Here is a 49,439-nt window from a genome sequence, read left to right on the forward strand (position 1 = left end):
GGTAACCATTGGGTTTTACCAATCGCCACAATGGCGGCTTCTGGGGCGTTAATAATCGGCGCGGCGTAGGTGCCTCCCAGCGCTCCGATATTGGAAATACTAATGGTGCCGCCTTTTAGATCCGCCTGATCTACCCGCCCCTCCCGGGCTGAGGTGGTTAACCGGCCGACTTCACGGGCAATTTCCAACAGGGTTAAGCGCTCAACGTTTTTGACATTGGGCACCATCAGGCCTGACTTGCTATCTACCGCCATCCCGATATTGCACTGGGGGTAGTAGTGCAGCTCATCCCCCGCGGCATTTAACTGGGCATTAACGATGGGCTCTTCGGCGACGGCTAACGCCATGGCTTTCATAAAAAACGGCATCAATGTCAGCCGCTCGCCCTGGGCCTCGGCCACCGGTTTCAAGCGCTCTCGCAGCGCCAGCAGTGCGGTAACGTCGATCTCTTCGCCGTAGTGAAAATGCGGAATAGTGCTGGCTGCCTCGACCATGCGCTTGGCCATGACCGCCCGCACGCCGCGGAGGGGTTCCACTCTGGGCGCCTGAGTTTCAGCTTGGTTTTTAACAGCAGGGTTGTTAACAGCGGTTTGGCTAGATGAGGATGCTTGGTCAATATGCGCCAGCACGTCCTCTTTTAGCACCCGACCATCTTTGCCGCTGCCAGCGATCTCCGTAAGCTGAAGAGCGTGTTCACGCACCAGGCGCCTGACGGCGGGGCTGGCTGGTACCTTGTCATATAAGCGGCCAGCCGCCGGAGCACCTGAAGTAGTGGACGGTTCTGGCATCTTTGGCTTATCACTGGAGGCCGATTGCGCCGCTTCAGGCTCGGCCTCGCTCATACTGTTACTGGCCCCATCCACTTGATAGGCATACAGTGGTGCATGGACTTTAGCAATTTGGCCCTGGGCCACATACAGTTTGGTCACGACACCGGCTTCGGGGGCGGTAATCTCCACCAGCGCTTTGTCGGTCATGACTTCAACGATAGGCTGGTCTTCTTCAATTTGATCGCCTTCAGCGACGCGCCACTCGACGACTTCGCACTCGACGATACCCTCGCCAATATCAGGCAGTAAAAAATCGCTCATTGTTGTTCTCCCCATGCGTACTTAGGCATTAATAGCCACTAAAAGTTGACGCTTTCGCGAATCGCTTCAAAAATCTTCAGGTGATCAGGCAGATACTCTTTTTCCAGCACCAGCGGAAAAGGCGTATCCAGACCCGTCACCCGGGCAATGGGCGATTCCAGGTAGAGAAAACAACGCTCTTGAATAGTGGCAGCAATTTCACCGGCAAAGCCGCCAGTTAATGGAGCTTCGTGGCTGACGACCAGGCGGCCAGTTTTAAATACGGATTCCGCTACCGTGTCGGCATCCCAGGGCAGCAGTGAGCGCAGATCGATCACTTCACAGGCGATGCCCTGCTCTTCGGCTAGTTCAACCGCTTTGCCGATCACTTCCATCTGCGCGCCCCAGCCCACCACGGTAATATCCGTCCCCTCCTTGGTGATTTCGGCTTCGCCAATGGGTAGCTGGTAATCCTCTTCGGGCACGTCGCCTACCGCAGCGCGATAGAGACGCTTAGGCTCCAGAAAAAGTACCGGATCCGGGTCGCGAATAGCGGCAAGCAGTAGCCCTTTGGCTTGATAGGGGTTGCGCGGCACCACCACCTTTAACCCAGGTGTATGGGTGAAATAAGCTTCCGGTGATTGAGAGTGATAAAGGCCACCGGCGATGCCGCCGCCGTAAGGGGTTCGAATGGTCAATCCGCCAACGTTAAACAGATCGCCTGAGCGGTAGCGGAACTTGGCAGTTTCGTTAACGATCTGGTCAAACGCGGGAAAGATATAGTCGGCAAACTGTATTTCTGCCACAGGCACCGAGCCTTGGGCTGCCAAGCCGTTGGCAAAACCGATAATGCCCTGTTCGACAAGGGGAGTGTTGAAACAGCGCGCTTTGCCGTACTTCTCCTGCAGGTGACTGGTGGCCCGAAATACGCCGCCAAAAATACCCACATCTTCACCAAAGCAGATGACTTTTTCATCCTCTGCCATGGCGATATCCAGGGCATTATTAATTGCCTGGAGCATGTTCATGGTAGCCATGTTACGCCTCTCCCTGGGTATCAGTCTCGGTGCCCACGTCTAGATCCAACGACTGCGCCCCGCGGGGATAAGCCTCGGGGTAGCGACGGATATGGCGTTTTAACTGATCGAATTGGCGTTGTAGCGACGGGGTAATATCGGCATACACATCGCTGATCAGGCTCTCTAGCGGCGGCGATGAGCGCTTTTCTGCTCGCTTCATGGTTTCCAACACTTCACGACGAAGGGTTTCCTGCTGGGAAGCCTCCTCCTCTTCGCTCCACCACTGCTTCTTCAACAGCCATTTTTGCAGCCGCAGCAGTGGGTCTTTGGCGCGCCACACCTCCTCTTCATCTTTCGAGCGATAGCCAGAAGGGTCGTCGGAAGAAGAGTGTGCGGCAAGGCGATAGCTCATGGCCTCGATCAATACCGGCTGATTTTGCTCAACGGCGATCTTGCGTGCCTGCCGAGTCGCTTCATAGACCGCCAGCACGTCGTTGCCATCCACGCGGATTACGTGCATATGGTAGCCAAAAGCACGCGGAGCGATACCGTCGGCGGCAAACTGCTCGACGGCTGGCGTGGAAATGGCATAGCCATTGTTACGGCAGAAGAAAATCACCGGCACCTGATGCACTGAGGCCATATTCAGCGCGGCGTGGAAATCACCCTCTGAGGCAGCGCCTTCCCCAAAAAACGTTAACGTGCAGTGACCGTTACCAGCCAATTTTTGGCCGTAAGCGTAGCCCGTGGCTTGAGGAATCTGAGTTGCCAAGGGGGACGAGATGGTCATGTAATGCAGCTTGCGCGACCCATAGTGAATCGGCATTTGACGGCCTTTGCCGTAGTCCAGCTCGTTGCCGAACAGCTGATTCATAAATTCGTCGATCGAGAAGCCGCGATACATTAAAGCGCCCTGCTCGCGGTACTGCGCCATAATCATATCGGCGTCATTAAGCGCAGCGGTGGCGCCCACTACGGCGGCCTCTTCCCCTGTGCACTGCATGTAGAAGCTCAGCCGCCCTTGGCGCTGAGCCGCCATCATGCGTTCATCGAGAATACGCGTGGCCAGCATTGCTTGGTAGATACGCCGGGCGTGATCGCGTTCGAGTACCGGTTCACTAGCGCCGCTATGCAGCTCACCTTCGGGGTTAAGCAGGCTGAAGGTAGGGATCGAGAATTCGTCGCCGGTCATGAAGTCCGGCTGGTGTACGTACTGTGTCATCATTATTGTCCTTGTTTTACCCCTTTTGAGGGCAGTGTTGTTGGTATTGACCGTTTATGCCAGTGGATTTATCTGTCATAGGCCAACGCAACATCTAGCTACCACAACGTTTAGGACAATAACGCAGCACAAGGACTTTAGGGATGCTACTTAAGACGCAGAGAGGTTAAAACGCAGAAAATCAGGGGCTCCCTAGGTATCAGAGGTGCGCGCACGGAGTCGGCGCTGCAACACTTCGAACAGACTATCAATTGTCAGGGCCAACAACGCAATGGTCAGTGCCCCTTGTACCACATAGGCCATATTGCCGTTCACGATGCCGGAGATAATCGGGTCGCCCAGGTTACTGGCTCCCACGGTAGCTCCTAAGGCAGCCGTGGCGATATTGATGGTCACCGAAGTACGGATGCCCGCCAAAATGACCGGCGCTGCCAGCGGCAGTTCAACTTGGCGCAGGATTTGTACCGGCTTCATGCCCATCGCGTGAGCCGCCATTTTAATATCGCCTTCGACGCCCTGCAGACCGGCAAGGGTATTGCGCACGATAGGCAGCAGCCCATAGAGCATCAGAGCGACAATAATCGGTAAGGTGCCAAAACCCAGAACGGGTACCGCCAGCGCCAGGACGGCCACCGGGGGAAACGTTTGCCCCAGCGATGCCAACTGGGCCACTAGCGGTAGAAAATCACTGCCCCAGCTGCGGGTAACGGCAATGCCTGCGGCGACCCCCACGATAATGGTCACCACCGCGGCAATACCGACCACAAAGAGGTGGCGGCCTAGCAAGGTGACAAAACCGGCGCGGTCGTAGATTACCTGGCGGGCATCAGGCTCTATCCAGCGAAACAAGGGCTCGGCAGCGGACATCGCCAGGACACTGAGCAGCAGCAGTAGACCCCACACCAACGGCCATAGCCACAGCGGCGCTTTTTTGGTGGGCTGCGCGACGCTAAGCGAATTACTCACGCGCATTTCCCTTATCCAACTGAGCTTCCTTAATAATTCTGCGCAGCGATAGTTCACCAATGGGAACATCGTGCTGGTCGACGACGGCAAGCCTATCGCTGTGGTCGCGCAGCATCATGGAGAGTGCCTGACGTAGCGAGAAGTCCGCCGGTATTCGCGACTGGGCGGGTAAAGTAGGCCCCATAGAGGTCATGTGATCTTTCACACGGGTTAACGCCGCCTGCTTAAGGCCCCGTTCAAGGCCACCCAGCAGCGACTCGACAAAAGGGTCGACGGGGTTTTGCAATAGCGCCAGCGGTGAACCTTGTTGCACGATTCGCCCTTCACGCATCACCACTAAGTGATCTGCCAGCTTTAGCGCTTCATCCATATCGTGGGTCACGAACACCACAGTTTTGTGCAACCGCCCTTGCAGCTTGCCCAGCTCATCCTGGAGTTTTTCACGGGTAATAGGATCGAGCGCGCCGAAGGGTTCATCCATCAACAATATATCCGGGTCTGCCGCCAGGGCACGGGCAACGCCTACTCGCTGCGCCTGCCCTCCGGAAAGCTGATGCGGGTATTTATGCCCAAACTCATCCACCGGCAAGCCGAGCAAATGCATTAACTCCGCCACCCGCGACTGGACGTCGGCTGCTGACCATTTCAATAAGCGTGGCACCAGGCCGATGTTGCGCGCAACGTTCCAGTGGGGAAAAAGCCCGGTGTGCTGAATCACATAGCCAATCCGGCGGCGTAATTTCACCGGGTCATACGCGTCAATCGCCTGGCCATCGAGGATGATGTCGCCTTCGCTATGCTCAATTAAGCGGTTGATCATACGTAGCGTGGTCGATTTACCACAGCCAGAGGTACCCACCAAGGCACAGAATTTACCCTTCGGTACCCGTAGCGAAATATCGTCCACCGCGGTTTCATCCCCAAACCGCTTGGATACGTGGGAGAGCTCGATCATCTTGTTCCTCCGGGGCGCAGCGCTTCTGCCAAGGCACCTAAGCCCGCATCCACCACCAGAGCCAGCATTAAAATAGGCAACGCGCCAAGCAACACCATATCCATGGCAGCCTGACCTAAGCCTTGAAAAATAAATGTACCCAGTCCGCCTGCACCAATCAGTGCGGCAACCGCGGTGAGCCCAACGGCCTGTACAGTGGTAATCCTCACCCCTTCCAACAGCACCGGCAGCGCCAGCGGTAACCGCACCTGCCAAAAGCGCTGCCCGGCACGCATGCCCATCCCTTTGGCGGCTTCTAATGTGTCGGGACTCACTTGTTCAAGCGCGGTATAGGTATTGCGCACAATAGGCAGCAGGCTATAGGCAATGAGGGCAATTAAGGCAGGCGTTGTACCAATACCGCTAACGCCAAGCTGGCCTAAAAAAGGCACGTTGGCGGCAAGCCAAGCGAGTGGCGCCAGCAGTAGACCGAATAGCGCCAAGCTGGGAATGGTTTGAAGAAAATTGAGGACGGCGAATGCGCCCTTCTGGAGCCGGGCGTAACGGCGCATCAGCATGGCAAGCGCTAGCCCAAGCACAATACTTACGCTAACTGCGATACCAACCAGCTTAATATGTTGCGCGACGGCGCTTAGAAACTGTTGATCACGGGCTTTAAATTCTTGAACGAGGGCAAGCGTTTCCAGCCCTAAAGCCGCACAGAGCCACCACACCAGCGCAATGCCACACAGCAGCAGCGTAGGCCATATCCGCGTGAGGTTTAAGCGTAACCGTAGTTCTACCAAGCACAGCAGGAGTACAAACAGTACAACCCAATACGCTGCCCCCAAACCCAAACGCGCTTGAGGCATCTCAGGGTCAATGAGTAAATAGCTGCTCGCCATCAACCCCACCGGCATCAGCGCCATTATGACGACCACCGCCGTTAGCAGCGCCCGGTAGTGACGCTGGCTAGGCTGCCAGGCGAGAATGCCTACACAGGAGAGCAATAACGTTACTAATAGCGCACCGGGCCAACCAAAAGCCGCGAAGGCGCCATATCCTGTACCTAACACAATGCGGTTAGGGGCCATGCTGACCACGTCAAGAAACCAGAACGCGGCCAGCATCGTTAGGCTAAGGCTAACAAGCACAATATTCGGGTGCCGCCCTTCCCAACGAAGCCGCGGGGTGGGCAGTGCATCCATTAGTGACATTAATTAGTTATCCCGAGCGTCAGCATTGGTTGTTAAGAACATCAAGCATTAGTTATTAAGCGTGTCGAGATAGTCACCGGCCACTTGGGCTGGAGACAGCCCGTTAACGGCGACATCGGCGTTGAGTTTTTGCAGAGTCACCAAATCTAGGCTGGTGAAAACTTCATTGAGCAGCGCTTCAATTTCTGGATACGTTTCCAGTACGCTTTCACGCACCACGGGGGCAGGCTGGTATACGGGCTGCACACCTTTAGTATCTTCCAGTACGACCAGACCCAGTGCACTTAAGCCACCGTCGGTGCCATAAGTCATGGCGGCGTTAACGCCACTGGTTTGCTGGGCGGCGGCACGCATGGTGGCAGCAGTATTGCCACCCGACAGCACTAGCAGTTGCTCATCGCTCAATTCAAAACCGTAGGCTTCCTGAAACGCAGGTAACGCCTGTGCGGATTCCACAAATTCAGCGCTGGCGGCAAATTTGAACTCCCCCCCTTCCGCCAGATAGGCCGCGAGGTCTTCTAAACTGACCAATTCATTTTCAGTGGCTACGTCTTCGCGGACACTCATTGCCCAGGTGTTGTTAGCGCTAGCTGGCTGCAGCCAGACCAAGTCTTGTTCCGCGTCACGCTCTTTAACGGTTTCAAACGCTTGATCCGCATCGTTCCACACTGGACTGTCGGCCATATCAAAAAAGAAGGCACCATTGCCCGTGTACTCAGGGTACACATCAATTTCGCCAGCTTCTAATGCCGACCGCACAACACTAGTACCACCAAGCTGCAAGCGGTTTTCGGTAGCAATATCGTTGCGTTCCAAGGTCTGAATGATCAGCTCACCCAACACCGACCCTTCCGTGTCGATCTTGAAGGACACCACTACCGGCTCATTGGCGCTGGCCTGGGAAAGGGAAATAACGGATACGGCGCAAGCAACGATTAGGGGCTTAGCAATGATAGGATTAGCTGAAAAGCGCATCTTGGAATTCCTTTTGAAGTGGGCTTTTTTACTGAGGCTCTTATGAAGTATAAGAGCCATCAGCGTTTAAGGTGCTTCTAACACCCAAGAAGTACCTTCGCGTGAGTCTTTAAGAATAATCCCCAGGGCTGCGAGCTCATCGCGAACCGCATCCGCCTGAGCGAAGTCCTTATTCGCTTTCGCCTCAATACGTTGAGCAATTTTCGCTTCAATCTCGCTTTCACTAAGCGGCATACCCTGTTGCTGCGTGCCTTTCAGGAAAATTTGCGGCGCCTGCTGAAGCAGCCCCAAAATAGCCCCTAGCTGCTTGAGCTCGCCCCCAAGCCTAGCGGCCTCGTCGGGCTGCTCCTGCTTGGCGCGATTGACTTCACGCGCCAGCTCAAACATGACTGCCAACGCTTCAGGCGTGTTGAAGTCATCGTCCATGACCTGAGTAAAACGCTCTCGGTAAGGGGATGCTTCACTGCTGGCAATAGCGTCAGTGTCGACGCTTTCTAGCGCTGTGTATAAACGTGTCAGCGATTTGCGTGCTTCGGTCAGTGAGTCCACCGAATAGTTGATCGGGCTACGGTAGTGACTGGCCACCAGCAGAAAGCGCACCACTTCAGGGTCGTGTTCGGCCAGTACATCGCGAATGGTGAAGAAGTTGCCCAGAGATTTGGACATCTTCTCCTTGTTCACCCGCACTGCCCCAGCGTGCATCCAGGTTTTGACGTAGGTCTTGCCGGTGGCCGCTTCGCTTTGCGCAATCTCATTTTCATGATGCGGAAAGGTTAGATCCGGCCCGCCACCGTGAATATCGAAGGTATCACCCAAGCAGCAGGTCGACATCGCCGAGCACTCGATGTGCCAGCCGGGACGCCCATTACCCCACGGCGACGACCAGTGGGCCTCACCCGGTTTTGCAGCCTTCCAAAGTACAAAGTCGAGTGGATCTTCTTTATGAACATCAACATCCACCCGAGCACCAGAGCGCATATCGTCTAGCTGGCGATTATTGAGCTTGCCGTAATTGGCAAACTTGCGTACACGGTAGTAAACATCGCCGTTATCGGCCGCATAGGCAAAGCCTTTTGCAATCAGCGTTTCAATCATTGCCACGATATCGTCGATATGACCGGTGGCGCGGGGCTCATGAGTCGGTGGCAAAACAAACAGACGCGCTTCATCTTCGTGCATGGCGGCAATCATGCGCTCGGTTAGCGCGGTGATGCTTTCACCATTTTCGTCAGCACGCTTCAGTATCTTGTCATCAATATCGGTAATGTTGCGCACATAGTTAACATCGTAGCCACGCTCACGCAGGTAGCGGGTGATGACGTCAAAGGCGACCATGACGCGGGCATGACCAAGATGGCAATAGTCATACACCGTCATGCCGCAGACATACATACTGACTTTTCCCGCTTCAAGCGGGGTGAAAAGTTCTTTGCGACGCGTCAGCGTATTGTAAATATGCATATGGCTATCCATGTTTTTCCTGGCCTTTAGCCCTTCTGCTTGATTTTTGCCCAGCTATCTTTTAATCCCACGGTGCGGTTAAACACTAAATGCTCTGGTGTGGAATCATGACGATCTGCACAGAAGTAACCAACGCGCTCGAACTGGAAGCGTGACTCGGGCGTGGCCTCCGCAAGGCTTGGCTCGCCAATTGCCTGACAAACGACCAGCGATTCCGGATTTAAGTGCTCTAGGAAGTCGACATCTTTGTCACGATCTGGCTGCTCAACGGTGAACAGGTTGTCATACAGGCGCACTTCCACCGGCACGCCGTGGGCAGCGCTTACCCAATGAATAACCCCTTTCACCTTGCGACCTTCAGGATTTTTGCCCAGCGTATCGAAATCCACTGAACAATGCAGCTCTCTGATGTCACCGGCCGCGTCCTTAATTACCTCGTCACAGCGAATCACATAGCTATTGCGTAGACGTACTTCTTTACCTGGCGCGAGGCGGAAGAACTTCTTAGGAGCATCTTCCATAAAGTCGTCTTGATCGATGTAAAGCTCCCGAGAAAAGGGCACCTTGCGCATCGTCATATCTTCACGTGCAGGATGCCCCGGCACTTCATACATCTCTTCGTGATCTTCCGGCACATTGGTGAGCACGACTTTCAGCGGCTTTAACACACACATGGCGCGCGGCGCATTGTCTTCAAGATCCGAGCGAATCGCGTGGGTCAACATGGCGATATCGACCAAGCCACCGTCGGCACGGGTGACGCCGATCATCTCGCAGAATTTGCGGATAGAGGCTGGTGTGTAGCCGCGGCGACGCATACCGGAGATCGTCGGCATCCGCGGATCATCCCATCCATCGACAATCTTTTCGTCTACCAACAGCTTCAACTTGCGCTTGGAGGTTAACGTGTAATCAAGATTGAGACGGGCAAATTCAATTTGGCGCGGCTTGGCGGGTACAGGAAGGTTGTTTAAAAACCACTCATACAGTGGGCGGTGATCTTCAAACTCCAGAGTACAGATCGAGTGGGTAACACCTTCAATGGCATCCGACTGACCATGGGTGAAGTCATACGAGGGGTAGATTTTCCACTTATCCCCCGTTTGGTGATGGCTGGCGTGGCGGATGCGGTAAAGGATAGGGTCGCGCAAGTTGATATTAGGCGACGCCATGTCAATTTTAGCGCGCACGACCTTTTCACTTTCGCCAAACTCGCCTTCGCGCATTCGCGCCAGCAGATCAAGGTTTTCTTCGGGGCTGCGCTCACGGTAAGGGCTGGGGGTACCCGGCGCCGTCAGTGTGCCGCGGTACTCGCGAATTTCATCCGGCGAAAGGTCGTCCACGTAGGCTTTTCCTTCTCGCATCAAGTGCTGCGCCCAGGCATAGAGTTGGTCGAAGTAGTCGGAAGCAAAACGCACAGGACCTGCCCATTCAAAGCCTAGCCAAGTGACATCCTCTTTGATGGCATCGATGTATGCCTGTTCTTCTTTCGCCGGATTGGTATCATCAAAACGTAGATGACATTCGCCACCCATTTGCTCCGCCAGCCCGAAATTGAGACAGATCGACTTTGCATGGCCGATGTGCAAAAAGCCGTTGGGCTCGGGGGGAAAGCGTGTCACGATTTTAGTGACCTGGCCGCCCTCGATTTCGTCGCGTACTTGGTTGCGAATGAAGTTCGGCGCTGGGGTGGTCTCGTTGGTCATGGTGGTGTTGATAACCTCGTGGTGGATGGCGTACTGAGCCGTGAGAACATAGGATACTCCTATGGCACTTCGCGGTGCAGGGCAAAACCGTTATTATAACGTGACGCCGATGCACAGCGCCAAGGCGAACGCCTTTATTGAACAGGAATTTATCAATGATCGTATTACAGACGAACCACGGTGACATCACCATCGCGCTTAACCATGAAAAAGCGCCGATTAGCGCGGCGAATTTTGAGCAGTACGTTCGCGACGGATTTTATGACGGCACCCTATTTCATCGGGTGATTGACGGATTCATGGTCCAAGGCGGCGGTTTTGATAAAGACTTCGAGCAGAAGCCAACCCGTGACCCTATCGACAACGAAGCTGACAACGGCTTAAAAAACACTCTTGGTACGCTAGCCATGGCTCGCACTCAAGACCCGCATTCTGCCACTGCGCAGTTTTTCATTAATGTGGGCGACAATAGCTTTCTGGATCACAGCGGTAAAAGTCTTCAAGGCTGGGGCTATGCGGTGTTTGGCGAAGTCGTTGGCGGTATGGAGGTGGTCAACGAGATTAAAAACGTGGCCACTACACGCCGTGGCATGCATGCCGATGTACCCGCTGAAGACGTGATCATCGAACGCGCTTACGTGAAGGAAGCGGAATGACACTGGGAGCTTTATGCGCACATTGCTTATTGCCGACCTGCATCTAAGTAGCGACACCCCTGAGATTAATCAGGGGTTTTACCGCTACCTAGAGCATACTGCCCCAGGAGCCGATGCTCTCTATATTCTGGGCGACCTTTTTGATGCTTGGATGGGTGATGACCTTCTTGATGCCACTGACCATCCGCTCAGCATTGTGGCTCAAGAGGTTATTAAGCGGTTGCACAAGCTTAGCAGTGACGGCACCACTGTTTATTTGATGCATGGCAACCGTGATTTTTTACTCGGCGAGCGCTTTGTTAACGCTTGTCAGGCGATGCTGCTATCTGACATTGAGGAAGTCGAGATTCAGGGGGTACCTGTGGTACTTCTTCATGGCGATAGCTTATGCACCCAAGATGAAGCCTACATGGCTTTCCGTCAGCAGTCGCGCAATCCAGAGTGGCAAACTCAGATATTGTCTCTACCGCTGGAACAACGTCTAGAGCTGGCCAAAAGCCTACGCATGCAGTCGGGCGAGGCTAACGCCAATAAAGCTGAGGCAATCATGGATGTGACACAGCAGGAAGTAATTTTGCTGATGGAACGGTTTGGTGTAGCCACTATGATTCATGGCCACACTCACCGTCCCCACGTACATGACCTGACAGTTGAAGAAGTACCCGCCAAACGTTATGTGTTAGGCGATTGGGATAGTCAGCGTGGCTGGGATATCGTGGTTGAGCGCTCAGATCAAACGGCACCAAAGTTGCGTCAGTTCTCTTTCACCGAATTACCTGACGCCTGACCTGAGACCGCTATTTACGGATATAAAAAAGCCGATCGTGAGATCGGCTTTTTTGCTCTTGCTGTTTTTAACTCAGGCTTAAGCGATTCTATTGCTCTATCTCTGCGTCACTGCGCAAGTCATCAATCAAACCCTGCAGGACCGATTGAGCACGCAGTTGCTCCGCCATTTGTGAGACAAACGTTTCCATCTGCTCATCAATTTCGCCGTCAGTAACGCTATCCACCGCTACCACGGCAACGCCTTGGGACAGTTCAACGGCACGATAAACGCTCTCACCTTCATCAGGCCGTGGCATGCGGAAGGCTTCTTGAACAATCGTTTGAGGTACGGTGGTATCGGCTTGACGACTAACATTATTAGCTTCGAGCCAATTGATATCCACCTGCTCACCTGCTTGCAGTTCTGAAATCAGTGATTGCGCCTCTTCACGCAATGCTTGCTGTTGCTGCTCAGCGGCTACGGATACTTCGACCTCCTCGCGGACCTCATCCAGAGGCAGTAACGTCGCATCGCGCTGTTCAGCAATACGCAGCACCATCCGACGATCTTGGTCTAACTCGATAACTTCACTGTTATAACCCTCTTCCAGCACGTCGTTACTGAACGCCGCTGACATCACACCAGGCTCGGATAAAACGCCTTCAACTTCGTCATCACGGGCAAGCCAATCGCTCTCATTAAGGGTAAGACCAATGCTTTCAGCAACGCTTTGCAGGTCATCAGCAGCGAAGCTTTCATCAATTAGCTGCTGAACTCGCTGATTAAATTCATCATCAACATCGTTCAGCGCCACTTCCCGCGCCAACTCACCGCGCTGTTCTTCAAATGTTGGGCCTTGAATATCCGTCACCTGAATAATGTGAAAAGCATTATCCAGTTCAACCGGCTGGGATACATCACCCTCTTCTAAAGAGAATGCTGCTTCATCAAAGCTATCCCCAAAGAAGCCACGGCTGATTACCCCAAGGTCTCCACCCTCTTCGGCACTGGCCGTATCATCAGAGTAGCGCAGAGCGGTATCGGCAAACGATTCACCGCTATTCAGCGCTTGCCTGGCTGTTTCAGCCCTTTCCTGAGCTTCATCACGAGTACGTTCGTCACCAAAGGTGATCATGATATGGGAGACTTGGCGGTCAGCGTCACGATTCTGTTCGCGCCATGCATCGCGTAGCGCCTCTTCATCAACATCGCGGCCTTCTGCCATTGCCTGACGATCAACTATCACATACTCAAGACGCACCTGCTCTGGACGCTCGTAGCGCTCTTGGTGGGCATCATAATAGGCTTTTAGGTCGTCTTCACTGATATGGACATCAGCCTCGACGTCGTCACCATCTAGCACCACATAGCGCAAGCTCCGCTCCTGGCGCTGCAACTCTGCCAGACGCTCTTGCTCATTGGGCAAGCTAAAATCGCTGAAGGCGAGGCCCTGCTGTAAATGCTGTCGCTGGATATCGACGCGCAATTCTTCACGAAAAGATAATGGCGTATAGCCTGCGCCCGCTAAGCGGTTACGAAAAACTTCAGCAGAAAAACGACCATCCTGATCATGGAACTCAGGCAGACTGACAATCAGTTGATCAAGTTGCTCTTCTGAAACAGCGAAACCACCCTCTTCTGCGTACTGGGATAACAGTTCCTGAGTGATGAGCTGGTCAAGCATGTCGCTGCGTAGGGCTCGCTCTTGTTCAGGCGGCACCTGTCCTGAGCGTAAAGCGCGCTGCACCCCGAGCTCAACCTGCTGACGCATGATTGGCTGCCCGTTGACACTGGCTACTTCGTCTGGATCGCTGCCAAAAAGCCCAAACAGTGATTCAATCCCGAAAAGCGCCATGGCCGCGACCATAACACCGATAATAATTTTGGCACCCCAGCTCCTGGAGCCATCTCTAATACTTTGCAGCATGCTAGCCTCAGATAGTCACAGCCAAATACATCGACCCACTAAATCCTAACAAATAGGGGGCCAGAAAATAACATGGGCGCATCGCCTATGCGATGCGCCCATTAGGTTACAGCAAACGCGGTCAAATTAGTTGACGGCGTCTTTCAGCGCTTTACCTGCTTTGAAGCTGGGTACTTTGGCAGCACTGATCTGGATTGGCTGTCCCGTTTGCGGGTTGCGGCCAGTGCGTGCAGCACGTTCTTTGATGGCGAAGGTACCAAAGCCTACTAGTGATACGCTTTCGCCCTTCTTAAGGCTATCGGTGACAGACTCCACCATGGCATCCAATGCGCGGGTTGCCGCTGCTTTCGGGATATCTGCAGACGCGGCAATGGCTTCAATCAGCTCGGACTTATTCACTCTTCACCCCTTGACTGTTTCAAAAAATGGCTCTGAACGGCATAGTCACCGATAGGTACAACGATCAAAGCATAGCTGCGTTTTATAGCAACGCCTTGAAACACCTGTCAAGCAACCATGCTGTAAGATACCCGCCACACAAAGCAGCGGGCACAAATATTAAGTAAAATTAAAGACCAAAGTGGGCTTTAACAGCTTAATGAGTACTAGCAACTACGGTATTACTATACGATGCGTCGGTGCTTTTCAACGGTGCACCTTCTTCTACCTTATCAGCTAGCGCTACGGCTAAGACATCATCTATCCAACGTACCGGACGAATATCAAGTGCACCTTTGATATTGTCAGGTACTTCCTTGAGATCACGACGGTTTTCTTCAGGAATTAGCACTGTCTTTATACCACCGCGGCGAGCTGCCAGCAATTTCTCCTTCAGACCGCCAATGGGCAACACTTCACCGCGCAGATTGACCTCACCGGTCATTGCCACGTCACAACGTACCGCCCGCTGCGTGTAAGCAGAAACGATAGCGGTCACCATGGCAATACCCGCACTGGGGCCATCCTTAGGCGTAGCTCCTTCGGGTACGTGGATATGCAGATCCTCTTTTTCGAACCGCTCAGGATCAATTCCATACGCTTGTGCTCTGGCTCTAACCACGGTATGTGCAGCGCTTACTGACTCTTTCATGACATCGCCGAGCGAGCCAGTTTTGTTAATTCGCCCCTTACCCGGCGTAACCACTGACTCAATATTAAGCAATTCGCCACCGACCGATGTCCAGGCAAGCCCAGTGACTCGACCAATTTGATCTTCTTGCTCAGCCAGACCGTAACTATAGCGACGCACCCCTGCATAGTGCTCAATCTGTTCGGCCGTTAAGCTCTGACCATCTTGATCAGAGGTAGGGTCACGCTCATTTTCAAGGCGTTCACGTAGCACTTTACGCGACACTTTGGCGATCTGACGCTCAAGCTCACGCACACCTGCTTCACGAGTGTAATAGCGAATAAGCTCTAAAAGCGCGCTATCTTCCAGCGTTAACTCATCACCCTTCAAACCGTTTGCTGCTAACTGCTTAGGCAATAAGTAGCGCTTAGCGATGGCCAGTTTTTCATCTTCGGTGTAACCCGGCAGACGAATAATCTCCATACGATCTAGAAGCGCACTAGGAATATTCATCGAATTAGCCGTACAGATGAATAGTGTTTCTGAAAGATCGTAATCGAGCTCCAGATAGTGATCGCTAAAGCTGTTATTTTGTTCAGGATCAAGCACTTCAAGCAATGCAGAGGCAGGATCGCCGCGATGATCCATGCCAAGCTTGTCGACCTCATCCAGCAAGAACAGGGGATTTTTAACCCCAGCACGGCTCATCCGCTGCATCAATTTACCCGGCAGCGACCCGATATAGGTGCGGCGATGGCCGCGAATTTCTGACTCATCGCGAACGCCACCCAGCGCCAAACGCACATACTTACGATTGGTGGCACGGGCGATAGATTGGCCGAGAGAGGTTTTACCCACTCCAGGCGGGCCCACCAAACACAATACAGGCCCTTTCATCTTGCGCACCCGCTTCTGCACGGCAAGATACTCTAGGATGCGCGCTTTTACCTCTTCGAGGCCGTAATGATCTTCATCCAGCACTTGCTGAGCTTTGACGAGATCATGCTTCACACGTGTGCGCTTCTTCCAGGGCACCGCGACTAGCCAATCCAGATAAGATCGCACAACGGTTGCTTCAGCGGAATTTGAAGCCATCATTTTGAGCTTGTTAAGCTCTTGCGTGGCTTTCTCAGATGCCTCTTTGGGCATACCGGACTCTTTAATCGCCAGCTCGTACTTTTCAGCCTCGTTGGGCACATTATCCAGCTCACCCATTTCCTTCTGGATGGCTTTCATCTGCTCATTGAGATAGTACTCGCGCTGCGTCTTCTCCATCTGCTCTTTAACCCGCGAGCGGATGCGCTTCTCCACTTGCAACAGATCGATTTCAGACTCAATCAGCGCCATCAGGTGCTCAATACGATCGCGCACACGATCCATCTCAAGCAATTCCTGCTTATCACCAATCTTCAGCGACAGATGAGCACAAATGGTGTCCACCAAGCGGCTTGGGTCTTCAATCCCTGATAACGAGTTAAGTACCTCGTTAGGGACTTTCTTAGACAGCTTGACGTACTGCTCAAACTGATTGAGTAATACGCGCACAAGCGCTTCTTGCTCACGACTAGTAAGCGGCTCACTCTCTCGTGGTGTTAAGTGTGCCTGCGTATAGCCAGCTTCATTCTCATCGACACTTAGTACATCCGCTCGAAAATTACCCTCAATGAGTACTTTAACCGTGCCATCAGGAAGCTTGAGCAGCTGCATAATGTCAGCCACGGTACCCATAGAATAAAGATCAGCGTTATCCGGCTCATCCTGAGACGCTTCACGTTGAGCCACCAGCAATACACGCTTATCAGCTTCCATCGCTGCTTCAAGCGCCTGGATAGATTTTTCACGACCAACAAAAAGGGGTATTACCATTTGCGGATAAACGACCACATCGCGCAACGGTAAAAGGGGTAGACATTGTGTCTGTTCGGCGTTCTGCTGCATCGCAGACGTTCCTCGGCAAATCGGATGAGTACTTAAAAAAGAGTACTTGGAAAAGTACTGCGCAGTCGTCAGTAAGCGATTTTTAACCACATTAGCATTGAGCTGACTAGGCAGTAACACTTCACAACAAAGCTTTTCAACGGCAAAGCTCTTCAGCGGCAGGGCTCTTCAACAACAAGGGGTCGCCTAAGCGACCCCTTGATTTTAGCGCAAGCGGTTAAAGCTGGGCCGACTGGTCAACTAGCCACTAACCATCAGTGCCGTCGACTAGCGCTTCTTCTTGCTGAGAATAGATCAAAAGAGGCTCGCTCTCACCGGCAATCACTGAACCGTCAATAACTACTTTACTGACACCTTCAAGTGATGGAATTTCGTACATGGTGTCAAGCAGCACTGACTCTAGAATAGAGCGCAGACCACGCGCGCCAGTCTTACGCTCCATCGCTTTCTCAGCCACAGCACGTAACGCTTCATCTCTGAACTCAAGCGTCACATCTTCCATTTCAAACAGCTTAGCGTACTGCTTAACCAGCGAATTCTTGGGCTCGGTCAGAATCTGCACCAGTGCATCTTCGGTGAGCTCAGTGAGTGTCGCGATGATCGGCAAACGCCCTACAAACTCAGGAATCAAGCCAAATTTCACTAGATCATCAGGCTCTACGTCAGCCAGCAGTTCACCCACCCCACGGGAGGACTCCTTGCTTTTCACCGCTGCATTGAAGCCGATACCGCCCTTCTCAGCACGGTCACGAATAACTTTCTCCAGCCCCGCAAACGCACCGCCTACGATAAAAAGAATATTGCCCGTATTAACTTGGACAAATTCCTGCTGGGGATGTTTGCGTCCACCTTGAGGTGGCACAGAAGCCGTTGTACCTTCAATCAGCTTCAGCAATGCTTGCTGGACGCCTTCACCCGAGACATCACGCGTAATTGAAGGGTTATCCGATTTGCGTGAAATCTTGTCGATTTCATCAATATAAACAATCCCGCGCTCGGCTTTCTCAACGTCGTAATCGCACTTCTGCAACAACTTCTGGATGATGTTTTCGACATCTTCACCGACATAGCCGGCTTCCGTCAGCGTGGTTGCATCCGCAATGGTAAAAGGTACATTCAGTAACCGTGCCATCGTCTCCGCTAACAGCGTTTTACCGCTACCAGTGGGACCAATCAGCAGAATGTTTGATTTACCTAATTCTACATCGCCGTCGCGCACATCTGTCTTCAGACGCTTGTAGTGGTTATACACCGCTACAGAAAGCACCATTTTGGCGCGATCTTGTCCGATGACGTAGTCATCAAGCGTATGACGTATTTCGCGAGGCGTAGGTAAACGATCCTCATCGCTCTCGGCATCGGCTTCGAGAACTTCCTCGCGAATAATGTCATTACATAAGTCGACACACTCATCGCAGATATAAACGGACGGGCCCGCAATCAGCTTACGTACTTCGTTTTGATTCTTTCCACAAAACGAGCAGTAGAGCAGTTTGCCACCTTCGTCCTTGCCTTTGCCGTCGGCCATTCGCATACCTCTATCACTGCGGCGGCTTACGCCGCCGGAAAAGCTCGTTAGAAAAGCAGAATCCTATTACGCTATCAGGATGTAGGCCGCTTATCCAGCACTGCGTCAATCAAACCATACTCTTTGGCTTGATTGGCGCTCATGAAATTATCCCGATCTGTATCACGCGAGACAGTTTCGATATCTTGACCCGTATGGTGGGCAAGGATTTGATTCAGCTTATCGCGAATACCCAGAATTTCACGGGTATGAATTTCAATGTCAGATGCCTGACCTTGGTAACCACCCAGCGGCTGATGAATCATAACCCGTGAATTAGGCAGGCAGTAACGTTTACCAGCAGCACCTGCTGTCAATAGCAGCGCACCCATGCTGGCCGCCTGACCAATACATACCGTAGACACGTCCGGCTTCACAAACTGCATAGTGTCGTAAATCGACATCCCCGCGGTGACCGAACCACCTGGCGAGTTAATATACAGGTGAATATCTTTATCTGGATTTTCTGACTCCAGAAACAGTAACTGAGCGACAACCAGATTAGCCATGTAGTCTTCTACAGGGCCTACCAAAAAGATCACACGCTCTTTCAAAAGGCGTGAGTAGATGTCGTAGGCTCTTTCCCCTTTGGCGCTCTGCTCAACCACCATGGGCACTAAACCGCCGGCGTTTTGAATATCAAACTCACTCATTCAGGTGATTCCTTGCGTCCGGGAAGGGAAAGGCGCACCGACATGAAGGTGCGCCACGTTCCAGGGTGTTAGGCGCTAGCTTGCTCGCCTTCTTCAGCACCCTCATCTTGCTCAGCCTGCTGTTGCGCAGCGGCAAGGGCTTGCTGATAAGACATTTCAACGTCTTTAATGTTCGTTTGCTCAAGTAACTTAGCCACCGCCTTCTCTTCGAGAATGGCAGATTTCACCTGGGTTTTCAGCTGCTCGTTACCCATGTAGTAGCTAACCACTTCATCAGGATCTTGATACTGCTCAGCCAGCTCGGCTACTTTTGCCTTGATAGCATCATCGTCGGCATCAAGTTCGTTTGCCTTGATGACTTCTGCCAGCAACAAACCAACCTGAACTCGGCCTTTAGCCTGCTCTTCGAAAAGTTCATTGGGCAACTGGCTAACATCAAAATCTTCGCCTAAACCAAACTGTTGAGCCGCCTGACGCTTCATACCATCTGTTTCTTGCTGAACCAGTGCGCTCGGCACAGGAATTTCATTCACCTTTTTAAGCGCATCAAGTACTTGCTGCTTAACCCGGTTATCAACGGCTTGAGATGCTTCACGGGTCATGTTCTTCTTGATTTCGGCGCGGAATTTTTCCTGATCGCCGCCTTCAACGCCAAAACGCTCGATAAACTCAGCGTCAACTTCGGGCAGTTTCTGGCTGCTGACTTTGTGAACCGTTACCTTGAAAGTGGCTTCTTTGCCAGCCAAGTGCTCAGCCTGATAGTCATCAGGGAACGTGACGTTAAGGGTCTTCTCTTCGCCCGCTTTAGCACCAATTAACTGCTCTTCAAAACCTGGAATAAAGCTATTGGAGCCAATGACCAGTGTGTGACCTTCGGCACTACCGCCTTCGAACGGTTCATCTCCAATATAGCCTTGGAAATCGATAGTGACTTGGTCACCATCAGCGGCAGCAGCATCAACTTCTTCCCATGCGGCATTTTGCTTACGCAGTGTATCGATCATCTCATCGACATCTGCATCGCTAACGGACACCACCGGGCGCTCTATATCAGTACCTTCAATTGAAGCCAGCTCTACCTGCGGGTAGATTTCCATTACTGCCACGAACTCAAGGTCTTTGCCTGATTCGTTAACGGAAGGTTCAATTTGCGGGAAGCCCGCCGGATTGAGGCCTTCATCAGTAATAGCGCGTACGTAACGCTCACGCATTACTTCGCTAACTACCTCGTTACGTACGTCTTGGCCGTAGCGCTGCTGAACTACTGCCATTGGCACCCGGCCCTGGCGAAAACCATTCAAGCGAACATTCTTCGCGGTGTCTTTCAAGCGAGCACTAACGGCCTCGTCAATTTCGGCAGCCGGCACTTGAATAGTAATGCGGCGTTCGATCTGGGAGGTCGTCTCGACAGAAACTTGCATGAATTGTCCTCTAACGGCTGGGCGTTGTGTTGATTGCATGTAATAAGTTCAAGGGGGTAATTTTAAGAACCCCAACGCATAGTGGCAAGCGCCATGCTCGCAACATGGGGGCAGTGATGTTAAAAACAAGGGAATAAGCGAGCAATTAACCGCTTTAAGGCGTGTTTAGCTTCATTATTAGCCCCATGCTGCGTAATTTATACCATTCTACTGCTTTGTACGTCTTGCAGCGACTTTTTCAATCGCTGTACCAAAAACACTAGTGAGCTTGGTGCTCACCAGCCCACCATAGACCTACTGCGTGCATCAGTACGCCAAGCGTTGCACCATGGGAAATGAACACCTGCCAACTAATCCACTCCGTAAACAGCGCGTGCCAACCACCCATTACGACCATTCCTAGCAGTAACATAACGGCTAACCGCTTGCATAGTTGTGGCAAGCGGCGACGCGCCTCCACCGCCAATAAGCGCCACTGAATAATAACCGCAAAAGCCACCAGTGCTAAGGCGAAGAAAATCAGCGTCTGGCGGGTTTCATGCCCGCCTGCCATGTAGCGTGGCAGGGTTGCCAGCATAACGACACATAAGCCCAGCGCAACGCTGATGCGCTCAGGTGAGGTGGGCGTTCGCTGCATCGCTCAAGCCACCTTTAACTGCTGGTTAACGATCCACTCTTCCACCCAGGGCACAGCAGCATCGTCGGCCATAAAGGTCTCCATGGCGTCGATTTCTAGGCGCTCCCCTAAGCGAGTCGCGCCATAATCCGCCAGCAACTCGTCTAGCACGCGGCCTGCGCCGCAAAAAGTATCGCCATACGAGCTATCACCGAGTGCAATGAGCCCGTAGCGAAGCGTGGTAAGCGCGGGACTTTGATCACGCAACTGCCGGACAAAGGGCACAAAACTGCCGGGAAAATCTCCACTGCCAGTGGTCGAGATACAAAACAGCGCCAAATCGGCGTCACCACTGACAATATCATTGACAGATGGCTGCTCAATAACCTCCACAGCGTAACCGGCCTGTTCAAATAGGGGCTTCACTTGCTCTGCCACATCAAGGGCACCGCCGTACATCGTACCCACCAAAATATTAAGCTTCGGCATCGTCACTCCCCTGTCAAAGTGTCACAGTGCCAACCCGCAAGTCGACAAATACCCGATGAATTTGCTCAAATATTAACATGGCTGGTTAGAATGAAACACATTACCCGTAATGCTTGGCCCATACTCAACCCCTAGGAGCAACTATGCAGCAAACCTTTGAGACGTGGATCACTCCGATAATGATCGGGGGATTAATTATATTTATGTGTTTTATTATCTGGGATTTGGCTAAAAAATCCAACGCTGGCAAATTTGGCACCATCATGCTGTTTGTCGTGTTGGGAGCCGGTATGCTGGGTTACGTTATCAAGGTGGTGATTACGTGGTTAATAGAAGGTGGCGGCATGTAGTCGCAAGAAAACCCTCATGGCTTGAGACTCGGCGCTATAATAAGAAAAGGAGCGCCCATAGGCACTCCTTGTAAAGGGCATGAGATGATCTAGTGTTGTGAACCTAAAGCTTATGAATCAGATGCCTATACACCTAGAACCCAAAATGCTACTCACCGCCCACATAATGCTCTACCTGCTGTTTAAGCTTCTGCCCTGGGCGAAACGTGACTACCCGACGGGCAGAAATCGGAATTTCTTCACCGGTTTTCGGGTTTCGTCCTGGCCGCTCGCGCTTATCACGCAGGTCAAAGTTACCAAACCCCGATAACTTCACCTGTTCGTTCTCACGAAGACAGGCTCGAATCTCTTCAAAAAAAGCTTCGACCATGGCCTTCGCTTCTCGCTTGGACAGGGCTAGCTCAGCATGCAAATGCTCAGCCAGTTCTGCTTTGGTCAACGCACCCATAAGGCTTCTCCTTATCCTTTAAGCAGATACAGCAACAATCACACTGTATCAACCGTACAGTAGCAAAACGCATTGCCAAGAACGTGATAAGCATCGTGGCGTGGCCTAATTAAACACTTAGATTTTTATTAGCCGCGCAGCTCCGCATCCAGCTTGACACGCACTTGTGTCACAATTGAATCGACCAACTGGTTGATTTCTTCATCGTTTAGCGTGCGCGATGGATGCTGCCAGGTCAAGCCCAGCGCAATACTCTTATGTCCTTCGGCCACGCCTTTACCTGAATAGACATCGAATAGCTTGATATCCTGCAGATACTCCCCCGCTTGCTGCTTGGCGCAATCGAGCAATGCCTGCACAGGTGTCGACTCATTGAGTATAAACGCCAAATCACGGCGCACTTCAGGAAAGCGTGACAGCGGCTCAAACGCAGGAACTCGGCCTTGGCTAAGTGCATCTAAGCGCACCTCAAACAACACGGCATCCATTTTTAAGCCCAGCGTTGCTCGCACTTGTGGGTGCAGGGTACCAATCCAGCCTGCAGGCTCACCGTTATGCAACAGCTGAGCACTTTGACCAGGATGAAGCGCTGGGTGCTCAGCGGGCTCAAACCGCCAAGCGTCAGCTTCGCCACCCAAGGCGATGACGCTTTCTAGATCACCTTTAAGGTCATAAAAGTCGACGCGATCTTTAGCGCCACTCCACCCTTCCGCTTCACGCGGGCCACACACTAACGCACCCAGCATCGGCACCTGTGACAAAGCATCCAGCTCACCGTTAAATACTAGCCCGGTTTCAAATAAACGCACGCGGGTTTGCTGTCTATTGAGATTATATTCCATGGCGCGAACTAGGCCAGGAAACAAGCTGGCCCGCATCACTGACAAATCAGCCGAGATAGGATTAGCAAGCACAGGCGTTACTGCGTCTGGTAACAGCGTCGCTTGCAACTCAGGTGCTACAAAGCTGTAGGTGATCGCCTCTTGAAAGCCACGTGCGACCATCTGACGACGCAGCTGCGACTGAGTCAGCTTCGCCTCGTCCGAAGAGCGAAGCGCCAAGCGTGCTGCAGGGCGACGTACCGGCAAATTATTATAGCCATGGATACGTGCCACCTCTTCGATTAGGTCCTCCTCAATGGCCAAATCAAAGCGCCAAGTAGGCGCGGTGACAGCCCAATCGGCACCCTGGATGCTGACATCAAGCCCCAGACGCTGAAGAATATCGGTCACATCATCGCTATCGAGCGTCTTGGATAGCGCCTGCTCTAAACGGGCACTGCGCAATAAGATTGAGCGCTCTTCGGGCATATGCTTAACGCTTAGCGCTTCAACAACAGGCCCGGCTTGACCACCGCAAATTTCAATGAGTAACTGTGTAGCCCGCTCGACGGCAATGGGCGTTAACTGTGGATCAACTCCACGCTCAAAACGGTGCGATGCATCAGTATGCAGACCGTAAGAACGCGCTTGGCCAGCAATAGCAAGCGGCGTAAAGAACGCAGATTCAAGGAAAATAGTCTGGGTGTTTTCGTTAACGCCTGAGTTTTCGCCCCCCATTACGCCTGCCATCGCTAGCGGGCCGGAGTGATCAGCAATGACCAGCGTTTCAGGGCGTAGCGACACCTCATGACCATCAAGCAGCGTTAAACGCTCACCCGGCGTGGCCATGCGAATAACCATGCCACCTTGAAGATTATCGCGGTCAAAAGCATGGAGCGGCTGGCCTAACTCAAGCATCACGTAGTTAGTGACATCTACGACAGGATCAATAGAACGTACGCCGCTACGACGCAGCCGCTCAACCATCCACAGGGGCGTTTCAGCCTTAACATTGACACCATTAATAATGCGGCCCATATAGCGAGGGCATTGCTCTGGCGCTTCGACACTAACCGCAAAGCTATCTTCGATCTCAGTGGACACCGACGATATTGCAGGGCCGCTCACCGCCAGCCTATTAAGCACTCCCACTTCACGCGACAACCCTTTAATGCTTAAGCAATCACCACGATTGGGCGTCAGGTCGACCTCAATGGTCATGTCATTAAGGTGCATGAATTCTCTAAAATCAGCACCCACTGGAGCGGTTGCTGACAACACCAGAATGCCTGGTGAAGTCTCTTCTTCAAGCCCCAATTCAGATGCCGAACAAATCATACCCCGTGACTCAACGCCACGCAGTTTGGCTTTTTTGATTTTAAAATCGCCCGGCAAGACACCGCCCACCTGGGCAAAGGGCACTCTCTGGCCAACATCGACATTAGGCGCCCCGCAGACAACCTGGACAGGCTCACCACTGCCGTCATCAACGGTACACACATTGAGCTTATCTGCATCTGGGTGCTTCTCTTTACTCAGCACCTCTGCCACCACGACTCCACTAAATTCAGCTGCGACTGCCTCAACAGCGTCAACTTCCAAGCCCGCCATGGTGATTTGGTCGGCCATGGCCTGCGTATCAAGCTGCGGCGAAACCCATTCACGCAACCACTGTTCTGAAAATTTCATCATTGATCCTGTATTCGGCGGCGGTCTTAAGCGAATTGACGTAAAAAACGCAGATCGTTTTCAAAGAACAGGCGTAAATCGTTCACGCCGTAGCGCAGCATTGCCAAACGCTCAGCCCCCATTCCGAAGGCAAACCCCGTATAGCGCTCGGTATCAATGCCCGAGTGGCGGAAGACTTCAGGATGCACCATGCCGCACCCCATCACTTCCAACCAGCCACTATGGGAACATACACGACACCCCGCACCACTACACATTACACACTGAATATCGACCTCGGCAGATGGCTCAGTGAATGGAAAGTAGGAAGGACGGAAACGGACGGATAGGTCGTCACGTTCAAAAAATGCCTGCAAAAAGTCTTCGATCGTCCCTTTTAAATCAGCAAAGCTGATGCCCTCATCAACCAACAGCCCTTCCACTTGATGAAACATGGGCGTGTGGGTTAAATCCGAGTCGCTGCGATAAACACGCCCTGGACAAACAATACGAATGGGTGGCTCACTGCTTTTCATGGTGCGCACCTGCACCGGTGAGGTGTGAGTCCTCAACAGGCGCGTGGCATCAAAATAGAAGGTATCCGCCATGCCACGGGCAGGGTGGTGGGCAGGAATATTGAGCGCTTCAAAATTGTGATAATCGTCTTCAATTTCAGGCCCTACCGCTACATCATAACCAATACGCGTGAACAGTCCCTCTATACGCTCAAGCGTACGCGTCACCGGATGTAGACCACCCTCGGCCTGGCCACGCCCTGGCAACGTGACATCGATACTTTCAGCGGCCAAACGGGCATTGAGCGCAATACTTTCAAGTTGCGCGCGCTTAGTATCAATTTCTTCGGCCAGCGTTTGCTTGGCTTGATTAATACGTTCGCCCGCCGCAGGGCGCTCTTCTGCTGACAGCTTCCCCAGGCCTTTCAGTAAGGCAGTTACCTCACCTTTCTTACCTAGGTAGCGTACTCGTAATTCGTCTAGTGCAGCGACACTCTGCGCAGCCTGAATGGCGTCGCGAGCCTCAGATACCAGAGTAGGAAGGTGATCCATCCGTTTCACTCCGAATTAAGCGGTGTCCACCCCTAAGGATGGCGTGGCACGTTGAAGGTGACAAAAAAACAGGGGAAGAGCGGCTGCTCTTCCCCTGGATGGGTCACTCTGAAATGACCTCAGGTACATTGCATGGGCAATCACCCAATGCAAACTACCTTATTGGGCAGCCTTGGCCTTTTCCACGATGGCAGCAAATGCAGCCTTCTCGTGTACTGCCAAATCGGCCAATACTTTACGGTCGATTTCAATACCGGCTTTCTTGAGGCCACCAACAAAACGGCTGTAAGACATGCCGTTGACGCGTGCACCAGCGTTGATACGCTGAATCCATAGCGCACGGAACTGGCGCTTACGGTTGCGACGGTCACGATAAGCATACTGACCAGCTTTGATAACGGCTTGCTTGGCAACGCGGAAAACGCGTGAACGGGCACCGTAGTAACCTTTAGCAAGCTTCAATACTTTTTTATGGCGACGACGCGCTACTACGCCACGTTTAACTCGAGTCATAACACACTCCTGACTTTAAGGCTGAGGCGAAAAAATTTTGCACTCAGAAAAACGAAAACCCGACTTATAGATTCGGCAGCATACGCTGGATAAGCGCTTTATCAGACGCATGGATTTGCTTCATTCCACGCAGTTGACGCTTACGCTTGGTCGTTTTCTTGGTCAAGATGTGGCTACGGTGAGACTGCTTGTGCTTAAAGCCATTAGCAGTCTTCTTGAAGCGCTTGGCAGCGCCGCTGTTGCTTTTGATTTTCGGCATGAGGAAAACTCCGCTCGATATTTTTTAGAAAACCCAGGGCCGACCACCTGTTTAACGGTGATCCGTTGACATCGCCGCTGGATCACTTCTTTTTCGGGGCAATAATCATGATCATCTGGCGCCCTTCCATTTTCGGGAAAGACTCTACCGCTCCGATCTCTTCCAGGTCTGCCGCAATCCTTTCCATCAGCTTACGACCGATGTCCTGGTGCGCCATTTCACGACCACGGAAGCGCAGTGTGACTTTGCCCTTGTCACCACCTTCCAAAAAGCGCGTCAGGTTTTTAAGCTTGACCTGATAATCGCCTTCGTCGGTGCCAGGACGGAATTTAACTTCCTTAACCTGGATTTGCTTCTGCTTCTTCTTTTGAGCCGCTTTCTGCTTCTTGGTCTCAAAAACGAACTTGCCGTAATCCATAATCTTACAGACGATGGGGTCGGCATTCGAAATTTGCACGAGATCTAAGCTTTCAGATTCAGCACGCTCTAGCGCTTCGGTGGTGGGCACAACGCCCAACTGCTCACCGTCGCTACCAATAAGACGTACTTCTTCTTCGACAATTCGCTCGTTCATTGGTGGGCGTTTATCTGCTGGACGCCCTCGCTGGTTGCTTCTCTTGATCGTTCCGTCTCCTTAGGCAATTGACGATGTCGCCAGGGCTGCTCTCTCGGCAGTATGGCGTTCAATAAATTCATCGACCGTCATTGTACCGAGGTTTTCGCCGCTGCGTGTTCGCACGGCCACTGAGTCAGCTTCGACTTCCTTATCTCCTACCACAAGGAGATAGGGAACTTTCTGTAACGTATGCTCACGGATTTTAAAGCCGATCTTCTCGTTCCTCAAGTCCGCTTTAACACGTAAGCCACTTTTTTGCAGACGGCTCTCCAAATCAAGCGCATATTCACGCTGTGAATCGGTAATAGTCATGACAACTGCCTGCTGTGGCGCAAGCCATAATGGCATAGCGCCTGCATAATGTTCAATCAAGATGCCAATGAAACGCTCCATAGAGCCAACGATAGCACGATGCAACATCACTGGCGGCTTCCGATGCCCCTCTTCAGTCACATATTGAGCACCAAGTCGCTCTGGCATCATAAAGTCTACCTGCATAGTACCTACTTGCCACTCGCGTCCCAGGCAGTCTTTCATATGGTATTCAATCTTGGGGCCATAGAACGCGCCTTCGCCAGGAAGTTCCTGCCATTCGACATCGCAAGTTTTTAACGCACTACGCAATGCATCTTCTGCCCGATCCCAAACCTCATCACTACCAATGCGTTTTTCGGGGCGAAGAGCAATTTTGATAGCAATATCGTCAAAGCCGAAATCGCTATATACCTTCAACGCTTGACGATGAAAGTCAGTTACTTCTGGCTCAACTTGAGCTTCGGTACAAAAAACATGACCATCGTCTTGAGTAAATGCACGTACGCGCATGATACCGTGTAAAGCGCCTGAAGGCTCGTTCCGGTGACAACCACCAAACTCACCAAAACGAACAGGGAGTTCGCGATAGCTACGTAAACCAGAATTAAATACCTGAACATGGCCCGGGCAATTCATAGGCTTAAGGGCATACTCACGCTTTTCTGACTCGGTAAAGAACATTCCGTCTGCGTAATTATCCCAGTGCCCTGACTTTTTCCAAAGCGACACATCCATTATTTGGGGGCAACGAATTTCTTGGTAGCCACCCTCTTTATAAACGCCTCGCATATATTGTTCGATCTGCTGCCATAGCGCCCAGCCGTTAGGGTGCCAAAATATCATCCCCGGCGCTTCTTCCTGCATGTGAAAGAGGTCCAGTCGGCGCGCCAATTTACGGTGATCGCGCTTCTCTGCTTCTTCAAGCCGCTTTATGTAAGCTTTAAGCTGCTTCTTATCACCCCATGCGGTGCCGTAGATACGCGTAAGCATGGTATTTGCAGCATCGCCACGCCAATAGGCACCTGCCAACTTAGTGAGCTTGAAAGCTTTTAAGTGGCGGGTGTTAGGCACGTGCGGGCCGCGGCACATGTCGGTGTACTCTTCGTGATGATAAAGCCTGATGGTCGCATCATCAGGGATATCACGAACAATTTCCTGCTTGTAAGGTTCATCACGATGCAAAAAGGTCAACATTGCTTTGTCGCGATCCACGTATTCTCGAACCACATCGTACTCGCGCTCAATCAATGATTGCATGCGCGCCTCTATCGCCTCCAAGTCTTCCGGCGTGATCGACTGACCGAATTCAATATCGTAATAAAAGCCATCTTCAATGACTGGCCCAATCGCCATTTTGGCATCGGGATACATCTGTTTAACCGCATGACCAATTAGGTGAGCGCAGGAGTGACGAATTATTTCCAACCCCTCAGCGTCACGCGCGGTGATAATAGCGACGCTAGCGTCTTGCTCAATTAAATCAGCGGCATCTACCAGCACACCATCAATCTTCCCAGCGATACAGGCCTTAGCCAAACCAGAGCCAATGGATTCTGCGAGCTGCATAATGGTCAGCGGTGCTTCAAACGTTTTTTGACTGCCGTCAGGCAGAGTAACAATAGGCATTCAGGTTCCTTGAGCGCAGTGGTGATCCATACCAAGGATCACATTTCGCTATCAATGGTCTTGGAGGGTGCAAAAGTCTAACTAAAAACAGCGACAAGATTAGCAGACTTACCTACCGCTTAAAATAAAAACGGGAGGCTTAAGCCTCCCGTTTCTGTAGCTGCGGTTTGCAGTTAACCGTTTATAAGTCGTCCACAAGCCTCAGAAGCTAAACAAACTTAGTTCCACTCATCCAGTTCAACGCGACGGTTCTGGAAGCGACCTTCTTCAGTCTCGTTAGACGCGATCGGCCGCTCTTCACCGTAACCTACTGCACGCATACGGTTAGCTTCTACGCCACGGCTCGCCAAGTAGTTAGCAACAGATTGCGCACGCTCTTGTGACAAGTTTTTATTGTACTCGTCAGAACCGCGTGAATCAGTGTGTCCTTCTATACTAACACGTACATCTGGGTTATTAACCAGACGCTCAGCAACACCGTTCAACACGCTTTGCGCGGCAGAAGTCAGTTGTGCAGAATCAAACTCGAAGTTAACTTCTTGTAGTACAACGCTATCCGGGCAACCCAGTGCGTTAACTTCTACGCCTGCAGGGGTGTTCGGGCACTGATCACGGTAATCTGGAACACCGTCATTATCGGAATCAAGCGGGCAACCGTTAGCGTTAACTTCTACGCCAGCAGGAGTACCTGGGCACTGATCACGGTAGTCAGGCACGCCGTCACCGTCAGAATCTAGCGGGCAACCTTCGGCATCAACAGCAACACCAGCCGGCACTTCGCCATAGCTTGGGCACTGCGGTGCAACCGGCTCAGGCGTGCGGTCAGCGCATAGCAAACCGCCGATAGCAGCACCAGCAGTGGCACCTATAGCGGCACCGTTTTCTTCGTCAGAATTACTGCTGGTAGCATAGCCAATACTGCCACCGATAACGCTCCCAGCCAGACCACATACTGCCGGGTGCTGATACCAGTTGCTGTCGCTGCTAGCGCTTGATTGGCCGGAAGACTGTGAGGCCGAGCTGGCACAGCCAGAAAGACCGACTACCAGTGCGGAACCGATTAGCAATCCAGTCGTTGATTTTTTCATGCAAGACTCCTTCTTGATCCAATGCTGAAATGGTCATAAGTGACCAAATCTATCCAATGCTTCTTATTGCGAGAGCATCCATTTTTCGCCTGTTCTGTATTAAGCTGAATAACCAAGCCCTCAGTATTTATGACGACATACCCATAACTCAGTACCCAGCCACTACAGAACATTGTGCCTATCATTAACGCTTAAGCGCTAGAAGGCAACAATGCCAAGATATCAACTTCTTGCCAATACCGACATCATTTAGCATAGCAAAATTGCCACGATGGGCACTAAAAATTAGCTTGCTATGCATTTTGGCGGTTAATACCGCTCAAAATTAATAGTTAATGCAACGCACTTTTGCCTTTGGCACGCCATTTTAATACTGCTTGAGCAGCTTTCAATACGGCTTCCCGCATGTCATTTTCTGCCATCAACCGTTCTTTGTCTTCCTGCATACGCTCTCGAGCAGTCAACTGCTGCCGGGCGGAATGCGTATTCAAATGTTGAGTGCGACGATAGTGCTCGGCAAAAGCCTTAAATTCAGTTCGTTCCGTTAAACTAGGATCGATAATCTCAAGTAGAACCTTACAACGCCAAGCCCCCTCCGTGATATCGACCTGCTCCTGAACCAAAGCACTCGCGACATAATCGAGGTTTTCTAAACTGTTTTGTTGGGCACGAGCATCTTCATCGCGCCGATAAGCTTCTCGACGACTTACCTCTTTGCGCAGCGACCATGCGTAGAAACACAGCCCCACAATGACTGCAATCGCCAAGGCGAGTAATACCAGCGCTACTGTTGAGTTCATGACCCCCCTCATTAAGCGAATAAATTGCTTGACGAAAATTGTACACCCTTATACCACTACTCTGCCAATAGCATCTAGGCTTGCTTCTCCACTTACTGCATACCTGTCCAGTTCGTCTTCGAATCACCAAGCAAGCGCCGCAGCGTAGTGATCAAGTAATAGCGCACCGAAAACGCCTAATAAGTAGCGAATTGAGAACCAGAAAGCGCCGATAGGTGCGGTAGCATCATGACCGCGCCAAACCCGCCAGTTCCAAAACATAAAGCGTGCATTCAGACCTAACACAATGACTAAATAAAGCACTCCACTCATCCCGATCATTACCGGTAATAGAGTAGTTAATACCGTTAGCCAGCCATACAACCAAATTTGCAGCCGTGTAAAAGGAAGACCATGGGTAACAGGCAACATTGGGATGCCTGCCCGTGCATAATCATCACATTTGTGAATCGCCAGTGCCCAAAAGTGCGGCGGCGTCCAAGCAAAAATAATCAGCATCAGTAACAACGGCTCAGGAGATACTTGCCCCGTAATAGCAACCCAACCTAGCAATGGCGGTGCCGCGCCAGCCACGCCTCCAATAACAATATTCTGGGGCGTAGCCCGCTTTAAAAAAGCAGTATAAATCAAAGCATAACCGATCAAAGAAGCAAAGGTCAGCGCAGCCGCTAAAACGTTAACCTGCCAAGCTAATAGCGTAACACCTGCAACAGAAAGCAAGCACGCCCAAGCCAACGCGATTGTCACGGGTAGCCGTTTACTCGCCACTGGACGACGAGAAGTTCGCGTCATTACCGCATCCAAATGGCGGTCAATTACATGATTAAAAGCAGCCGCACCACAAGAGGCTAAGCCGATACCGGCCAAACCAATAATTACTTTTGTCAGTGGTGGTAGGCCTTGGGTTGCCAATGCCATCCCCACGGCAGCACATACCAACATAACAACCACTACTTTAATTTTGCAGAGCCCAAGTAATTCTCTCCACCCCCACACCATAGAAGGCAGGGCCGAAGGTAGTGTCATTGTTATATTTCGCATGCGCTCCCCTTCTTTTTTAGTCAGCAATAACATTGCAATACAACGGGTTAGAGCCCTTTAAACAAGTGCCAGCCTCGTTGTAACGCCAGCACCACCAAGCCCATACCAAACCAACAGATAGTGCAATGGCACCTGCCGTATGTAGCAACGCAAGCCATAAAGGCAGCCATAACAATACGTTAGCGATACCCAGAATAGCCTGCAGCATGTATAGAGAAACCACAATTGCTAGTGGTTTAGCGACATTCTGCCAATGCCGATATCGTAACCAAAGCGCAATCAACCCGACTCCTAACATGAGTGCGCCTAAGCGATGAACAACATGGATAGCAGTGCGTGCATCAGCATGTAGCTGCCCATGTAAATAATTAGGGCCAACAGTTTGGGTAAAATGAAAACCCTCGCTTACATCCAACTCAGGCCACCACTGAGCATTACAGGTAGGGAATCCTTGGCAAGCGATGCCCGCATAGTTGCTAGTCACCCACCCACCCAACGCTAACTGCACCACCAGCAAGCATGCCGCAATACCCCACCAGGCATTGGTTCGGCGCGGCTCAGTTATGGTTTTTTTACGAGCACGACGTAAGCGTAGGTGTACCCAAAAGAACAGTAGCAATACACTCAGCCCACCCAAAAGGTGGAGAGTGACGACTTGCGGCCAGAGTTGTAGCGTCACCGTGAAAGCACCGAAGGCACCCTGCAATATAATAACTACTAAGAGCGTCAAACTGAGCCGCCATGGGTAACCTGAGCGTTGACGCAATGGCCAACCCAGCGCGACAACACTTATTACCACCAGTCCAAGCAGGCTAGCAATGTAGCGATGGGCCATTTCCACCCACGCTTTAAACGGTTCTAACGGAGCATCAGGATGGCGCAGGGTGGCATGATCGCTATCGGGGACCAGCAGCTTTCCATAGCAACCTGGCCAATCAGGGCAGCCTAATCCAGCATCGACTAACCGTGTCCATGCACCAACCAGCATTACCACTGCAGTAAACAGGGTACCTATTAACGTTAATCGCACTAACCAGCGTAAGCGGCGCTCATAGGAATTGGACATGATGCTTCCTTAACAACAGAGATTAGTGCGCTTCATAGAGGGTTTACTTTAAAAAGATGCTGTATATCTTCAAGCACGTATTTGGTCGCGATGTTTTCATCGAATGCTAGCGCCGGACGCCCTGAAGGATCGAACAACCACACTGAGTTTTCTTTTCGCCATGAAGGAAAACGCTGCCACTCACTAGTCACTTCGCCCGGCAATGGTTCAAGCCCCCCGCCGATGCGCAAACGCGTTAATCTTGGCGCCTCGCGTCCTAAAGCACGATGTAGCCGCCACAATTCATCCTGGCGAGTTTCACACTGCAGAGTGCAGTCAAATGCCAGAATCCATTTGTCTTCTTCACTCACGGCAGACGCTGTTAATGGCCATTCATGAAGAGCGGGTAATGCCAGGTCTACATCACCATGTGCCGTATGGTGATCGGGGATGCCAATACGGAACTCGACCATTCCCCAGGCAGCAACCACGGGAGCCGCGAATATCGCAAAGATCAGCATTAATTTGAGCCGCTGGCGCCGGATATATTTAGCTTCCTGCATAGTTATTCACCCTGCTTATTTTTACTCAGTAACGACTCTTCTTGAGTTGCATCGCAACGCAATTTTCGCCCCCCAAAAAACATTACCACCAGGGCCGCCAGGGCCAGCCCCCACCACTGAAACGCATACCCTATATGCCGGCTGGGCGGCATAACACTGGCTTCCCACCAAGGAATCAGAACGCCATCGCCCTCACTAGCATGCACCCAGCCCGCATAGCTAAACGACCCTAACGAAGCGCGCCAAGGTTCAAGACTTAACTGCTGCAACCTGATACCTTCTCTGTTTTCTCCATATAGTGGCCCGCCCGCTTGTACTTCCTGCCACTCACCGGTCAACTCAACACTGCCACTTGGAGTAGTGGCTTGGGGTGGGCCACGATGAGGCCCCGTTGCTAAAAAGCCTCGCTGCACCAACCAAAGCTGACCGAAGCTATCACGCAGTGGTGTGAGTACTGCTACCCCTAACCTTCCCTCTACAATCCGATTATCTAAATAGAGAGTATGCTCTGCCAAGTACTCACCCCGTAGGGTTACCTCTGCGCCTTGGGCTGGCTGCGCGGTAGGTTGTACCAATGCAGGTGCCGTTTCGCGAACGGCCAATGCTAATCGCTTGTCATCTGCCCGCTCCCACTGCCATAGTCCTAAATAGGCGCCTAAGGCCACCACCAGACTCCAGAAAAAACACCAGCTATAAAAACGCCATTGTCGAGAGGTTTTCATCATGTGGTTACAACTACTCATTGCCGCTGTATTCGTTGCGATGGTTATAAGTCTAGCCATGGGAGCTGGCTTTTTGCTGCGTGATAACTCCTCGTCTCGCCGCTTGCTTGTGTCTCTTAAATGGCGCATCGGACTAGCTTGTTTATTAATGGTCCTCATCATATTTGGCTTTTGGTCCGGCCAGCTAGGCTAGGCAATTTATAAAACGTAAACGAAAATAAAGAGCCCAACCCATACCACATCGACGAAATGCCAATACCAACATGAGGCTTCAAAACCAAAATGATTTTCATCGCCAAAATGGCCTTTCACTATTCGTACTAACATGGTGGCAAGAATTATTGTGCCGATAATCACGTGCAACCCATGAAAGCCGGTCAATATAAAGAATGTTGCGCCAAAAATACCGGCTTCCAATGTAATACCGTAATGCGAATAAGCCTCATAATATTCAATGCCTTGAATCATTATAAAGCAGCACCCTAATAGCACGGTACCGGTTAGCCAGTTACGACATGTCCGCCGGTAACCGACTTTTAAAGCCTCATGGGCAACTGTTAGCGTGATACTTGAGGTGATCAAAATTAGCGTATTAACGAGAGGAAGTTGCCAGGGGCTAAAAACTTGTTGAGGGCCAGCAATGGAAGCATCGGGTGGGTTCAGCAGGGGCCATGTAGCAACAAAATCTGGCCAAAGTAACGCCGAAACCCCTTTCGCGCCCTCCCCGCCCAACCAAGGAATAGTGAACATCCTTACGTAAAACAGCGCCCCAAAAAAAGCGGCGAAAAACATGACTTCTGAAAAAATAAACCAGCCCATGCCCCAGCGAAACGAACGATCCATTTGAGCATCGTACAGCCCACCACGAGACTCACTGATCACATCCCGAAACCATAGCCCCATCACAGACACTATGCCCAACACGCCTATTAAAACCAGCGGCAGCCCAGTGTCGTAAACAAGCTTAATGCCGATTCCGGCCATCATTGCACCGAGTGCCACCGAACCGAGAACAGGCCACCGACTACTCGCTGGAACATAATAGCTACCACTGCTCATATCGTTTCTCCCGCCGCGTTATTGTTCTTTGCTTCGTTTTTGGGATCGTTCTTAACACCGTGATTGATTGTGTTGTTCAGTGAGGCGTTCTGTATCACACGCTCAATTGGATATAGGGTATATACCAGCGTGATGGTATTAATATCTGCTGGAAGATCTCGCGCCAACTGAAACACTAGCGGGATCGTCAAGCGTTCATTACCCTGCAACTGTTGCTCTTCAAAACAGAAACAGCTTACTTTGCGTAAATGGCGCGTTGCATTTGAAGGGGAAACGCTAGGTACTGCCTGCCCCCAACTTTCTTTATGACTATTATTAGTAAACGTAAAGTCGACTTCTGCCGTTTGCCCCGGATGCACGCTCATTTGATGCATTTCAACGCTCATCTGCCACGGTAAGCCTGGGCTGCCCCGCGTTATAAATTGCACATTAATGTAACGGGACTCATCTACCTCTTCGTGCACGATACTTTGTGCCGTAGCATCAACCTTGCCATTGATGCCAGTAATTTGACAAAACACGTCATACAACGGCACCAACGCAAAAGCAAAGGCGAACATACCTACTAGCACAGCCATTGTTCTAATAACTGTTCGACGCACGCCTACCTGGTTTTGCTCTCGACTATCCATAACCCCTCTTGGGCCTACTGGCCTGTGTGGTTTATGCCATGTTTAATGGGAAGTGCGATGAAAAACCGGCGGTGTTTCAAAGGTGTGCAAGGGTGCAGGACTGGGTACTGTCCACTCTAAATCTTCCGCGCCCTCCCAAGCTTTTGCTGGCGCTTTTTTACCTCCGCGAACGCACAGTATGATGCCTAAAACAAATAGCAACTGTGAGGCGCCAAAGAAGAAGGCACCAATACTTGAAAGTAAGTTAAAGTCGGCAAACTGAAGAGCATAATCGGGAATACGGCGCGGCATACCCGCTAACCCAGCGAAATGCATGGGGAAGAATGTTAGGTTGACGCCGATAATCGAAAACCAGAAATGCCACTGGGCAAGCCGTTCATTAGGGTAATGCCCCGTCCATTTCGGCAACCAATAATAAACACCTGCCATGATGGCAAAGATTGCCCCAGGGACTAACACATAGTGAAAATGGGCCACGACGAAATAAGTATCATGATATTGAAAATCAGCAGGCGCTATCGCCAGCATTAGCCCTGAAAAGCCACCAATAGTGAACAGCACGACAAAGGCAAGGGCAAACAGCATCGGCGATTCAAAACTGATTGAGCCACGAAACAGCGTAGTAACCCAATTAAACACTTTCACCCCAGTAGGTACAGCGATCAGCATCGTGGTATACATAAAAAACAACTCTGCCACCAAAGGCATCCCTACCACAAACATATGATGAGCCCAGACCAAAAACGACAGAAACGCAATCGCCGCTGTGGCATAAACCATTGATGCATAACCAAACAACGGTTTCCTTGCAAAAGTTGGTATGATCGCAGAGACAATACCAAAGGCAGGCAGGATCATGATGTACACTTCAGGATGGCCAAACGTCCAGAAGAGATGCTGAAACAGAACTGGGTCGCCCCCACCCGCCGCATTAAAGAAACTTGTGCCAAAATTAATATCCATAAGCATCATGGTAATAACTGCCGCTAAAACCGGCATTACCGCGATCAGCAGAAAGGCCGTAATTAACCATGTCCAGACAAAGAGTGGCATATCCATTAAACGCATGCCCGGTGCACGCATATTCAAAATAGTCGCGATAATGTTAATCGCACCTAGGATGGAGCTAATACCAGCCATATGTAATGCAAGAATAAAAAACGAAGTGGAAGGAGGAGCATAATTAGTCGACAACGGCGCATAAAAAGTCCAACCGAAATTTGGCCCTCCTCCGGGCATAAACAGAGTTGAAAGCAATAGCGTAAAGGCAACAGGAAGCAGCCAAAAACTGAAGTTATTCAATCGTGGTAACGCCATATCTGGCGCTCCAATTTGTAGCGGTATCATCCAGTTAGCTAATCCTGTGAAGGCCGGCATTACGGCGGCAAACACCATGATCAAACCATGCATAGTGGTCATCTGGTTGAAAAACTCAGGTTCGACCAACTGAAGACCAGGCTGGAAAAGTTCGGCTCTCACTACTAAAGCAAATATGCCGCCAACGAAAAACATCGTCAGTGAAAAAATCAGATAAAGAGAACCTATCTCTTTATGATTTGTGGTCAACAACCAGCGCAAAATACCTTTCGGCGGCGCAGCATGGCTCTGGCTTTGCCCGTCGGAGACGGCCGTGCTGCTATGTTGCAAATGAGGTTGAGGGGGTAGTTTGGGCGACATAATACTCTCCGAAATATTGTTGTTGTCTAAATAAGTGGCACATCAGCATTATTGGGCAATTAGCTCAGCTACTTCTGAAGGCTGCACCACATCTCCCGTATCGTTACCCCAAGCATTTCGCGTATAAGTGACTACAGCAGCAATTTCTACTGGATTTAAGGTGCTACGAAAAGCCGGCATTGCAGCACCCGAAACACCGTTGATTACTTTATTGAGATGCCAATCTACATCACTAATGAGCTGTTCGTTATTTGCCAGTGCAGGAAAAGCAGGTGGCGAGCCCTGGCCTTCAGCTTGATGGCAAGAAGAGCAGATCGATTGATAAATTTCCTGACCGCGTGCTACTAGCTCTTCCATAGCCCATTCACGATCAACGCCCATGGCCTCTTCGGCAGCCGCTTCTTTGCGTTCGGCAAGCCAACCATCAAACTCATCCTCTTCCATCGCGTGTACGACAACAGGCATAAAACCGTGGTTGATGCCACACAGCTCAGTGCACTGCCCACGGTAGATACCCGGCTCATTGATCGTTACCCAATTTTCATTGATAAAACCTGGAATCGTGTCTTGTTTGACAGCTAAGTCGGGCACCCACCATGAATGAATAACATCATCAGAGGTCATCAAAAAGCGCACTTTGCGGTTGATGGGTAAAACAAGCGGCTCATCCACTTCTAATAAGTAGTGTTCTCCCCGCGTTTCAGCCCCACTGACTTGCGTCCGTGGAGTGCTCATATTAGAAGTAAACGCGACGTCCTCGCCTAGATACTCATAGCGCCAGCGCCACTGCTGTCCTGTAATCATAACGTCTAATTCTGCATCTGAAGAGTCGTACATATTTTTTAGCGTTGCGGTAGCAGGGACAGCCATGCCAACCAGAATCAAGACAGGAATAGCCGTCCAAAGCACTTCTACACTGGTGTGCTCATGAAAGTTGGCGGCTTTGGCGCCTTTGGAGTGGCGGTAGCGAAACAGGGAGTAAAACATAGCACCAAACACTACGAGGCCGATGACGACACATATCCAAAAAATCGTCATGTGAAGGCCAAAGATATCGGCGCTAACATCGGTTACACCAACAGGCATATTCCAATCATTGGCATTAGCCTGCGACCCGCTCGCAGAAAGGGTAATGACTAACAGCCACCGCCACGCTGATCGCATAGAAACCTCCAGACTTATTGTTGTTATCTCCTGCCTTTAGATGAGGGCAGAACTAAATGAGATATTAGCAGTATAGAAAATATGTGCCATTCGTCACGCTTTGCTTACTTAGCGCTATCAACGCTTTTCAGCGGGCAGCAAACGTTGCCAAAATGATAAGCATCAAAACGAACAGCAATGTAATGACTATCCCTGTAACAATGTAGGCTGCAGGCTTGCCACTACTAAAGTCTTCCTGTCGCTTCTGGTTACTCTGGACCCCAAGCAAGGCCGCTAATACTGACTTCACCACTGACCACATAAAGCCTCCGATTAGGACTGGTGTGACAACGCTCATTGAGGATTCATGGTTAACATTCATCATCATAGACAGACAAAGGTATTACGTTTGGATAAACGGAAAAAATCTAAGCATTTACAGGCAGGTAAATGGCAATCTATAGTTCCGATTATGCGATACTAATTTCCCCCAGGATCAAGCGCCACCCAATGGAGTGACTCATGTTCAAGCACCTTCCAAGCCTACCAGCTAAAAGCCTATTGGCTATTTTCCCATTACTGCTGCTAACAGGTTGTACGACGTATACCTGGCCCGACGGCTCACAGGAAACCGTAATCGGTGTGGTGCCAGAAGAAGAAAATAAACGCTACGAAGAAGAACAGGTAGAAGGGGTACGCTATCGTATTCCGGACGAGATCCCAGAAAAGCGCAGCGAATAAGCATGACGGCAAAAAACGGTCAGACTATTTGTCTATCTTCCGTTTGGTATGCGCAGTCGCCGTTGCGGTCAAAGGGTCTTCTGGCCAAGGATGCCGAGGGTAACGACCGCGCATTTCTTTACGTACCTCTGGGTAGCCATTTTGCCAGAAACTCATTAAATCTTGGGTGACTTGTAGCGGCCTACGCGCGGGTGAAAGCAGATGAATCATTACGGCAACGCCGCCATTAACGACGGTAGGGGTTACCTGCCAACCAAAGGCCTCTTGCAGCTTCATAGCTAAAACTGGAGGGCATTGGGAAAGGCAAGGCACATAATCCAACATAATCACTTTTCCACTGGGTACTTTAAGCGCTTGAGGTGCCAATTGATCAAACTGGCTTTTCTGTTCCCAGGAGAGTGAATCAAGCAAGTAACGCTCTATAGGCAATGCTTCAATTTCGCTCAGTCGATTTATGCCGATCAAGTAGGGAGCTAACCAGCTCTCTAATGTGGCTAACAGTACCTGCTCCGACCAATCGGGCCATTGCTCCCCCAGGTTGGCGCGTAACAGCGCCATGCGCCCGAGCAACTGTTGATGCTTCTTGCCGAACAACCGCCTGGGCTGCTGACGTAAAGCATCCAATAGCGCCTCTGTTACGGTTTCTTCCGGCAAATGCGCCAATGGCCGTTTGGCAATAATAAGGCTTGCGTGCGCCTGCACCTCTTCACCGATTAAACGACCCTGCTCTTGCGACCAGGTTACGCGTGGCTGCCAGAGGTTAATCCCAGGATATATAGAAATCAGTGAAGCAAGGGGTAGTTGCTCGCCAGCAATAATGCGCGCTTGGTCACCTGCTGCGCTGTTTAACACGGCGGCCACTAAAAAAGATTGATGTGCCAAGGGATCATTTAACGGTAGCGTAGCGGTTTTGCCATTGGCCAGACGAAACTTACCAGGCTCTATTAACTGGCCGATGCGCTCTGGGTATGCCAGTGCCAAGAGCGGCCCAAGCGGTTGCATCATAGCTTCATCAAGCACGGCCCCTGCTTTCCTAGCAAGCCTAAGGGCTTCGCGCTGCCATTGAGGAAAGCGCTTAGGCTGACTGAGCCGGAGTGCTAACGCATCATGCAGCGAGCGCTCTGAGCTGTCCCGCTCCTCCAGTAGAGCTGCTAGCCCACAGGCCAGGGAAACAGCATTGAATTCTGCAGCACGCTCCAGCATCACGGCTATTCGCGGTTCGACTGGCCATTGGGCACAGCGACTGCCCAAGGGGGTTAGCCTGTGTTGCTCGTCTAATATACCAAGCTGCACTAAAAGCGCTTGACCACTGCGCCAAGCACTTTCTGGCGGCGGCGTCACCCAACTCAGCTCATGGGGCGACGCAACCCCCCAACACGCCAGTTCAAGCACCAGCGATGAGAGTTCCGCTTGCTGAATTTCTGGCTCACCGTAAGCGGTTAACGGCTGCTCTTGAGCCCATAGCCGAAAACAGACGCCCTCCCTTTGCCGACCTGCGCGACCCCGCCGCTGGTCGGCGCTAGCACGGTTGATTCGTCGTGTGGTTAACCACGTTAGGCCCGTGCGCGGCTGAAAAAGCGGCACTCGCTCTAAGCCACCGTCAATCACTACATTGACGCCATCCACCGTAATGCTAGATTCGGTAATCGCAGTGGAGACAATAATACGCTGTTGTGAAGTGTTTACTGCTAATGCCGCTTGTTGCTGCGCGATACTCATCCTGCCGTGCAGCGGTCGTATCGCGAGGTTTGGTAGCGCCCTTTCCAACGCTTGTACTAGCCGATTTATCTCGGCCACGCCCGGCAAGATCACTAATACATCCTGCGTATCAGGCATTAAAAGCGCTTCATTGACTACGCGCAGAGCATGGCTAACACTCTCTTCGCTATTTAAGGAAGGACGATACAGCGTTGTCACCGGATACTGACGACCATGACAATCGATGGTGGGTACCTGCTCCCCTAACACTCGCCTGAGCGCCTTGATATCCAGCGTTGCCGACATTACCAGCAGGCGTAAATCGTCACGAATACTGCTTTGCACATCCAGCGTAAGCGCCAACCCTACATCGGCGTCTAAACTTCGCTCATGGAATTCATCAAAGATGATCCCAGCCACGCCTTCCAGTAGCGGGTCATCCTGCAGCATGCGAGTAAGCACCCCTTGAGTAACGACCTCTAAGCGAGTTTGCGCGCTAACACAGCTATCGCCGCGCATGCGATAGCCCACTGTCTGACCGACCTTTTCGCCTAACTGCTGAGCCATATAGTTAGCCGCCAATCGCGCGGCGACTCGCCGTGGCTCTAGCAAAAGCAGCTTCTGCCCTTTTACCCAATCGGCCGTAAGCAGAGCAAGCGGGACACGGGTAGTTTTGCCAGCGCCTGGCTGGGCAATCAGCATCAGACGATTGTTGGTAACCAGGACGTTTTTAACGTGATCAAGATGCTGATCAATCGGCAAATCGCTCATTTAGCACTCACTTTTCCACCAAGTGAGCGTTGGTACTCGACTGAGTGATTCCGCACCCTTTTAGGATAACGTGCTCAAGAAAGGCTGAAATTGATTCAACATCCTCTTCAGTTAATGCATCTCGGCCTAAAATACCGCTTACCTGAGCGCTATATTCAGTGTAGTGCTGGGTAGCAGACCAAATTAAGAAGATTAGCCACTTGGGGTCGACAGCGTCCATTTTACCTTGCGCAGACCACTGCTGAATGATCGCGGCACGAGAAGCCACCCACTCACGCAGTTCACCAGCCAGATAGTCACTCAAGAAGGGAGCGCCGGCTAAAATTTCCGCTGCAAACAGTTTTGAGCCTTCGGGGTAGCGCTGACCAAGCACCATTTTGGCGCGGATAAAATCACTCAGCACAGTTGCTGGATCACTCTCCGGGGTAATATCTTCAAGCACCTTGTTCCAGCGATGCATCATACGGTTAAGCAGTCGCACATAAAGCGCCTGCTTACTTCCCATGTAGTACAAAATATTAGCCTTAGGGAGACCGGCCCGATCAGCGATCACTTGCAAGCTCGCTCCACGGTAACCGTACTGAGAAAACACTTCTTCAGCGGCCATCAGAATATTTGTCTCAACTTTTTCACGGCTGGGGCTTTCATGAGTGACGGATACAGCGGTCATTTACAATGTCCCTTAATAAGCGTCGGCGGGTAGGCTTGTTGCCCCAAATAGAGGCATTTCGCATAAGCTTGCCCCACTCCCGTGCAGCGATCAAATACTTGCAAGGCTGACCATTTTGTCTCAAGCTCAACTTATATTGACCGATCGGTCAGCACAATCCCGGTCTATACAACAACAGTGGAGTTTGGCATGGCAACGATTGCGTTCCTGCTCAATGGTGCCCCCCACCAGTGTGAGGTTTCACCGAACACGAGCATTTTAACCTTATTACGCGAGCATTTGGCGTTAACAGGCACCAAAGAGGGCTGCGCATCGGGTGACTGCGGTGCTTGTACCGTAGCCATTGGCGAGCAAAACGCTGACACCCACACGTTTACCAGTGCCAACGCTTGTATCACACCAGCCCATCAACTTCAGGGTAGGCATTTAGTCACCGTTGAAGGGCTAGCTAAAGAGGGGCATCTGCATCCAGCCCAGAAAGCGATGATCGAATGTCATGGTAGTCAATGTGGCTTTTGTACGCCGGGTATTATCATGTCGCTTTTCACTCTGCATAACGATCTTAACCAGCGGCCTGCTCCGCTAACTCCAGAACGCCTTGAAGCAACCCTGGGTGGTAACTTGTGCCGTTGCACAGGCTATCGCCCTATCCGGGATGCTGCGCTGCGCATGAATGACATACCTTATGAGCCCCCCCAATGGCACGACGCGGTGCTATCAACGTCAGAAGTGGATGCTGAAATAACAGATCCAGCAGGGAAAGCGCCTTTTTTTGCCCAGCCCTCATCCTTGGCAGCGCTAACACAGCTGCGTCAAGCAGCTCCTCAAGCGCGCTTGGTGGCAGGCGGCACAGACCTTTGGTTGGAAAGCACGCAACGCTTGGCTTCACTGGATCAGTTGATTGACGTTTCTCGCGTTTCTGAGCTTTTAACAGTAGAAGCGACAACGTTTGAAGGACAACCTGGCTGGTGGATTGGCGCCGGGGTCACCTATACTCAGCTTGAACCACTATTTGAAGCGCACTTCCCCGCCTTTGCTCACCTGCTGCACCGATTGGGCTCTCAGCAGATCCGGAACCGGGGAACGCTAGGTGGCAATATTGCCAATGCTTCTCCTATTGGCGATACGCCCCCTGTGCTACTTGCATTGGGGGCCCAGGTAGAATTTGCCAGCGTAAAAGGCAGCCGTTGCTTAGCGCTGGAAAACTTCTTTCTGAATTATAAGCAGACCGCCTTAGCGACCGATGAAGTCGTTTCACGAGTTTTTATTCCCAAGGCAATGGAAAGCAGCCAACTGCGCGTCTGGAAGCTTTCCAAGCGTCGCGAAGATGATATCTCTGCAGTTCTCGGTGCCTTTAGCTACCGCGTTGAACAGAATGTTTTACGTGATGTGCGGATTGCCTTTGGCGGTATGGCCGCCACTCCAAAACGCGCGCAAAGGGTCGAAGCTATACTTGAAGGCAGCGCTATTACTCGCGAGGCGTTTCGCGCCGCTCAGCAGGCACTCGATGATGACTTCCAACCCATGAGTGATGTACGTGGCAGTCAGCATTATCGCCAGCAAGCCGCCAAAAACCTACTTGAACGCCTCTATCTTTCTCTTTCAGCGCCCGACCACGAGGTGATGCTCCATGCGTACGCTCACTAAACTGGACGGCGACAGCAGCCGTGCCCGCCGTGATTTACATGATCATATCCAGGGATCTGGCCCTTTGGCACGCCATACGGTCGATAGCGCTGGTCGGCGTCAAGCAGGTAGCTCAAGCTTTCATGAGAGCGCCAAAAAACACGTTACCGGCAAAGCCGCTTATATTGATGATTTGGTACTGCCTGCCGACGCCCTGCATGTTGCGCTAGGCCTATCGCCCATTGCACACGGCACCTTAACGCAGCTTGATCTCAGCAGAGTGAAAGAGGCGCCTGGTGTGGTCGACGTGATTACCTTTCATGAGGTACCGGGGCATACCGATATCGGCCCTGTTTTTCCGGGCGATCCTATTTTTGTCGACCAAGAGATTAGCTACACAGGCCAATGCCTCTTCGCCGTTGCAGCAACCTCACTGCAAGCTGCACGCCGCGCTGTCAAGTTGGCCGCTGTCAGTATTGACGAGCAGCCCGCCAGTTTAGACCCGGTGGCTGCGACCGAGCGCGAAGAATTTGTGCGCCCTACACATGTACAGACACGTGGTAATTGGCAACAGGCGCTTGATCAAGCGGAACAGACAATAGAGGGAGAGCTATTCGTCGGTGGTCAAGAGCACTTCTATCTGGAAGGCCAGGCGTGCGTGGTTCATCCCACCGAAGATGAAGGCGTTATTGTCCATACTTCCAACCAACACCCCAGCGAAACCCAGAAGCTGGTGGCGGAGGTGCTTGATATTCCCTTTCATGCGGTGACGGTAGAAGTACGGCGAATGGGCGGTGGCTTTGGGGGCAAAGAGACGCAGGCTTCTCCCTGGGCATGCATCGCTGCCATTATTGCCCGCCGCACGGGTAAAACGGTTCGACTCCGTTTACCTCGCAGCGAAGATATGCGCGCAACAGGCAAACGCCACCCTTTTCATAATCGCTATCGGTTAGCTATTGACTCTCAGGGCGTGCTTCAAGGTGGCGAGATCACCGTGATCGGTGATTGTGGTTATTCGCCTGACCTTTCCGATGCCATCGTTGATCGCGCTATGTTTCATGCCGACAATGCCTACTCGTTAGGCGAAGCGCAGGTCACGGGTCATCGTGCAAAAACGCATACCGCGTCCAATACAGCTTTTCGGGGCTTCGGTGGCCCTCAGGGAATGATGATTATCGAAGCGGCCATGGACGATATTGCCCGCAAGATTGGTGAAGACCCGCTGACTATTCGTAAGCGCAATTTCTACCGCGATGGTCGCGAGGTTACCCACTATGGCCAGCAGGTCGATCAGCGGCAACTACTGCATACACTCGTTGAAACACTTGAAAGCGATAGTGAGTACTGGGCACGCCGCAAAGCGGTGAGCGACTTCAACGCCACTAGCCCTGTTATTAAGAAAGGGCTGGCACTTACTCCGGTTAAATTTGGCATTTCGTTTACCGCCCAGCATCTTAACCAGGCGGGCGCCCTTCTGCATGTTTACACCGACGGCAGCGTGATGATCAATCACGGCGGTACCGAGATGGGCCAAGGGCTACATACTAAAATTTGTCAGGTTGTGGCTCGCGAGTTGGGTCTGGATCTGGATAAAGTACGCATTACCGCTACGCGAACCGATAAAGTGCCCAATACCTCACCTACCGCGGCTTCTAGCGGTGCTGACTTGAATGGTATGGCGGCGCGGGATGCAGCGGGAAAGCTGCGTGAACGTTTATTCGACTTTGCTGCAGAGCATTTCACTGAGGGGTTGGATCGTGAAGGTATGCGCTTAGAGGATGGCATGCTGGTAGCAGGGATCGGCGAGAGTGAACGCCGAGTTCCTTGGGGTGAATTGGTACAAACAGCCTATCTCAATCGCGTTTCGCTATCGGAAAAAGGCTTCTACGCCACACCGCTCATTCACTATGATCGCTCAATCGGTCAAGGGCGCCCCTTTTATTACTACGCTTTTGGCGCGGCAGTGGCTGAAGTGAGCGTGGACACCTTAAGCGGCGAGTATTTAATAGACCGCGTCGACATTTTGCACGATGTGGGTGACTCACTAAATCCAGCCATTGATATTGGCCAAGTAGAAGGTGGCTTCATTCAGGGTATGGGCTGGTTAACCAGTGAAGAACTTAAATGGAACGATAAAGGCGCCCTGATCAGTGATGGTCCAGCGACCTATAAAATACCCACCTATGGTGATTTGCCCCCTACTTTCAACGTCGCACTACTGGAGGGTCACCCCAACTCCATGGCGAGCCTCTATCGCTCCAAAGCGGTCGGCGAACCTCCGTTTATGTTAGGTATCAGCGTGTGGTCGGCGCTACGGGATGCGCTATCTAGTCTAACCAACTATACAGCCTCCCCCCACTTAGATACGCCTGCTACCCCTGAGCGGGTTATGCAGGCAGCCAATGCTATCAGGGAGAAAGCGCTGTGAGTGATACGCTGGCTTCTGACTCCTGGCATGCAGCGCTGCACCGCTTACAGCGCGACGGCACGCCGCATGTTTTAGCCACACAGGTGACGAGTGCTGGCTCTACACCCCGCGAGCCTGGTGCGCGTATGGTCATCACCGCCGACGCTATCTTCGATACACTAGGGGGCGGTACGTTTGAGTGGCAAACTATTGCCGCAGCACGATCACGCTTAGTAGAGCATCGCTATGGACTCAGCTTAGAAGCTTTCTCTTTGGGTGGACGAAGCGGACAGTGCTGCGGCGGCTTTGTGAATATATTGCTGGAGGCTTTTCCTGGCGCGGAATCGCACCTGGCAATATTTGGTGCAGGTCATGTGGGCCAGGAAATTGTAAAGCTAAGCGCCCCGCTCCCTTGGCAGTTGCATTGGTACGACAGCCGTCGTGATGCGTTTTCTGGACACTATCAGCAACAGCCGCGACTGAGTTGCTACCCCCATCAAGATGCACAGCAAAGTGTTGCCGCCTTGCCTGCAGATACCCATGCGCTGGTATTAACACACAACCATGACGAAGACTATGCCCTAGTCGCCGCGCTGATCGAGCGCGATGACGTAGCGTCGATTGGACTGATTGGCTCTGACAGCAAATGGGCAAGCTTTCAAGGACGCCTTAAGCGCGATGGTTACTCTTCCGAACAAATTTTGCGCGTGCGAAGCCCCATCGGACACGTTCACGCCACTAAACTGAGTAATAAAACGCCCTACGCCATTGCGCTAACGGTGGTGACTGAACTGCTTTGGCTAACCGACACGCCCTCTTCTCAAGAAAACCGCGGTCTGGACTCCCAGGCATTGCGAACGCTAATGACCGACTCCCCGACAATCACGAGTTAATATGAATTCTTCTACCAATACGTTTATTCGTGCCGAATTGATAAGTTTTGCCCGCAACCCTGGCGATGGCGATACGCCCGAACCGGGCAGTTTAGAGCATTACGACGACGGATTGCTTTGGTTGAAAGGCCAGTATATTCATGCCGTCGGCCATTTCGCCGAACTCGCACCTTCACTACCCAAAGGTGCTGATGTTCTCGATTATCGCGACAAACTGATTATGCCGGGGTTTATCGATACCCACGTGCACTATGTCCAGCTAGATATCATGGCATCTTATGGCCGCCAACTGCTTGATTGGTTGAACGACTATACCTTTCCTGAAGAGTGCCGTTTTGCCAATCATGCCCATGCAGAAGCGCTATCAAATGCATTTTTAGATGAAATGCTGCGAGCAGGTACCACCACCGCTCAAGTGTTTGGCTCTAGCCATCCTGGCTCCATGGATGTCTTCTTTTCTGCTTGTCATAAACGGCATTTGCGTATGTTAGCTGGCAAGGTATTGATGGATCGTAACGCGCCAGAGGCGCTGCTGGATGGAGCGACGGGCATTGCCGATAGTGAACGACTTATTGAAGATTGGCACGGCAAGAGCCGACTAGGTTACAGCGTAACGCCTCGTTTTGCGCCTACATCGACCAAAACGCAAATGGACGCCGCTGGCGCTCTTCTCCGCAATGATCCTAGCCTTTGGCTACAGACACATTTGGCTGAAAACAGCGGTGAACTGGATTGGGTAGCCGAATTATTTCCCGGTAGCCGTGACTATTTATCAGTTTACGAAGAAGCAGGCCTCGTCGGCCCCCGCAGTACCTTCGCGCATGGCATCCATCTTGATAACGGCATGCGTAAGCGCTTGGCAGATCGAGGTGCCAACATTGCCTTTTGTCCCAGCTCCAATCTCTTCCTAGGCAGTGGGTTATTTGACCGTGAAGCTGCTAAACAGACGGGTATGGCATTTACTTTTGCCAGTGATATTGGCGCAGGTACCGATTTGTCAGGGTTTGGAACGCTGAAAGCCGCTTATCAAGTGGGCCAGCTAGGAGGGCAACCCCTTACCGCATGGCAAGGTTTCTATGGTTTAACCATGGGTAACGCAAAGGCGCTATCTCTGGATGACCATATTGGCCAGCTTGCTCCTTCTTTAGAGGCTGATTTTGTCGTGATCGACCCTCAGTCGACAACACTGCTTGCAAGACGCATCAGCCGCTGTACTACCCTTGGCGAGCGACTGTTTGCACTAATGATGCTGGCCGATGACCGCGCCATTTATGAAACCTGGGCAGGCGGTATCTGCCAACACCGCCGAGATTAAAAACACATATTCATTTATAAGTCTTTAACCGGGCGGCGAAAGCCGCCTTTTTATCGGCTGCTTTTCTTTCACGCACACAAAAAACCCAGCCGGGTGGCTGGGTTCTTCGTGGTATAGGTGCCTGACGATGACCTACTCTCGCATGGGGAGACCCCACACTACCATCGGCGCTAAGCGGTTTCACTGCTGA

The 49,439-nt window shown here is 51.7% G+C and carries 47 protein-coding genes (1 of these 47 cut by a window edge); 10 read left to right on the forward strand and 37 right to left on the reverse strand.

Annotated elements, in window-relative coordinates; translation table 11 throughout:
- From V8L71_RS08370 to V8L71_RS08410, 9 genes are all read right to left on the reverse strand, one after another.
- Window positions 1-1,091, reverse strand: partial view of a 2-oxo acid dehydrogenase subunit E2 gene (locus V8L71_RS08370; RefSeq protein WP_336273813.1) — the 5' portion only. Its footprint begins 160 nt before the window's first position; the window shows 1,091 of its 1,251 coding nt (coding positions 1-1,091); the start codon lies at window positions 1,089-1,091; its stop codon lies beyond the left edge, outside the window.
- 38 nt (window positions 1,092-1,129) lie between these two features.
- On the reverse strand, window positions 1,130-2,107 hold the full coding sequence (locus tag V8L71_RS08375) for an alpha-ketoacid dehydrogenase subunit beta (RefSeq protein ID WP_336273814.1): 978 nt from the start codon (window positions 2,105-2,107) through the stop codon (window positions 1,130-1,132).
- Between the two features lies 1 nt (window position 2,108).
- The gene (locus V8L71_RS08380; protein ID WP_336273847.1) at window positions 2,109-3,311 is read right to left on the reverse strand and encodes a thiamine pyrophosphate-dependent dehydrogenase E1 component subunit alpha; all 1,203 of its coding nucleotides are present in this window, start codon (window positions 3,309-3,311) and stop codon (window positions 2,109-2,111) included.
- 192 nt (window positions 3,312-3,503) lie between these two features.
- Window positions 3,504-4,283 carry an ABC transporter permease gene (locus tag V8L71_RS08385; RefSeq protein WP_336273815.1) on the reverse strand — a complete coding sequence of 260 codons (780 nt, stop codon included), beginning with the start codon at window positions 4,281-4,283 and terminating at the stop codon, window positions 3,504-3,506.
- Window positions 4,270-5,232 (reverse strand): ABC transporter ATP-binding protein, encoded by a 963-nt coding sequence (locus V8L71_RS08390; protein ID WP_336273816.1) that lies wholly within the window; start codon window positions 5,230-5,232, stop codon window positions 4,270-4,272. Before V8L71_RS08390 ends, V8L71_RS08385 begins: the two co-directional genes overlap by 14 nt.
- A complete protein-coding gene (locus tag V8L71_RS08395; RefSeq protein WP_336273817.1) occupies window positions 5,229-6,428 on the reverse strand; it encodes an ABC transporter permease in 1,200 nt (399 codons plus the stop codon). Before V8L71_RS08395 ends, V8L71_RS08390 begins: the two co-directional genes overlap by 4 nt.
- 48 nt (window positions 6,429-6,476) lie before the next feature.
- Entirely contained in the window at window positions 6,477-7,403 is a 927-nt protein-coding gene (gene osmF / locus V8L71_RS08400) for a glycine betaine ABC transporter substrate-binding protein OsmF (RefSeq protein ID WP_336273818.1), read from the reverse strand.
- Window positions 7,404-7,469: 66 nt separating this feature from the next.
- Entirely contained in the window at window positions 7,470-8,864 is a 1,395-nt protein-coding gene (cysS, locus tag V8L71_RS08405) for a cysteine--tRNA ligase (protein WP_336273819.1), read from the reverse strand.
- Between the two features lie 26 nt (window positions 8,865-8,890).
- A complete protein-coding gene (locus V8L71_RS08410; protein WP_336273820.1) occupies window positions 8,891-10,570 on the reverse strand; it encodes a glutamine--tRNA ligase/YqeY domain fusion protein in 1,680 nt (559 codons plus the stop codon).
- Window positions 10,571-10,631: 61 nt separating this feature from the next.
- Between V8L71_RS08410 and V8L71_RS08415 the strand changes: the two genes are divergently transcribed.
- From V8L71_RS08415 to V8L71_RS08425, 3 genes are read left to right on the forward strand one after another with little or no spacing between them, the layout of a single operon-like run.
- Window positions 10,632-10,754, forward strand: a complete 123-nt coding sequence (locus V8L71_RS08415; protein WP_008956874.1) for a hypothetical protein — start codon at window positions 10,632-10,634, stop codon at window positions 10,752-10,754.
- Window positions 10,726-11,226 carry a peptidylprolyl isomerase gene (locus V8L71_RS08420; protein WP_336273821.1) on the forward strand — a complete coding sequence of 167 codons (501 nt, stop codon included), beginning with the start codon at window positions 10,726-10,728 and terminating at the stop codon, window positions 11,224-11,226. Before V8L71_RS08415 ends, V8L71_RS08420 begins: the two co-directional genes overlap by 29 nt.
- A 13-nt stretch (window positions 11,227-11,239) precedes the next feature.
- Window positions 11,240-12,013, forward strand: a complete 774-nt coding sequence (locus V8L71_RS08425; RefSeq protein WP_336273822.1) for a UDP-2,3-diacylglucosamine diphosphatase — start codon at window positions 11,240-11,242, stop codon at window positions 12,011-12,013.
- A gap of 88 nt (window positions 12,014-12,101) precedes the next feature.
- Here V8L71_RS08425 and V8L71_RS08430 read toward each other — a convergent pair whose 3' ends face one another.
- From V8L71_RS08430 to V8L71_RS08465, 8 genes are all read right to left on the reverse strand, one after another.
- Window positions 12,102-13,922: a SurA N-terminal domain-containing protein gene (locus V8L71_RS08430; RefSeq protein ID WP_336273823.1), complete on the reverse strand. Its 1,821-nt coding sequence runs from the start codon at window positions 13,920-13,922 to the stop codon at window positions 12,102-12,104.
- 126 nt (window positions 13,923-14,048) lie between these two features.
- A complete protein-coding gene (locus V8L71_RS08435) occupies window positions 14,049-14,321 on the reverse strand; it encodes an HU family DNA-binding protein (RefSeq protein ID WP_007114333.1) in 273 nt (90 codons plus the stop codon).
- 196 nt (window positions 14,322-14,517) lie between these two features.
- Window positions 14,518-16,929 carry an endopeptidase La gene (gene lon / locus V8L71_RS08440; RefSeq protein ID WP_336273824.1) on the reverse strand — a complete coding sequence of 804 codons (2,412 nt, stop codon included), beginning with the start codon at window positions 16,927-16,929 and terminating at the stop codon, window positions 14,518-14,520.
- Window positions 16,930-17,176: 247 nt separating this feature from the next.
- The gene (gene clpX / locus V8L71_RS08445) at window positions 17,177-18,457 is read right to left on the reverse strand and encodes an ATP-dependent Clp protease ATP-binding subunit ClpX (protein WP_336273825.1); all 1,281 of its coding nucleotides are present in this window, start codon (window positions 18,455-18,457) and stop codon (window positions 17,177-17,179) included.
- 74 nt (window positions 18,458-18,531) lie between these two features.
- Window positions 18,532-19,149 carry an ATP-dependent Clp endopeptidase proteolytic subunit ClpP gene (clpP, locus tag V8L71_RS08450; protein WP_336273826.1) on the reverse strand — a complete coding sequence of 206 codons (618 nt, stop codon included), beginning with the start codon at window positions 19,147-19,149 and terminating at the stop codon, window positions 18,532-18,534.
- A gap of 68 nt (window positions 19,150-19,217) precedes the next feature.
- The gene (gene tig / locus V8L71_RS08455; protein WP_336273827.1) at window positions 19,218-20,570 is read right to left on the reverse strand and encodes a trigger factor; all 1,353 of its coding nucleotides are present in this window, start codon (window positions 20,568-20,570) and stop codon (window positions 19,218-19,220) included.
- 259 nt (window positions 20,571-20,829) lie between these two features.
- Entirely contained in the window at window positions 20,830-21,207 is a 378-nt protein-coding gene (locus tag V8L71_RS08460) for a hypothetical protein (RefSeq protein ID WP_336273828.1), read from the reverse strand.
- 3 nt (window positions 21,208-21,210) lie between these two features.
- The gene (locus V8L71_RS08465; protein WP_336273829.1) at window positions 21,211-21,675 is read right to left on the reverse strand and encodes a flavodoxin; all 465 of its coding nucleotides are present in this window, start codon (window positions 21,673-21,675) and stop codon (window positions 21,211-21,213) included.
- A gap of 143 nt (window positions 21,676-21,818) precedes the next feature.
- Here V8L71_RS08465 and V8L71_RS08470 point away from each other — a divergent pair, with 143 nt between their 5' ends.
- Window positions 21,819-22,025, forward strand: coding sequence for a DUF2788 domain-containing protein (locus V8L71_RS08470; RefSeq protein ID WP_008956864.1), 207 nt, complete (start codon window positions 21,819-21,821; stop codon window positions 22,023-22,025).
- 148 nt (window positions 22,026-22,173) lie between these two features.
- On the opposite strand, the gene V8L71_RS08475 is transcribed toward V8L71_RS08470, so the two are convergent.
- From V8L71_RS08475 to V8L71_RS08535, 13 genes are all read right to left on the reverse strand, one after another.
- Window positions 22,174-22,473 (reverse strand): integration host factor subunit alpha, encoded by a 300-nt coding sequence (locus tag V8L71_RS08475; RefSeq protein WP_035579533.1) that lies wholly within the window; start codon window positions 22,471-22,473, stop codon window positions 22,174-22,176.
- Between the two features lie 128 nt (window positions 22,474-22,601).
- Window positions 22,602-24,983 (reverse strand): phenylalanine--tRNA ligase subunit beta, encoded by a 2,382-nt coding sequence (pheT, locus tag V8L71_RS08480; protein ID WP_336273848.1) that lies wholly within the window; start codon window positions 24,981-24,983, stop codon window positions 22,602-22,604.
- Between the two features lie 26 nt (window positions 24,984-25,009).
- Window positions 25,010-26,029, reverse strand: a complete 1,020-nt coding sequence (pheS, locus tag V8L71_RS08485; protein ID WP_176302248.1) for a phenylalanine--tRNA ligase subunit alpha — start codon at window positions 26,027-26,029, stop codon at window positions 25,010-25,012.
- Between the two features lie 159 nt (window positions 26,030-26,188).
- The gene (gene rplT / locus V8L71_RS08490) at window positions 26,189-26,542 is read right to left on the reverse strand and encodes a 50S ribosomal protein L20 (protein WP_007114344.1); all 354 of its coding nucleotides are present in this window, start codon (window positions 26,540-26,542) and stop codon (window positions 26,189-26,191) included.
- A 64-nt stretch (window positions 26,543-26,606) separates the two neighbouring features.
- Entirely contained in the window at window positions 26,607-26,801 is a 195-nt protein-coding gene (gene rpmI / locus V8L71_RS08495; RefSeq protein ID WP_007114345.1) for a 50S ribosomal protein L35, read from the reverse strand.
- Between the two features lie 82 nt (window positions 26,802-26,883).
- On the reverse strand, window positions 26,884-27,375 hold the full coding sequence (infC, locus tag V8L71_RS08500; RefSeq protein ID WP_008957470.1) for a translation initiation factor IF-3: 492 nt from the start codon (window positions 27,373-27,375) through the stop codon (window positions 26,884-26,886).
- A 60-nt stretch (window positions 27,376-27,435) separates the two neighbouring features.
- Complete coding sequence (gene thrS, locus V8L71_RS08505; RefSeq protein ID WP_336273830.1) at window positions 27,436-29,358, reverse strand: threonine--tRNA ligase; 1,923 nt, start codon at window positions 29,356-29,358, stop codon at window positions 27,436-27,438.
- Between the two features lie 218 nt (window positions 29,359-29,576).
- Window positions 29,577-30,446 carry an OmpA family protein gene (locus tag V8L71_RS08510; protein ID WP_336273831.1) on the reverse strand — a complete coding sequence of 290 codons (870 nt, stop codon included), beginning with the start codon at window positions 30,444-30,446 and terminating at the stop codon, window positions 29,577-29,579.
- Window positions 30,447-30,778: 332 nt separating this feature from the next.
- Window positions 30,779-31,246, reverse strand: coding sequence for a DUF2489 domain-containing protein (locus V8L71_RS08515; protein WP_101147037.1), 468 nt, complete (start codon window positions 31,244-31,246; stop codon window positions 30,779-30,781).
- 123 nt (window positions 31,247-31,369) lie between these two features.
- Window positions 31,370-32,287, reverse strand: a complete 918-nt coding sequence (gene cyoE / locus V8L71_RS08520) for a heme o synthase (RefSeq protein WP_176302283.1) — start codon at window positions 32,285-32,287, stop codon at window positions 31,370-31,372.
- A gap of 16 nt (window positions 32,288-32,303) precedes the next feature.
- Window positions 32,304-33,353, reverse strand: a complete 1,050-nt coding sequence (locus tag V8L71_RS08525) for a COX15/CtaA family protein (protein ID WP_336273832.1) — start codon at window positions 33,351-33,353, stop codon at window positions 32,304-32,306.
- Between the two features lie 32 nt (window positions 33,354-33,385).
- Window positions 33,386-33,895 carry a hypothetical protein gene (locus tag V8L71_RS08530; RefSeq protein WP_336273833.1) on the reverse strand — a complete coding sequence of 170 codons (510 nt, stop codon included), beginning with the start codon at window positions 33,893-33,895 and terminating at the stop codon, window positions 33,386-33,388.
- Window positions 33,896-33,897: 2 nt separating this feature from the next.
- Window positions 33,898-34,620, reverse strand: coding sequence for an SURF1 family protein (locus tag V8L71_RS08535; protein WP_336273834.1), 723 nt, complete (start codon window positions 34,618-34,620; stop codon window positions 33,898-33,900).
- On the opposite strand from V8L71_RS08535, the gene V8L71_RS08540 reads away from it, so the two are divergent.
- The gene (locus tag V8L71_RS08540; protein ID WP_176302255.1) at window positions 34,619-34,810 is read left to right on the forward strand and encodes a DUF2909 domain-containing protein; all 192 of its coding nucleotides are present in this window, start codon (window positions 34,619-34,621) and stop codon (window positions 34,808-34,810) included. The two genes, V8L71_RS08535 and V8L71_RS08540, sit on opposite strands and share 2 nt — an antisense overlap.
- Window positions 34,811-34,815: 5 nt before the next feature.
- On the opposite strand, the gene V8L71_RS08545 is transcribed toward V8L71_RS08540, so the two are convergent.
- From V8L71_RS08545 to V8L71_RS08565, 5 genes are all read right to left on the reverse strand, one after another.
- Window positions 34,816-35,676, reverse strand: a complete 861-nt coding sequence (locus V8L71_RS08545) for a cytochrome c oxidase subunit 3 (RefSeq protein WP_176302256.1) — start codon at window positions 35,674-35,676, stop codon at window positions 34,816-34,818.
- The gene (locus V8L71_RS08550; RefSeq protein WP_176302257.1) at window positions 35,673-36,308 is read right to left on the reverse strand and encodes a cytochrome c oxidase assembly protein; all 636 of its coding nucleotides are present in this window, start codon (window positions 36,306-36,308) and stop codon (window positions 35,673-35,675) included. Before V8L71_RS08550 ends, V8L71_RS08545 begins: the two co-directional genes overlap by 4 nt.
- Before the next feature lie 42 nt (window positions 36,309-36,350).
- A complete protein-coding gene (gene ctaD, locus V8L71_RS08555; protein ID WP_336273835.1) occupies window positions 36,351-37,985 on the reverse strand; it encodes a cytochrome c oxidase subunit I in 1,635 nt (544 codons plus the stop codon).
- A 48-nt stretch (window positions 37,986-38,033) separates the two neighbouring features.
- On the reverse strand, window positions 38,034-39,149 hold the full coding sequence (gene coxB, locus V8L71_RS08560) for a cytochrome c oxidase subunit II (protein ID WP_176302259.1): 1,116 nt from the start codon (window positions 39,147-39,149) through the stop codon (window positions 38,034-38,036).
- 127 nt (window positions 39,150-39,276) lie between these two features.
- Window positions 39,277-39,516, reverse strand: a complete 240-nt coding sequence (locus V8L71_RS08565; RefSeq protein WP_336273836.1) for a DUF2970 domain-containing protein — start codon at window positions 39,514-39,516, stop codon at window positions 39,277-39,279.
- Between the two features lie 134 nt (window positions 39,517-39,650).
- Between V8L71_RS08565 and V8L71_RS08570 the strand changes: the two genes are divergently transcribed.
- Window positions 39,651-39,869 carry a hypothetical protein gene (locus V8L71_RS08570; RefSeq protein ID WP_336273837.1) on the forward strand — a complete coding sequence of 73 codons (219 nt, stop codon included), beginning with the start codon at window positions 39,651-39,653 and terminating at the stop codon, window positions 39,867-39,869.
- 24 nt (window positions 39,870-39,893) lie between these two features.
- Here V8L71_RS08570 and hrpB read toward each other — a convergent pair whose 3' ends face one another.
- Together hrpB and V8L71_RS08580 are read right to left on the reverse strand one after the other, a co-directional pair.
- The gene (hrpB, locus tag V8L71_RS08575) at window positions 39,894-42,338 is read right to left on the reverse strand and encodes an ATP-dependent helicase HrpB (RefSeq protein ID WP_336273838.1); all 2,445 of its coding nucleotides are present in this window, start codon (window positions 42,336-42,338) and stop codon (window positions 39,894-39,896) included.
- A 7-nt stretch (window positions 42,339-42,345) separates the two neighbouring features.
- Window positions 42,346-43,008 carry a TetR family transcriptional regulator C-terminal domain-containing protein gene (locus V8L71_RS08580; RefSeq protein ID WP_336273839.1) on the reverse strand — a complete coding sequence of 221 codons (663 nt, stop codon included), beginning with the start codon at window positions 43,006-43,008 and terminating at the stop codon, window positions 42,346-42,348.
- 189 nt (window positions 43,009-43,197) lie between these two features.
- On the opposite strand from V8L71_RS08580, the gene xdhA reads away from it, so the two are divergent.
- The 4 genes from xdhA to guaD are packed head-to-tail and all read left to right on the forward strand — an operon-like array spanning window position 43,198 to window position 49,249.
- On the forward strand, window positions 43,198-44,655 hold the full coding sequence (gene xdhA, locus V8L71_RS08585; RefSeq protein ID WP_336273840.1) for a xanthine dehydrogenase small subunit: 1,458 nt from the start codon (window positions 43,198-43,200) through the stop codon (window positions 44,653-44,655).
- Window positions 44,639-47,062, forward strand: a complete 2,424-nt coding sequence (xdhB, locus tag V8L71_RS08590; RefSeq protein ID WP_336273841.1) for a xanthine dehydrogenase molybdopterin binding subunit — start codon at window positions 44,639-44,641, stop codon at window positions 47,060-47,062. The genes xdhA and xdhB overlap by 17 nt, the downstream gene beginning before the upstream one ends.
- On the forward strand, window positions 47,059-47,934 hold the full coding sequence (gene xdhC / locus V8L71_RS08595; protein WP_336273842.1) for a xanthine dehydrogenase accessory protein XdhC: 876 nt from the start codon (window positions 47,059-47,061) through the stop codon (window positions 47,932-47,934). The genes xdhB and xdhC overlap by 4 nt, the downstream gene beginning before the upstream one ends.
- A gap of 1 nt (window position 47,935) precedes the next feature.
- Window positions 47,936-49,249, forward strand: a complete 1,314-nt coding sequence (gene guaD / locus V8L71_RS08600; RefSeq protein WP_336273843.1) for a guanine deaminase — start codon at window positions 47,936-47,938, stop codon at window positions 49,247-49,249.
- Window positions 49,250-49,439 lie beyond the last annotated feature (190 nt).

Origin of the sequence: Vreelandella indica (genome assembly GCF_037070225.1) — a bacterium.
In the GTDB taxonomy this organism is placed as follows: Bacteria; Pseudomonadota; Gammaproteobacteria; order Pseudomonadales; family Halomonadaceae; genus Vreelandella; species Vreelandella arctica.

Coding starts and splice junctions, on each gene's coding strand:
- cysS (WP_336273819.1), bottom strand. CDS start 8,864: ATGCATATTTACAATACGCTGACGCGTCGCAAAGAACTTTTCACCCCG.
- V8L71_RS08580 (WP_336273839.1), bottom strand. CDS start 43,008: ATGACCGCTGTATCCGTCACTCATGAAAGCCCCAGCCGTGAAAAAGTT.
- osmF (WP_336273818.1), bottom strand. CDS start 7,403: ATGCGCTTTTCAGCTAATCCTATCATTGCTAAGCCCCTAATCGTTGCT.
- thrS (WP_336273830.1), bottom strand. CDS start 29,358: ATGCCTATTGTTACTCTGCCTGACGGCAGTCAAAAAACGTTTGAAGCA.
- V8L71_RS08460 (WP_336273828.1), bottom strand. CDS start 21,207: ATGCAGCGAACGCCCACCTCACCTGAGCGCATCAGCGTTGCGCTGGGC.
- V8L71_RS08430 (WP_336273823.1), bottom strand. CDS start 13,922: ATGCTGCAAAGTATTAGAGATGGCTCCAGGAGCTGGGGTGCCAAAATT.
- pheS (WP_176302248.1), bottom strand. CDS start 26,029: ATGGATCACCTTCCTACTCTGGTATCTGAGGCTCGCGACGCCATTCAG.
- V8L71_RS08475 (WP_035579533.1), bottom strand. CDS start 22,473: ATGGGTGCGTTGACCAAAGCAGAACTGGCTGAGCATTTGCATGCTGAG.
- xdhB (WP_336273841.1), top strand. CDS start 44,639: ATGCGTACGCTCACTAAACTGGACGGCGACAGCAGCCGTGCCCGCCGT.
- V8L71_RS08420 (WP_336273821.1), top strand. CDS start 10,726: ATGATCGTATTACAGACGAACCACGGTGACATCACCATCGCGCTTAAC.
- V8L71_RS08410 (WP_336273820.1), bottom strand. CDS start 10,570: ATGACCAACGAGACCACCCCAGCGCCGAACTTCATTCGCAACCAAGTA.
- pheT (WP_336273848.1), bottom strand. CDS start 24,983: ATGAAATTTTCAGAACAGTGGTTGCGTGAATGGGTTTCGCCGCAGCTT.
- V8L71_RS08390 (WP_336273816.1), bottom strand. CDS start 5,232: ATGATCGAGCTCTCCCACGTATCCAAGCGGTTTGGGGATGAAACCGCG.
- V8L71_RS08510 (WP_336273831.1), bottom strand. CDS start 30,446: ATGAAAAAATCAACGACTGGATTGCTAATCGGTTCCGCACTGGTAGTC.
- xdhA (WP_336273840.1), top strand. CDS start 43,198: ATGGCAACGATTGCGTTCCTGCTCAATGGTGCCCCCCACCAGTGTGAG.
- V8L71_RS08550 (WP_176302257.1), bottom strand. CDS start 36,308: ATGGATAGTCGAGAGCAAAACCAGGTAGGCGTGCGTCGAACAGTTATT.
- clpP (WP_336273826.1), bottom strand. CDS start 19,149: ATGAGTGAGTTTGATATTCAAAACGCCGGCGGTTTAGTGCCCATGGTG.
- V8L71_RS08565 (WP_336273836.1), bottom strand. CDS start 39,516: ATGATGATGAATGTTAACCATGAATCCTCAATGAGCGTTGTCACACCA.
- ctaD (WP_336273835.1), bottom strand. CDS start 37,985: ATGTCGCCCAAACTACCCCCTCAACCTCATTTGCAACATAGCAGCACG.
- V8L71_RS08570 (WP_336273837.1), top strand. CDS start 39,651: ATGTTCAAGCACCTTCCAAGCCTACCAGCTAAAAGCCTATTGGCTATT.
- V8L71_RS08425 (WP_336273822.1), top strand. CDS start 11,240: ATGCGCACATTGCTTATTGCCGACCTGCATCTAAGTAGCGACACCCCT.
- V8L71_RS08395 (WP_336273817.1), bottom strand. CDS start 6,428: ATGTCACTAATGGATGCACTGCCCACCCCGCGGCTTCGTTGGGAAGGG.
- V8L71_RS08470 (WP_008956864.1), top strand. CDS start 21,819: ATGCAGCAAACCTTTGAGACGTGGATCACTCCGATAATGATCGGGGGA.
- cyoE (WP_176302283.1), bottom strand. CDS start 32,287: ATGCGAAATATAACAATGACACTACCTTCGGCCCTGCCTTCTATGGTG.
- V8L71_RS08530 (WP_336273833.1), bottom strand. CDS start 33,895: ATGCAGGAAGCTAAATATATCCGGCGCCAGCGGCTCAAATTAATGCTG.
- rpmI (WP_007114345.1), bottom strand. CDS start 26,801: ATGCCGAAAATCAAAAGCAACAGCGGCGCTGCCAAGCGCTTCAAGAAG.
- V8L71_RS08375 (WP_336273814.1), bottom strand. CDS start 2,107: ATGGCTACCATGAACATGCTCCAGGCAATTAATAATGCCCTGGATATC.
- V8L71_RS08380 (WP_336273847.1), bottom strand. CDS start 3,311: ATGACACAGTACGTACACCAGCCGGACTTCATGACCGGCGACGAATTC.
- hrpB (WP_336273838.1), bottom strand. CDS start 42,338: ATGAGCGATTTGCCGATTGATCAGCATCTTGATCACGTTAAAAACGTC.
- V8L71_RS08415 (WP_008956874.1), top strand. CDS start 10,632: ATGGCACTTCGCGGTGCAGGGCAAAACCGTTATTATAACGTGACGCCG.
- lon (WP_336273824.1), bottom strand. CDS start 16,929: ATGCAGCAGAACGCCGAACAGACACAATGTCTACCCCTTTTACCGTTG.
- V8L71_RS08465 (WP_336273829.1), bottom strand. CDS start 21,675: ATGCCGAAGCTTAATATTTTGGTGGGTACGATGTACGGCGGTGCCCTT.
- V8L71_RS08545 (WP_176302256.1), bottom strand. CDS start 35,676: ATGAGCAGTGGTAGCTATTATGTTCCAGCGAGTAGTCGGTGGCCTGTT.
- V8L71_RS08535 (WP_336273834.1), bottom strand. CDS start 34,620: ATGATGAAAACCTCTCGACAATGGCGTTTTTATAGCTGGTGTTTTTTC.
- guaD (WP_336273843.1), top strand. CDS start 47,936: ATGAATTCTTCTACCAATACGTTTATTCGTGCCGAATTGATAAGTTTT.
- V8L71_RS08515 (WP_101147037.1), bottom strand. CDS start 31,246: ATGAACTCAACAGTAGCGCTGGTATTACTCGCCTTGGCGATTGCAGTC.
- coxB (WP_176302259.1), bottom strand. CDS start 39,149: ATGCGATCAGCGTGGCGGTGGCTGTTAGTCATTACCCTTTCTGCGAGC.
- V8L71_RS08525 (WP_336273832.1), bottom strand. CDS start 33,353: ATGTCCAATTCCTATGAGCGCCGCTTACGCTGGTTAGTGCGATTAACG.
- rplT (WP_007114344.1), bottom strand. CDS start 26,542: ATGACTCGAGTTAAACGTGGCGTAGTAGCGCGTCGTCGCCATAAAAAA.
- V8L71_RS08385 (WP_336273815.1), bottom strand. CDS start 4,283: ATGCGCGTGAGTAATTCGCTTAGCGTCGCGCAGCCCACCAAAAAAGCG.
- infC (WP_008957470.1), bottom strand. CDS start 27,375: ATGAACGAGCGAATTGTCGAAGAAGAAGTACGTCTTATTGGTAGCGAC.
- clpX (WP_336273825.1), bottom strand. CDS start 18,457: ATGGCCGACGGCAAAGGCAAGGACGAAGGTGGCAAACTGCTCTACTGC.
- tig (WP_336273827.1), bottom strand. CDS start 20,570: ATGCAAGTTTCTGTCGAGACGACCTCCCAGATCGAACGCCGCATTACT.
- V8L71_RS08540 (WP_176302255.1), top strand. CDS start 34,619: ATGTGGTTACAACTACTCATTGCCGCTGTATTCGTTGCGATGGTTATA.